The organism is candidate division WOR-3 bacterium (assembly GCA_039804025.1).
GTDB lineage: Bacteria > Hydrothermota > Hydrothermia > Hydrothermales > JAJRUZ01 > JBCNVI01.
This window is the reverse complement of sequence record JBDRZP010000010.1, coordinates 1-57,671: the sequence shown is the minus strand read 5'-3', so window position 1 is coordinate 57,671 and position 57,671 is coordinate 1. Positions and strand designations below refer to the sequence as shown.

The window sequence follows — 57,671 nt, the reverse complement described above, 5'->3', positions numbered from 1 at the left end:
ATCCTTTTATGGAGTTTTGTCAAAACATATAAATCCCTCCCTTATTCTTCACCTTGGTTTCGGAAGGGGTGAATTTATAGGTTACGGTCCGAGAAGTAAATTTTTGAATACTGATTATTTTTTAAAAACTCCCCATGAATATTTTACCTTTGGTCTCTTTGGAACCCTTGAATTTTACCTTACCCCTTCTTTACATTTAGCCCTTGAAGCTGATGGAAGGGATATCAATCTTGGTTTTTTAATTGATGTTGAAAAATTTAAGTTTGTTATTGAAGGTCAAAAAATAGAACACTTTATGTTTAAAGGTTACCCAAAATTTCAACCAAGATTTAATGCAGGATTGGCTATTACAAGCAGAGTGGTTATTCCTGAAGTTCGTCCGGTCCTTGTAAAGTTTGAAATAGTAAATAAGGAAACAAAAAATCTTGTTAAAGGTGCTGTTATAAAATTTTTACAGACAGAAATCCCCAGTCTCATAACTGATGAGAAAGGATTTGCTTATTTAAATATTCTTCCTGGGACTTATATGGTATCTATAACTCATCCTGAATTTAAAGATCTGAAAGCTAAATTAAATATAAAGAAGGATAAGCCTATCTTTGCTAAAATTGCTCTTGAACCAAAAGTAAGTAAAAAAGACATAGCTGCTCAAAAGATTAAGGAAGGTGATGCTCTCTTAAAAGAAGAGAAATTACTTGAAGCAATGAATGCTTATAAAGAGGCACTTAATATCTATCCAGAAAGCAAAACAGCTCAGGAAAGACTTTTGAATGTTGAAAGAGCAATAAAGAATAAAATACTGGAACTTAAATCAAGGGCTAAATACTTTGAAGGAAAAGGAGACTATAAGAGTGCTTTAAGTTATTATAATGATGTTTTAAAAATTTCACCCGAAGATATAGAGACAAAAGATAAGATTCAGGAGTTGGAAAAGAAAATTAAAGAGACAGTAACACCGGTATCTGAAAAAAAAGTTGAAACTAAAAAAGAGGAACCCAAAAGACCCTCAAAAGAACAGATTGAAAACACATTAAATAAGGCCATCCAAGAATTTGGGAAAGGTAATTACAAAGAAGCAAAGAAATTATTACAGGAAGTTCTTAAATGGGATCCAGGTAATCAAAAAGCTCAGGAATATTTAAAGAAAACTGAAGCAAGACTTAAGGCTTTAGGAGAATAAAATTTAAATGCCTTTTGATTTTGAAGAACTTGAAATAGATGGTCTTGTCCTTATAAAAACAAAGAGTTTTCCTGATATAAGAGGATACTTTTTTGAAAGTTATAAAGAGTCAGAATTTAAAAATTGGGGTATAAAAGAAAAATTTAAACAGGATAATATTTCCTATTCAGTAAAAAACACTTTACGGGGACTTCATTTTCAAAGAAAACCCAAAGAACAAGCAAAACTTGTAAGATGTATAAAGGGAGAAATCTTTGATGTTGCCTGTGATTTAAGAAAAGATTCTAAAACCTTTGGCAAATGGGCATCTGTTATTCTTTCAGAAGAAAACAAAAATATGCTTTATATTCCTAAGGGATTTGCACATGGATTTTGTGTTTTAAGTGATTATGCTATTTTACTTTATAAAGTATCTGAAGAATATTATAAAGAACTGGATGCAGGGATTAGATGGGATGACCCTGATTTAAATATTGCTTGGCCTATAAAAAATCCCATTCTTTCAGAGAAGGACAAAAACCTTCCCTTTTTAAAAGATATAAAATCTATTCTATAAAGATCAGATTCTCAAAAACTTTAACCTTACTTTTGCCCTTAATTTTTGCTTCTAAAAATTTTTTAGCAAGTAAAAAGATTTTTTCCATATTTTTATCAGGTTTCCCGAATCTATCTTTATATTCTTCTATTATTAAATTTATCTCCTCTTCTGATTCAGCAGTAAATAGACTTCTTGAAATATGAAGTTTATCCTCATCTTCCATATTTGAAGGAAAAAACAAGGAAGTATAGGGAATTATTTTAGGAATTATTTTTATAACCTTCTCTCCCTTTAATTTCTTTATTTCTTCTTCAAGTAATTTTATATAAAAATTTATACCCAATTTTTTTATAAATCCTTTTTGCTTTTTTCCAAAAAATTCACCAGGTCCCCTCATTTCAAGATCTTTTAGAGCCACCTTTTCTCCAGAGCCAGGATAATTGTATCTCTTTAATATTTTTATCCTTTCTCTTGCTCTTTCGGTTAATTTATGTGGTAATAAAAGATAAACATAAGATTTTCTATCCCTTCTTCCAACTCTTCCCTTTAAAGCATAAAGTTCTGAGAGTCCGAATAAATCGGGTCTTTCAATTATTAATGTATTAACATTTTCAAAATCCATTCCTGTTTCAAGAATACTTGTTGTTATTAAAATTTTTATTTCTCCCAAGATAAAGGAAATTAAAATATCCTCTATTTCCTCTTTACTCATTTTACCGTGTAATATTTCACACCTTACATCAGGAAAAATTAAGTTAATTTTTGATTTTATTTCCTTTAAAGGTGAAATTCTATTTCTTACATAAATAACTTGTCCGTTCCTTTCAAGTTCCTTTTCAATAGCTTCTCTTACTTTATTAAGTGAATAATTTGTTATTATTATTTCTGTTTCCTTTCTTCCCTTTGGTGGTGTTCTTATTCTTGAGATGTCAAGAATGTTATAAATTGATAAAGCAAGGGTTCTCGGAATCGGAGTTGCAGAAATAATTAAAGTATCAAGTTCCTCTCTTAAAAGTCTTAATTTTTCCTTGTGTTCAACTCCAAATCTTTGTTCTTCATCTATGACAAGAAGACCGAGTTTTTTAAATTTTACATCCTCAGAAAGTGCCCTGTGGGTGCTTATTAAAATATCAATTTTACCTTCCCTTAAACCATCAATAATTTCTCTTTCTTCATTTTTTGTAATAAGTCTTGATAACATTCTAATATTTAATGGAAAATCTTTTAATCTTTCACAAAAATTCCTGTAATGCTGTAAAACAAGGGGCGTTGTTGGTGCTAATAAAAGACCCTGGTATCCCTTTAAAGCACACATTGCAAGAGCCCTTAAAGCAATTTCAGTTTTACCAAAACCTGAATCTCCTATTATTAATCTATCCATCCTTTTTTCAGATTCTAAATCTCTTTTCGTTTCTTCCCATGCCCTTTTCTGGTCTTCTGTTTCTATATAAGGAAAACTTAATATAATCTCATTTAAAATTTTTTCTTCCTCCTCATCCAGTTTAAATGAAATTCCCTTTAATACTTTTCTTCTTGCTGTTAGGGTTAAAATTTTTTTTGCAAATTCATGAATTTCAATTTTTGTTTTTAAAAAATTTTTTGCCCATAAATTTTTTGAATAATCTGTAAATTTACTTTTTCCAAAATACCTTTCTATTTTATAAATTTCCCAGAAAGGAACATAAAGTTTTTGATTATCCTGGAAAATAAGTTCTATATTTTCTATTTCCCTTTCCTCACTTTTAATCCTTTTAAATCCCTTGATTGAGCATATACCTTCTTCTTCATAAATAACAGTATCACCAGGATTTATTTCAAAAAATTCCTCTTCTCTGAATGGTAATGTAAATTTTTGAGAAGTTTTTATAGAAGGATAAAGTTCCCTTTCAGATATTATTATTTTTCCTTCATCAGGGATTTCAAAACTCTCTGAAATGTTCCCCTTTAAAAACTCAATATTATTTATTAATTTTTTTAAATAGGAGTATCTGAGTGTATTGTCTGCCACATATATTATTTTTTTGTTTTTATTTTTTAAAAACTCAATAAAATCAATAAATTTTTTAAATTTTGGCAATTGGTCTATTTTTTTATCTAAAAAATCCCTTTCATTGATATAATAAAAATCTAATGGTTTTAAAAGATTTGAAAAGAAATTTTTAAATTTTTCTGGAATATAAATATAAAGCACTTCCTTTTTTTCAACACTCTTCTGAGTTACCGGGTCAAAAAATCTTAAATCTTCGATAAAATCACCGAATAATTCTATTCTTAAAGGAAGTTCTGATTCTTCAAAAAAAACATCAATAATATAACCCCTTCTTGCAAATTCCCTTTCTGAATAAACTTTATCATATTCCTTATAACCTGCATTAATAAGCAAATTTATAAATTGGAAAATTTTTAACTCTTTTCCCCTTTTAATTTCAAGAATTAAATTTTTTTCTTTTTTTTCTTCGCTAATTACAATTGGTTCATTAAATAAGTTAAAGAGAAGAATCTTGTTTTTAAGTTTTTTAAAATATTTATATTCTTCTTCAAATTTTGATAAAATAACAGGGTATTTATTTTCCTTTAAATTAGTTAATGAAAAAAATTCCACATATAGAGATATCATTACTTTCCCAGAAGTAAATTTTTTGATTTAATAAAAGCATAAGTAAATATTAAAATTGAGAGTGTCCCCATAATTAAAAAGTTAATTTTTAATTCAAAAAAACCTGAACCCTTTAAAAATATACTTCTTAATATTATCAAAAAATGTGTCAAAGGATTTAAATAGGCAATAATTCTAAAAATTAAAGGCATTGATTCTATTGGATAAAAAAATCCTGAAAGAACAAGCATGGGTAAAACAAAAAAAACTGCTTGCATCATTGCCTGTGCCTGAGTTTCAGAAAGTATTGAAGATAAAAGTCCTATCCCCAGAATAAGTAATAGAAAAAGAAATGTTCCTGAATATAAAAGAATTAAATTTCCACGAAAAGGTAATTTGAAAATTATAAGAGAGAAAATAAAAACAATAGTTACATTAATTAAGCCTAAAAATGTATAAGGTAAAATTTTACCGAGGACAAATTCAATATGGGAAATAGGACTTATGGATAAAAGTTCAATTGTTTCCATTTCCTTTTCCCTTGCAACAGAAATACTAGTTAAAATCATTGAAGTTATAAGAAGCACCATTGCTATTACTGCCTCAACCATATAGTTACTTGACTTGCCTTCAGGATTATAAAGAATAATAATTTTGGGTTCCACTTCATTTTTCCTTAATTTTTGATAAAGAAAATTTGTAAAATAACCCAGAATAATCTGTGTACTCCATGCCCTTGAACCATCAAAAAGAGCAAAAACTTCAAAATTTTTCTCTTTTCTTATTTGTTTATTAAATTTCTCTTTTATTATTATACCAAAATCAATTCTACCATTTTTAAAGTCCTTTTCCATATCATTAGGATTGTTATAAATTTTCAATATTTTAAAAAATGAAGAAGATGTTAGGGAATATATGAAATCTCTTGATATACTTTTATTACAGTAATCCAGTATACCTGTTTTTACATTCCTTACATCAGTGGATATTACATAACCAAAAACTATAAGCTGTATTATAGGTGCTGCAAATACAATAAACCTTGTTCTTTTATCCCTCATAACCTGGATAAATTCCTTTTCAATAAAAAATAAAAGTCTTTTCATGTTAATATTTCTTTTTTTATAGATTTTAAAGCTATAAAAATTAAGATGAAGGACAAAAGAATAAGAAAGAAAAGCTCATCAAGCATATAAAAGATTTCACTATTTCTTAAAAGATTAGCTCTTAAAAGCTCAAGAAAATATCTTGCAGGAACAAAATATGTCAGAATTCTTAATAAAAACGGGATATTTTCAATTGGAAAAATAAATCCAGACAATAAAAAGGAAGGTAATATTGTTGTTAACCATGTTACTTGGAGCGCAGTCTGCGTTTTTTTAAATTTAGTTGAAACTATTATTCCTATACTAAGACCTGAAAGAATATAAATTATAGTGGATAAATAAAGAAATAAAAAATTACCTCTTAATGGGATGTTAAATAGTATTTTACCAAAAATAAGAACAAGGGTAAATTGAGTAAGACCGATTAAAATATAGGGAATAACTTTACCAATTATTATTTCATAGGGTTTTAACGGTAAGGTGAAAAGTGTATAAAAGCTACCGGTTTCGTATTCTTTACTTATACTTATTGCTACAAGAACAGCTGAGATAACAACAAGAATAATTGCTATAATTCCGGGAACAATAAAAATTTCACTTTTTAATTCAGGATTGAAGAGAATTTTATATCTCAAATCAAAAATATTTTCTTTTTCTCCAAGCATTCTTATCATATAACCTGAAAGGGTTGAAAATAATGTTGGGTCAGAACCATCTATAATGATGACAATTTCTTTTAAATTGCTGGGTATAAAAATTTTTCCTTTTATTTCATTTTTCAAAAATTTATCTTCTTTTAAATCATATTCATTAAAGATCTTTGAAAATACAGAAGAATTTTTTAAGGTTTCCTTTAACTCCCTTGTAAAATAATCGTTTTTAAAATCAAAAAAGCTTAAACTTACATTTTGGATATCAAGTCTGATTGCATAGCCAAAAATTATAAGTAAAAAAACTGGAATTATTAAAGAAAGAATTAAAGTTCTTATATCTCTTATAATGTGCAGAATTTCCTTATATGCAATTGATTTAATTTTTCTTAAAGAATTTTTTATATTTTTCATTTTTAACTTAACACTTTTGCATAGAAAACTTCTTCAAGATCAGGTTCACTTTTTTCAAAATTTATAATTTTTATTCCGCTTTCTTCTAATTTTTTTACTATTTCTAAAATTTTCTCTTCTTTTCTTGAAAAAATTTTAAATCCATTTTTTGTCCTTGTGAAGATAACTTCTTCCTCCTTTTCTATTAAATTTTCAAATTCCAAAACCTTTTCCACTTTTATCTCGTAGATTTTATATTCTTCAAGAAATTTTTTCTTTAAATTGAAAGGTGAATCAAGTGCTTTATTTTCTCCTTTATCAATAAGTAAAATTCTATCACAATATTCAGCCTCATCCATATAATGAGTAGTTAATATCATTGTAGTCTCTTTCTCCTTTAAATTACTTAAAATTTCCCAGAATTCTTTTCTTGTCTCAACACCCATTCCAGAAGTGGGCTCATCAAGAAAAAGTAAAGGCGGATTGTTTATTATAGCACAGGCAAGAGAGAGTCTCTGTTTTACTCCTAAAGGCAATTCACTTGCTAAATTATTCCTCCAATTACCCATATTAAGAAGTTCAATTAGTTCTTCTATCCTTTCTTTTTCTTTTTGAACTTCATATAACCCCGAATAAAATTTTAAATTCTGATAAAGGGTTAAATCAGGATAAAGAGAAAACTTCTGAGAAAGGTAACCTATATTTTTTCTTATTTTTCTTATATTTTCCTTACTTAATTTTTCTCCTAAAATTTCAATTTCCCCTTCCGTTGGACTAATAATCCCGAGGAGCATTTTTAGTGTGGTTGTTTTTCCAGCTCCATTTGGACCTAAAAGGGCAAAAATTTCCCCTCTTTCTATTTCAAAACTTAAATTTTTAACAGCAATAAAATTTCCAAATTTTTTTGTTAAGTTTTTTACCCTTATAATTTTTTCTTTTTTATTTAGAATATAAAAGTTTTTCTTTTCAAATTCTTCCTCTTCCAAACCTCCCTGCAGATAACCTTCTTTGAGTAAAAAAAATCTATCTGCTCTTTTTGTTTCAAGAATATATGGGGTTGTTATTATTATTGATATTCCATTTTCTTTCAATTTATGAAAAAGGTTCCATAATTTTGATCTTGAAACCGGATCAATTCCTCTTGTTGGTTCATCAAGTAATAAAAGCTTTGGTCTATATATGAGTAAAGTAGCAAGGGAAAGTTTTTTCTGCATGCCTCCTGAAAGTTCTCTTACTTTGTTTTTCCTTTTTTCCTTTAATTCAGTTAATTCAAGAATTTTTTGAATTCTTTCTTCTATTCTTTTTTTATCTTCGTATATTTCTCCAAAAAAATACATTGTTTCTTCTACAGTGAGGTCTGGATAAAGGGAAAAACTTTCTGAAGAGTAACATATTTTATCTTTGAATTTTTCTCTTTCTTTTAATAAATCACTTCCTAAAAAAATTATTTCTCCCTCATCAGGTTTTAAAAGTCCTGCAATAATTTTTAATAAAACACTTTTCCCAGATCCATCAGGTCCTGTAATTGCAAGAATTTCTTTTTCTTTTAATGTAAGATTTATTCCCTTTAAAATTTCCTTATCTTTAAATTTTTTCTTAATATTTTTTAATTGAAGAAGATAAAAATTTTCCATTTTATTTATAATAGACAGAAACAGTCATTCCTGGTTTTAGAAGGTTATCTCTATTAATAACTTTAATCTTAAACTTGAAAACAAGTAAAGCTTTTTCATCTGGTGTTATAACATTTTTAGGAGTAAATTCTGCTTCCTCCGAAATCCACACGACTTCACCAGTAAATTCTATTTTTTTATCTGTATGAGGTATAATCTTTACAGTTTTTGACAAGTTTAAATCGTATAATTCTTTCTGAGGTAAATAAGCATAAACAAAAAGAGTATCAAGATTTGCAATTCTGAAAAGGGGAAAGCCAGGTTTTGTTAATTCACCAACTTCAATATTTTTTTCTATTATTATTCCCTTAACAGGTGACTTTATTACATACTCTTCTTCTTGAATAGAAAGCCTTTCCAGGTTTTTTTTGATTGATTCAATATTCTCTTCTACTGATTTAATTTTATACAAAAGTGAGTTATACTTTGTTTTCATTTTTTCATATTCTCTTTCTGAAAGTGCCCCTATTTCCATAAGTTTTTTGGTTTTTTCTAAGTCTTCTTTTAAGTTTTCAATTTCAATTTCAAAAGATTTTTTTTCAAATTGTAAAGAATTCAGTTTATCTTCTATTTCTTCTTTTAAAACTTTTATTTCTCTTGCATCAATCTCAAGAAGAATTTCACCTTTTTCTACTTTTTCTCCTTCTTTTTTGTATATTTTTAAAACTTTTCCTGCATATTTTGTTGAAAGTTCAATTTCAGTTGCCTCTACTCTTCCTGATGAATAATTTATTTTACCTTTTGGAAATAAAATATATATTATTGCTATTGCTATTATTAAGAAAACTAAAATAAAAAATCTTTTTTTCATTTTATCCCTCCTTTTGATGTTATATTTTTTGTATTTATAGTTTTTCTTTATTTCAATTTTATAGTTTCATAATAAATATACTCATCTTTTAGTAAATAATTCAAAGGAGATTTAAAGGTTATTTCTGAGAGATAAAAACTTTTTAAGAATTTTTTTTCTGGATAAATCAAAATTTTGACATCACCTTTTATTTTTGCGAGTTCTTTAGCTTTTTCAATTGCCTCAAAAATTCCACCTATCTCATCAACAATTTTAACATTTTTTGCATCATAGCCTGACCATATCCTTCCTCTTCCAATGGAATCTACATAGGATTCACTCAAATTTCTTGAACTTGCAACCCTATTTAAAAAATTATTATATCCCCATTTAAGTTCCTTTCTTAATTTTTGAAGTTCTTCCTCATCCCAGGGTCTTAAAATGGAAAAAGCATCAGAATGTTTTAAGGTTTTTACCCTGCTACTTGTTATTCCAATTTTTTCAAACATATCACCAAAGACAAGTTTACCACCGAGGATTCCTATTGAACCTGTGAGTGTTGTATAGTTGGCAAAAATATAGTGAGCTGGACAGGAGATATAATATCCACCTGAAGCTGCGACCTCACCCATTGACACAACTACAGGTTTTTTACTTTTTACCCTTTTAATTGCATTCCATATTATTTCAGAAGCAAGAGCAGAACCACCAGGTGAATTTACTCTTATAACAAGTGCTTTAATACTTTTATCTTTTTCTATTTTTGAAAGGATATCCTGAACCGTTTTTGAGCCAAGCATTTTACCACCAATAAAAGGAAGAGGATTTTTTCCACTTTCACCCTCAATAATTGAACCTTCAAGAGTTAAAAGGGCTATTTTGGGTCTTGTATCAACAAATTCTCTCTTTAAATATTTTTCTTCACTTAAAGTTTTTTCAGAAATTTTTTTAATTTTCTTTTTATTGAACCATTTTTTTATAATATCTTCAAGTTCATTTTCAAAGGCAAATGTATCTATAAGAGAATACTTCAAGGCATCCTCTGAGTTAAAATAAGATTCATTTTCCATAAGTTTTAATAAAGTATCTTCTTTAATATTTCTTGATTCACTTATTTCCTTAATTTCTTTTTCAAGTATTCTCTTAATAAAAAGGTAACTCTGGGAACTATCTTCTTTACTCATGCCTTCTCTAATTAAAGGTTCTGCTGCTGATTTATACTCAGCTATTCTTTCAATTTGTGCTTTAATCCCTATTTTTTCAAAAAATTTTTTTAAGTAAATTTTTTCAACATATGGACCTGTAAGTATTATTGAACCTTCATTGGGGATAATAATCTTATCACAGGCACTTGCAATGTAATAATTCCTTTCATCAAGATTTTCTCCATAGGCAACTGTGTTTTTTTTCTGAAATTTTTTTAATCAATTTTCTTAATTCTTCAGCCTGAGCAGGTGAAAAGTAAGGATTTTCAAAATGTATAATAACTCCTTCAATTTCCTTATCTTGGTATACCCTTTCAAAAGTTTTTAAAAGATCATAAAATGAGGGTTTTAATTTTAATCTTAAAAATCCTATCTCTTCCCTTTCTTCTGAATATTCATCTTTTAATTTTATATTAAGCCATCTATTTTTATAAGAAAAGAATTTGGGATAAAATTCCTTTGAAGTTAAAAATGTATAATTCCTTATTTCGTCTTCTTTGTCCATTGAATAGGAGAGTAATCCCTGACCAAAGGATAGTTCTAAACCAAAAAAGTATCTTGTATCCTCTTTATAAAATTTAGATGATGTTTCTATCTTTGAGTTAAAAATTAAACCAGAAACAGGTTCGATTGAAAAGGAAAAAAAGTAAGAATCAATGCTATCACCTTTTATTTTCATATCAGCTGAAAAAGTTAATCTATCTGTTAAGGGTTTTAAAGCAAATCCCATTAAATATTCATTTTCACTTTTAAAGAAATCACCTTTTGCGCCGAGAGATAAAAAAGAAAATGGTCTTGCCATAAGTCCCAAAGTATAGTATTTTTCAATGTCTCCAAAGGTATAAGAGATTCCAAAGGATAATTTTTCACTGAGAGGTATTCCTGTCCCCATTTTATATATCTTATTTTTATCCAGAAGTGCAAAAGAAAAACCCAAATTCTCCATACTCATTCCAAACAAGTGGTAAAATTTTTCTCTTTCAAAATAGGAGAATCTTTCTTCCCTTAAACTATAAAAAAATTCTGTTCCTTTTTCAAAGGAAAGTCCAGCAGGGTTATTTAAAATTGATTTACTTCTTGTAGAAAGGGAAGGAGAAAAGTGATAAAAAAAATATGAGATTATTAATAGCTTAATCATGATTATTTTTCATTTTATAAAGGAATTGAACCTTTTTAAAAAATTTCATTAAAATCATATTATGAATGATAAAATAAAAGGAGAAATATGTGCAATTGTTACACCCTTTAAAAGGGGTAAAATTGACCTTGATTCTTTTGGAAAACTGTTAGATTTACATATGGAAAGAGAAACTGATGGAATAGTTATCCTTGGAACAACAGGTGAATCTCCAACAGTAGATAAAGAAGAAAGAAAGGAACTTTTAAATTTTGCCAAGGAAAAAATAAAAAATAAAATGAAATTAATAACAGGTGTTGGGACAAATGATGGAAAGAAAACACTTTCATATGCTGAAATGGCTCTTGATATAGGTATTAATTATCATCTTGTTGTAATTCCCTATTATAACAAGCCCACCCAGAATAATCTTATTGATTACTTTGTTTTTCTTGCAAAAAATACAGGTGCGAAGATCATAATTTACAATGTTCCTGGAAGGACAGGGGTAAATATTTTACCTGAAACTATTTTAAAAATTTATGAAAAGGTTCCTGAAAATATTATTGGTATTAAAGAAGCTTCAAAGAATCTTGATCAGATGATGGATCTCGCTAAATTATTTAAGGGTAAAATTTCTCTTCTTTCAGGAGATGATTCCTGGACTTTTCCACTTTTATCCCTTGGTTATGAAGGGGTTATTTCTGTTTATTCAAATATTAATCCAGGTTATTTAAAAAAGATGATTAATCTTTTTGAAAAGGGTAATATAGAGGAGGCAAGGAAGATGCATTTTGATGCTTTACCTTTGATGAATGCTTTATTTATTGAAACAAATCCCTTACCTGTTAAAACTTTACTTTCATATCTTGGCTGGATTGAGGAAGAATTCAGATTTCCTCTTGGAAAAATGGGGGAAGAAAATAAAAAGAAGTTAATTGATATTGCAAGTAAATATAATTTGCCGAAAGCAAATTTGCATTTTAATTATTTTTAGGTTTAAAATAAATTTATGATAAAGATATTTTCAATTTTTTTATTCTTTCAATTTGCAGGAGGCACTCTTAAGTTTTTATATAAGTCAAAGGTCAATGATGATACAGGAAGTGCTTATCAATCAAGACCTTTCGTTTATTATTCCAGTATAGATACAACCATATATGTTGTTTTTGAAGATGATAGGGATAAGGATGGATTAAAGGAAATTTATTTTTCTAAATCACAGGATTTTGGAAGAACATGGTCAGTAAATAAACTGATAAGTCCTGATTTAAATAGAGATGATTATTTCCCTTGGATGAGTGTTTCCCCTTCAGGCAAAATATATGTGGTCTTTCAAAGTGTTAGGGCTAATGTTGGTAAAGTTTATTTTACAAGATCCTCTGATAAGGGAAATACTTTTACTACACCTGATACCCTTCCCGGTATTAAGGTATATTACAGCACTTTTTCAAATGTTAATTTTGGTCCACAACCCAAAATTTGTATAGACCCAAAAAATGAAAATAGAATCTATGTTGTTTGGGCAGATGACAGAACAGGTATAATAAGAATAAGAATTGCAAGGTCAGATGATGGTGGTTTAAGTTTTACTGATCTTGGAGAAGTTGATAAAAATCCCACAAGTGTGAATAGACACCCCAATATTGCAGTTGATGATTCTGGATTTGTTCATATAGTATGGGCAAGAGGTAATTCTGGAAATAACCAGGATCCTCATCCTGATATTGGTTATAATATTTCAAAAGATTTTGGGAATACTTTTCTTCCTCAGGATGTTTTTGTTGTTGATAATCCGGGGTTTGAGGCTTATAGAGGTCAACCCTCAATAACAGTGACAAGTTCTGGTGATGTTTTTGTTGTATGGGAAGACGCAAGGGGTTTTCCAGATGAAGAACCTCATATTTATTTTTCAAGGAGAATTAGATTGGATTCCTTTTCTCAAAATATAAGAGTTGATATTTCCTCAGGTCCGAGTAACTTTAGACCTATTTTCTTTATTGGACCTAATGGGAAAGGTGTTTGTGCCTGGCATTCCAATCTAATTGATCTTGATCACTATTCTATTTTAATGAGTGCTTTTTCTGATACAACCCAAAGTTTCAGCAAGGCACAACTTGTTTTTGAGTTTGATACTACATTTACAGGGACAACTAACGCCAATTTCGGTAATGCTTTTTACCCCCCTTCCCTTTTTGTTGATACTGTTAAAGGTTTTACTAATTTCTTTCTTGTATGGCAGGATTTAAAGGAAGATTCTCTCGGAGATATTTACTTTATAAGGGGAAAAGTTATTATATCTCTTTCTGATCTTGATATTCATGGTGATACTTTTGATGCAAAAAATGACACCCTATTTTTTGGTGAAGTTCCTTCAGACCTTTATTTGGAAAAGAAAATTTTAATTGCAAATACAGATTCTCTTTTTAATCCTGACCCCATTGATGGTCCTTCAAAGAGAAGTATATTTAATTTAAGAGCAGATACTCTTATTTTAAATGGTCCTAAAGGTGGATATGCTAAAGTTTTTGTATATAATAAATTTCCAGATACTCTGAGAGTTGGGGAAAAATTTGAGGTTATTTTAAGAGGTTTTATAAGAGATGAAAGTCCTTATGGAACCTATTATGGAACACTTTATATCAGTGGGATAGATAGAGATTCAGCGGTTGTTGAGGACAGTATAAAGGTAATAATTAAAGGTGGAAAAGCAAAGTCTGATCTCTCCGAAGCTTTTGTCTATCCCAATCCTTTTAAGCCTTCAGAGGGTCATTCTCATATAAGTTTTACAAATCTTTCCCCCAATTCAGAAATTGTTATTTTTGATGTTAATGGAAATAAAATAAAGGAACTTAAATCAGATGGAGATGGTTCTGCAAGATGGGATGGAAATGTAGCTTCTGGTATTTATATTTACTCAATAATAGATAAAAATAAAAGAAAAAAAATTGGTAAAATTGCTATAGTGAGGTGAAGCTATGAAAGGTATAGTTTTTTTCATATTAATTAATTTGTTTGAACCTGGGAGTAATTCCTTTGTTTTTTTAAAAAACATAAGAAATGCAAAAGATATAGCACTTGGTGAAACCTGTGCTACTTCTTCTGATGCTTTGAGTTTTCTTTCAAATCCTGCAATTCTTTCTGAGGTTTCCAAATTTAATTTTTCTTTTTACAGTTCTATTTTATGGGCTGGTATAAAGGATAACTCTCTTGTTTTGTCAGGGAGAACTCCTTATTTCAATTTTGGTATTTCTTTAATTTATCTAAGTTATGGAAGCTTTGAAGGAAGGGATAGTTTTGGTTATAAAACTTTCAATTTTTCTGCATATGATTTTGAGTTTGCTTTAGGAATTTCAAGGAGTTTTACTGAAAGATTAAGTTTTGGTTTTGTTCTTGGTTATCCTTATGAGAAAATTGATAAATATTCTTCAGGTTCTATAATTTTCAGCCTTGGAACTAAATATATATTTAAAAATAACCCCTATATAAAGATTGGTTTTTCTTTACAAAATCTTGGTCCATCTGTTAAGTTCATTAATGAGTCCTTTTCCTTACCTATTGTTTCAAGAGCCGGGTTTTCTTATGGCAAAAAGAGTTTTAATATTGTTTCAGATTTTGTTTTTTCTTCTGATAATACTCCATATTTAACTTTCGGATTCTCTTATTTAATTAAGAATATACTTGATTTAAGATTCGGCTTTAAAACAGATTTTGATTACGGTTTATTAGAGGCTTTTAGATATGGTTTTGGAATAAATTATCCAAATTTTGGTATTGATTATGCACTTTCTCCTTCTGCCTCTTTTTTTACCCATCATATTTCTTTAAAGATAAATTTTAAATAGAAAGTTTAAAAGATATAGTTAGGCTTAAAATAAATTATAAATATAAAAATAATAAGATAAGAAAAGTAAATGGTAAAAAAAGGTGTTTCATCAAATTTTTTTCTAAGTGAGAAGATAATGCATAAAGTTCCTGCAATCACAGAGAGGAGAAAAAAAATAATCTTAAAGAGAATCAGAGCAACTAAGATATAAGTTATAAAAAGTGATATACCAGCAAAAATCGGTGCTCTTTTTTCTCCAACTATCACAGCAAGAGTTTTTATACCCTGAATTTTATCTCCCTTAAGGTCAAGAACATCTCTGAAATTCATAGCAAAGGGAAAGGCAAGGATAAATATGAGGTAAAGTTTTAATGGAAATTTTTTTAAAAACTCAGAACTTTCTATAACTGAAAATCCTGAAAGTATTGAAAATAGTGCTGCAAGTGACAATAGAAAAATTGAAATGGGGTAAAACCTTTTAAGTCTGAAAGGTGGAAAAGTATAAATAATCTGAATTATATGAAGTATAAGGATATTTAAAAAAAAATAAATATTTAAAAAAAGGGATAAAAAAAGGGAGAGAAACAGAAACAAAATTCCATATTTGAAATAAGTTTTTTTATCAACTATTTCTGCAGTTAGAGGTGTTATTTTAAAGTTAATTCTGTCACCTTCGAAGTCTTCTATATCGTTAAATACAAGTGAGGAATAAAAAGCAATAAGTATTGTTATTACAGAAAGAATTAATTTTAAAAAATTAATTTCCAGGAGAGAAATATTTTCCCTTATAACACCAAGCAAAAATCCTCCTGTTGTTAAAAGAGAATAATGAATCTGTAAATTTATTCTCTGTTTATTAAAATAAAAAGGAATTATTTTCAAAAGAAAATTCATATTTCAAGAAAATATTTTGCACTTTCTATACTTCTCGGATCAATTCTTTTAAGTCCTATTTCTCTTGCATATTCAATAACTTCAAAAAATTCTCTTAGTGTAGGTCTTCTTGAAATTTCTTTATAATTTTTTGCCTTATATTCAGGTCTGTATTGAGCCATTATATTAATAAAGGTATTTTCTGAAATTTCCTCTTTAATCCATTTAAGTATCTTTTTACTTTCCTCAACTAAATTAGGCATAACAAGATGTCTTAAGAGAATACCTCTTTTTGCAAGACCATTTTCATCAACAATTAAATCTCCTACCTGTTTATGCATTTCTTTAATAGATTTTTTTGCAACCTCTGGATAATCAGGTGCAAGGGAGTATTTTCTTGAGCTTTCTTTTTCCCAGAATTTAAAATCTGGCATATATATATCGACAATTCCATCCATTATTTTAAGGGATTCCGCTGAATCATAAGAACTTGTATTGTAAACAATTGGAAGTTTGAGTCCCATTTCAATTGCATAGGGAATAGCCTCCATTATCTGTGGAACAACATGTTCAGGTGTTACAAAGTTTATATTGTGGCACCCCCTTTCCTGAAGGTAAATCATAATCTTTGCAAGTTCCTTTGGTTTTACTTCATAACCTGAAATGTTTTGTGAAATATCGTAGTTTTGACAAAAGACACATTTTAAATTACAACCGGAAAAAAATATTGTTCCTGAGCCGTTCCATCCCCTTAAAACATCCTCCTCACCAAAATGGGCAAAAAAAGAAGATACAACTGCATACCTCCCGATTTTACATACCCCTTTTTCATTTGAAATTCTTTTTACTTTGCAATTTCTCGGACATACCTTACAGGGTTTATCAAGTAAACTTAGAGCCCTTTCAACTTTTTCTTTAATTTTACCTTCCTCATAAGTTTTTAAATAAACTGGGGTAAAGGTTTTTGAATCTAACATATTATATTTTATATTTTTCTTCTGGTTTACTTAAAATAAATTATGAAATTTTCAATAATTGAAAGAATACTATTTTTAATTTTTTTAGTAGGTTCAATTTACTTTTTTATTAGAACCGTTCAATATAGATACAGGATAGTTCTTAAAGGTTCTAAAAAACCGGAAATAAATTTCAAAAGGGGAATTAAAAGGGTTTTGACTTTAGTTTTTACCCAGTATGTTCTTGTAAAACAGAGACCTCTACCAGGTATTTTTCATGCCTTTATTTTCTGGGGCTTCTTTGTATTTTTACTTTCAACTCTTGATATGATACTTTCTATTTTCGGTATACCTTCTATACTTGAACTTAAATTCTTTTCTTTTTACCGTTTCTTCCTTGATCTTTTTGCTCTTTTTGTTATACTTGGAGTGATTGGATTTTTTGTAAGAAGATTTCTTTTTAAACCAGAAGGAATAACAAATCCAAAACCTTCTAATGAGGTTCTTCTTTATGGTAAAGCAAAAAAGGGTCCACAGTTTGAGTCTTTTCTAATATTGCTTTTAATTTTTACCTTAATGGTAACCTATCTTTTTGAGAGTGCAACAGGAATAAAAATTCAGGAAAGGGTTTCTGAAGGAAAATGGTTTTCCTTAATTTTTATAAATTTTGTTCCTGAAAGTATCTTGTTCTGGAAATTCAATTATTTTTTACATCTTGTGCTTGTATTTTTATTTTTAAATTTAATTCCCCTTTCAAAACATTTTCATATTATAAATGGAATAATAAATGTTTTTCTTTATGACTTAAATTCCTATGCTTATATTGAAAAAATTGATTTTGAAAAGGAAGATGTTTCTTTTGGTTATTTAAAACCAGAGGATATTTCTTTTAAAGAGAGATTTGATGCCTTTTCCTGTATAGAGTGTGGTAGATGTCAGGATCTTTGTCCTGCTTATGCTTCCGGCTCTTCCCTTTCTCCAAAATATCTTGTTGTGAATACAAGGGAATTGCTCCTTGAAAAGGGAGAAAAGATTTTAAAGGGAGAAGATACAGGGATTAAATTAAAGGACACAGTTATTTCAGAAGAAGCTTTATGGGCATGTACAACTTGTGGAGCCTGTATGGAAGCCTGTCCCCTTGATATAAAACATATTCCATATATATTGAATCTGAGAAGAGGTGAAGTTCTTACAGAAAGCAAATTTCCTGAAGAACTTTCCTTTTTCTTCAAGAATATGGAACAGAAGCAGAATCCGTGGGGATTATGGAGTGATGAGAGGATTAAATGGATGGAAGGATTAAATGTCCCTCTTGCAAGAGAAAAAAATAATTTTGAGTATCTTTACTTTGTTGGGTGTGCTTCTTCCTTTGATAAAAGGCTTAATAATATTGCGAGAAGTATAGTTAAAATTCTAAATCATCTTGAAGTTAATTATGCCTGTTTAGGTGATGAAGAAATCTGTAATGGTGATCCTGCAAGAAGAACCGGAAATGAATATCTTTTTCAGATTATGGTTGAGGCAAACATTGAAATATTAAAAAAATATGATTTCAATAAAATACTTGTGCACTGCCCCCATTGTTTTAATATTTTTAAAAATGAGTATCCTGATTTTGGATTTAAAAAGGAAGTTATTCATATATCAGAATTTTTGAATTCTTTTATTAAAAAAGGAAAATTAAAATTAAAAGTTGATAAAAAAGATTATACCTTTCATGACCCTTGCTATCTTGGGAGACATAATGGTATTTTTGATGAACCAAGAGAAATAATAAAAACTTTTGGAAGGTTAAAAGAACTTAAAAATTCTCGGGAATTTTCTTTTTGTTGTGGAGCTGGGGGAGGAAGGATGTGGATGGAAACAAAAAAGGGTAAAAAGGTGAATCAGGTTAGGATGAAGGAGATAAAGGATTTTGGAGTGAAAAATGTTTTGGTTTCCTGCCCCTTTTGTTTGAGAATGCTTGAGGATGGAAAAAAAGAAATAGATGCAGAAGAGTTTGAAATTATGGATATAACGGAGGTTATTGCTATTAATCTTGAATAGATAATTTAAAAATTGAAAAAGGTTTTTAAAGAAACTTAAAATAGTGTTTATGGAAATTACCTTAAAAGAACTCTTAACTGAAAAGGCTTTAAGTGTACGGAGAAAGATAATCAAAATGCTTTATAAAGCAGGGAGTGGTCATCCTGGTGGTTCCTTATCTATAGTTGATATTCTTGTTACTCTTTATTTTGGGGATATATTGAGATACAGAGAAGAGGATCCTTTCTGGCCTTTAAGGGATAGACTTATTCTTTCAAAGGGACATGGAGTTCCAGCTCTTTACAGTGTATGGTCAGAGGTTGGATGGATACCCGAACATATGTTATGGACTTTAAGAAAAATTAATTCGCCACTTCAAGGTCACCCTGATAGAAGGAAATTCCCTATTCTTGAGATATCCTCGGGTTCCCTTGGTCAGGGTTTATCTGTAGGAATAGGTATGGCACTGGCAGGAAAGATAGATAAAAAAGATTACAGGGTCTATGTTATAATGGGTGATGGAGAAATGGAAGAGGGTCAGGTTTGGGAAGGAGCTATGTTTGCAAGTTTCCACAAATTATCCAATTTAACGGTAATTGTGGATTATAACAAATTTCAGCTTGATGGACCAATTAAGAAAATACTTGATATTGAACCTTTGAAAGAAAAGTGGAAAAGTTTTAGATGGGAAGTTTTTGAAGTTGATGGACATTCAATTGAAGAGTTAAGTTCTGTTTTTTTAGAAATAAAGAATAATAATTTTGAAAAGCCACAGTGTGTTATAGCCCATACTATTAAGGGTAAAGGAGTTTCTTTTATGGAAAATAATAATGAGTTTCATGGAAGGGCACCTACAAAAGAAGAGGCTATAAGGGCTTTAATGGAACTTGGTGAAGAGAATCCTGAAATTTAAATGAGAGAATTCAAACTGGGAAAACCTACAAGAGCAGCTTACGGGGAGGCTCTTTTAAAACTTGGTGAGGAAATTGAAGAAATAGTGGTTCTTGATGCTGATCTTTCAAAGTCAACCCATACTTACCTTTTTGCTGAAAGGTTTCCTGAAAGATTTTTTAATTTTGGAATAGCGGAGGCGAATATGGTAGGAGCAGCAGCAGGTCTTGCAAGGTGTGGGAAAATTCCCTTTTGTTCTTCTTTTGCATGTTTTATGGTTAATAAAGCTTATGAACAGATAAAAATTTCAGTTGCAGGAAGTAATTTAAGTGTTAAATTTGTTTCTTCTCACGGTGGAATTTCAGTTGGTGAGGATGGATTTACACAGCAGAGTATAGAGGATATAGCCCTTATGTGTACATTTCCAAATTTTACCGTAATTGCTCCCTGTGATGAAGTTTATACTCAGTGGGTTATAAGGGAGGTAGCAAAAAGAGAAGGTCCAGTATATGTGAGAACTCAGAGACCTAAAGCTCCTTTAATTTATGAAAATGGAAATAACTTTGATTGGGGAAAATATATAAAACTTGAAGATGGAGAGGATATTGCTATTTTTACCTATGGTTTGACAGTTGCTGAGTGTTTAAAGGCTCATGATTTATTAAAAGAAAAAGGAATAAAGGCTCTAATTTTTGATGCTCCCTTTATTAAGCCTCTTGATGAGGATACACTTTTAAAGGTAGCAAAAGAGGTTGGAAAAATAGTAGTTGTAGAAGAGCATTTAAAGGATGGTGGTCTTGGTTCAAGAATTGCAAGTTTCTTAAGTGAAAGAAATCCTGTTCCAATTAAAATTATAGCAATAGAAAATACTTATGGAGAATCGGGAAAACCTGAGGAGTTATTTGATAAGTTTGGAATTTCTTATAAAAGAATTTTTGAAAAGGTAATAGATTTTGTTAAAAAAACTTGATTTTTTATATTTTTTTACTTTATCTTTTAAATAAGGGGCCGTAGCTCAGCTGGGAGAGCGGCAGGCTGGCAGTCTGCAGGTCGTGGGTTCAAATCCCACCGGCTCCATATTAATAAAATGATTAAAAACATGAATATTGTGTTAATACTTTTAACAATTTTTTGTGCTACAAAGGAAAAAGTTAAAGTTCAGAATATAAGTGAAGAAGATAAAGTTAAAGCAAGGCATCTTTATATAAGAGCAAGTGCCTATCTCAATCAAGAAAGATATAATGAGGCAATTCCTTTACTTAATGATGCAAAAGCACTTGACCCTTATTTTGTTGAAGCTTATATTGCCCTTGGAAATGCCTATTTATCTTTAAAGGATACACTCAAAGCAAAAGAGAATTTTCTTGAAGCTACAAAAATTTCTCCTGATGATAAAAGAGGGTATCAGGGTCTTGGTTTTCTTTATGGTGTTTATTTAAGAAATTATGAAAAGGGTATATATTTTTATAAAAAGTCCTACGATATTGATAAAACTGATTTAAATACTCTTCTTGTAGTTGCTCGTTTGTTTGAAAAAATAAATAAGGATAGTGCTGAATTTTATTATAAAAAAATATTAAGTATTAATCCTGAAAATCCTGAAGCACTCAAAAAATATTTAAATTTTTTAGTTGAAGAAAAAAGATTTAATGAGGCTCTTATATACGCAAATAGAGCTATAGAAAAATTATCAAATGATGAGACAGTTATGGAAAGCGCATTTAAAGTTTACATACAGATGGGAGAAGCAAAAAAAGCAATTGAAATTGCAAATGAATTAATTAAGAAAAATCCTGATGATTATGTTTATTATCTGATGAGGGGAACTGCTTATGCTTCACTTAATAATTATAAAAGTGCCTTATCCGATTACAATAAAGCTGAGAGTCTGAATCCAAAAAGTGTGGGTGTTTATATTAGAAAGGCGTTACTTTATAATGAGTTAAAGGATTATAATAAATCTTTAATAGAAGGTAAAAAAGCTCTTGATTTACAACCAAAATCTGAGGAAGTTTTATCTGCAGTATATTATGTAATAGCCGAAAGTTACAAAGGTCTTGCTTTAAATTCAGAAGAGAAAAAGGATTGGGATCAGGCTCTTGACCTTTGGGAAAAAGCAAAAACCTGGTATTCAAGAATTTACTCCCTTGGTGATACTCCTTACAGAGATTATTCTTTAAAAATGGTTGATTATACGAGTAAAAAATGGGAAAAGGTGAAAAGGATTAAACTTGGAATCGATGAAGGATGAAAAGAGGAGGTATTTTAAGGTCAATTTTAATTATAGTTCTTATTTTAGCAATTATCATCTATGGAGGTTACCAGCCTTTTCTTTCCTATATGGGATACTTATCTTTAAAGGAAAAATTTAATGAAATTGCAAAATTTTCAAAAATGCAGAAAGATATAGAAGAAGTGAGAAACAGAGTTCTTGAAGAACTTTCTAAAAGCAGATTTTATTTTAATCAAGAAGATGTTGGTGTTTATTACGAGGGTGAAAATATTGTAATAAGTGCAAAGTTTTCTGATACTTTGAAGTGGTTTGGAAATTACATAGTAAAACCCATAAATTATAAAGTGGAGGTAAAACGCCTTCCCGTTAGTATCGACTAAATCAAAAAAAATATTAAGTGGAAAGGTTCTTGTTTTAAATCAAAACTATGAACCTCTTTCTCTTTGTTCTGTTAAAAGAGCAATTGTGCTTATTTTACTAAAGAAAGCAGAATGTGTTGTGAGTAAAAACAATAAAAAGATAAGATCCCAGTACATTCAAATAGATGTTCCTTCTGTAATCAGGATAAAAAGGTATATTAATTACAGACCTTACAATGTGCCTATTAATAAAAGAAACATTATGAGAAGGGATAAATATACCTGTCAGTATTGTGGAAAAAAGGGAAGTGATCTAACAATTGACCATGTTATACCAAAAGATAGGGGAGGAAAGGATACATGGCAGAACCTTGTTACCTGTTGTAAGGAATGTAATTTAAAAAAGGGAAACAGAACTCCAAGGGAGGCTGGAATGAAATTGATAAAAAAGCCTAAAAAACCTACTTACTTTCATATTCTTTTTTCAGAAGAAGAAATACCTGATGAAAATTGGAAACCTTATTTATTTCTTTAATTTTTGTTTTACCAATAAAACAAATAGAAATAAAGGGAATTAACCCTTTTCTTGAGAAAAAGTGTAGAGAAATTTTAAATAAATTTGAAAATTTAGAAGCAAACAAAGAAAACCTTGATAAACTTACAGAAGAACTTTCTTTGTTTTTTTTAAAAGAAGGTTATCCTAATGCAAGGATAAGATTTACTGGTTTTGAGGAATATGAAAGTGGTTTAAAAATTTTTATAAATGTTTCAGACTTAAATTATTTTATTATTAATGATATAATTTTTGATAAAAATATAAAGACCAAAAAGAAAATATTTTTACATTTTTTTAATTTAATAAATAAACCCTTTAAGATACAAGATTTTGAAAAAGGTAAAGAGAAATTAAAAAGGTTTGGTTATATAAATGTGAGAAATTTTGAATTAAGAAAATTTGGAGGATTAAATTATCTTTATCTTGATATACACGAAAGGCCTTCAAACAGTTTTGAAAGTTTTCTCCTTTACGATAATAAAAGGAAAACTTTTGCAGGTAAGATTGAAACGGAAATAAATAATATATTTGGTGATTTAAGGAGTTTCTTCTTAAGATGGGAAAAATTTAGTGAAGGAAAAGCTGATTTTGAGGTGAAGTATGAAGAGCCTTTTATTTTTAATTTTGATATTTCAATTTCACCCCATTATAATTTATTTCAGAGAGATTCTTTATATATCAAAGAAAATCTTGGCTTAAAAATAAGTTATTTTTTTGAGAGAGTAAAATTTTCACTCATATATGACTATTTTGAAGAAATTCCCTTTCTGAAAACTTCAAGATTTATTAGCTCCAGTGGTTCGGAAATTGTTATTGGAGAAAAGGGTTTTTTACCTTCAAACATATATTTTTTCTCCTTAAGAGGTGTTCTTTTAAAGGGAAAAGGTGTTTCTCATAAAGCAATAACTGATTTAATGTTAATGAAAAATTTTATGAGATATTTTTATTCTTCCTTTGAAATTTATTCTGGATTTTTAAATTTTTTAAAGGATACTATTATTTCTGAGTATTTCTTTTTAGGTGGTTCAAAATATCCAAGAGGGTATAGAGAGGAGGAGTTCATCGCAAAATTATTTTTTACATTAGTTTTAGAAAATTATATTAATTTTAAAAATTTTTCTTTGTTTATCTTTTATGACTACTCAAAAATGAAGTTAATTTCAGAAGAATACATAAATAAAATAGGTTATGGATTTGGATTTATAGGTTTAGAATTTAACACATATTTTAAAATTTCTTTTGCTATACCCTATAAAGAGAATTTACATTCAACTAAGGTTCATTTTTTTATAAAAAATTACTTTTAACCCAGTATTTCTTTTATTTTGGATAAAGTTTTTTTTGCTTCAATCCTTGCTAATCCAAGATTTTGAATTGTTCCTGAAAGAACAAGAAGAAAGTAAACTTCATTATTGACAGGTCTAACAAGAACTGTGTATTTTTTGGTTGTAAATAATATTTCATTTAATTCTCCGCCTTCAATACTATCTACAGCTCTTGAGACAACACCTATTATATTGGCGATTTCAGCATCAGCAACAGCTGGATCAAATTGAGCTTCCTTAATATGCTGTGAAAGAGCTATTCCATCACTTCCAACACAGGAGGCATAAATTGCTCCTTCAACTCTTAAAACAATTTCTTCAAGTATTTGTCCTAAATTCATTTTTAAAAATTATATTTTACAAGGATTAGAACCAATAAAATTATTTTATTTTATTGTATTTAAATTTTACAAATTACTTGACAAAAAATTTTTTTTATTTTATAATTATAAAGAATTAAGTAAGAGGCTAAACTATGGACAGAATATATAAAATTTTTTTATATATTCTATTATTTAGTTCTCTAAATAGTTTAACTTGGCAAACTCAGGTGGTAGATGCTGCAGGAAATGTAGGGAAATATACATCAATTCAAATTGATAATCAAAATAGATACTATATCTCTTATTATGATTCTACAAACGGGGATTTAAAATTTGCTTATTATGATGGTTTAATTTGGAAAATTGAAACAGTTGATGGATTATTCTCAGATGTAGGAAAATGGACTTCAATTTCCCTTGATTTAAATAATAGACCTCATATTTCTTATTATGATGTAAGTAATGGAGACTTAAAGTATGCTTATTATAACGGATTATTCTGGGTTATAGAAACAGTTGATAATATAGGAAATGTGGGGCAGTTTACTTCTATTTATGTAGATCAAAATGGGGTTCCCCATATAAGTTATTTTGATAATACAAATACTGCTCTTAAGTATGCCTATAAACCTACTTCCTCATGGATTATAGAGACAGTTGATAATTCAGCTAATGTAGGAAGATATACCTCGATTATTGTAGATGAAAATGGAAAAGTTCATATAAGTTATAATGACCAGACAAATAATGCTTTGAAATATGCAACAGGTAATTATGGAAACTGGCAGATTCAAACCATTGTAAATAATCAGTATGGTAGTTTTACCTCTATTTCTCTTGATAATAATCATTATCCTTTTATTTCTCATAGAAAATATGGAGGTCCAGGGTCAGAAGGTCTTTATTTACATTTTTTTAATGGAAATACTTGGCAGTCAAGGGGGATTGATCTACCAGGCGGGGGTTCTCTTAATGGAAGATGGACATCAATAAAATATGATAAAACAAGTAGAAATGTTTGGATAAGTTATTATAATGGGGATAATGGGGACCTTAAAGTTGCTTATTCCTCCGATTATCCTAATTATAATACCTTTAATGTATTAACAATAGATGCAACAGGTGATTTGGGTATATCTTCATCTCTTGCTCTCACTACTTATGGAACACCAGTTATAAGTTATTATGATGCTACAAATCAGGATCTTAAAATTGCAGAACTCAGAGATGTGGACCCTCCCTCAGCCCCCTTAAATTTAACAGCAAATGGTGATAACCCTTCACCCTGGAATAATACAGGAATATTTGAATTAAACTGGGTAAATCCTCAAGATGAAAGTGGAATAAAAAGAGCCCTATATAAACTTTATTTACCACCCACTTCTAATTTTGATACAACAGGGACATTGAAATCTAATTCTCCTGATACAGTTCAAATTAATACAGAAGGTATTGTTCCTCTCTATTTATGGCTTCAGGATAATGCAGGTAATTTAAATTATAACAATTACTCTGTTGTTTATTTGAGATATGATATTTCTAAACCTATAAATGCTAAAACAAAAATAAGCATAAAATTTTCAAATACATCCACCTATACCATCTCATGGACAAAAGGAAGTGATTTGGGAAATCCACCTTCAGGTATTATGGGTTATAATGTTTATTACAGAGATGGAAATGGACCTTGGATTTTATGGCTTTCTAATCACCCTGACACACAGGAAATTTTCACCGGATTGGACGGACACACATACTTTTTTGAGGTTACCTCTCTCGATAGTGCCTATAATGAAGAAGTTAGTTCATTTCTCCCTGAGGATACTTTATCTTTTGATTTAACTCCTCCTTCTGCTCCTCAAAATCTTTATGCAAATGGTTCTTCACCTTCACCCTGGACAAATAACCCTCAATTTATTATAACATGGGTTGAACCAAGTGATTTTTCAGGAATAAGAAAAAGGCTTTTTAAACTCGGTTCTCCGCCAAATTCTTCTTTTGATACAACAGGAACATTTCATAAAAGTCCTGATACTGTCACTATATCTTCAGAGGGTATAATAGATCTTTATCTTTGGTTTGAGGATTCTGCTTCAAATGTTAATCATAATAATAGTGGAAATGTTAAATTGAGATATGATATAACAAGACCATTGAATTCATCAGTTAAGATTCCTGAAAAATCTACGAATCAAATTAATTATATTATAAACTGGTCAAGGGGCTCTGATAATCTATCAGGTATAAAATTTTATGAACTCTATTACAAAGTTAAAGGTGGAACATGGAATCTCTATCAATCAAATATACCTGATACCTTTATAAGTTTCAATTTTTCAATTACTGATACTTTTTATTACTTTGAAGTTATTTCTGTTGATAGCGCAGGTAATAAGGAAATTTTAACAGGGTTTGCAGAGGATTCAATATTTGTTGATTTTAAAGCACCATCACCACCTATAAATTTACTTGCTAATGGCTCAAATCCTTCCCCCTGGACAAACATTAATAGATTTATTATAACATGGACTGAGCCTTATGATATATCAGGTATAAGAAATAGATTCTATAAGTTAAATTCACCTCCTTTTAATCCTTATGACACTACAGGAAGTTTTCATAGAAGTCCGGATACTTTGAGTGTAGATCAGGAAGGTATAATTCCTTTATACCTCTGGCTAAGTGATTCTCTTGGTAATATTTCTCACAACAATTCATCTTCCTGTAATCTAAGATATGATAAAACAAAACCTTTAAATGCAAACTGTAATATTATAGAGTCATCTACAAATCAGGCAATTTTCCCTGTTAAATGGACAAAGGGTTCTGATAATTTGTCGGGTATAATGCATTATGAACTTTACTATAGAGTAAAGAATTCAACATGGAGTTTATATGCTGACAGTATAGTTGATACTTTTATAAATTTTCAGGCATCACTTTATGATACTTTTTATTACTTTGAAGTTATTTCTGTTGACAGTGCAGGTAATAAGGAAATTTTATTTGGTATTGCCGAAGATTCTATTTATGTGGGGAATGTAGTTCCTCTTCCGCCTCAAAATATTCTTGCAAATGGTTCAAATCCTTCACCATGGACAAGGGATACAGTTTTTGTTTTAACCTGGCAAAATCCTTATGATCCAACAGGTATCGTAAAGGCTCTCTACAAATTAGGTTCAAGACCACAGAGTAATTATGATACCACAGGTTCTTTAAGGGGTAATCCTCCTGACACAGTATATACAAAAGTTCAGGGTGGTGTTAAACTTTATATGTGGCTTGTTAATGGTTTAGGGAATCTTGATTATCACAATAGTGATTCTGTTCTTTTAAGATATGATCCCATTCCACCGCAGGGAGCCACCGCAAGTACACCTTTATACTCTATAAATGATACTCTTACTGTTACTTGGACTTCTGGTGAGGATTTTGGAGGATCAGGAATAAAGGGATATGATGTTTATTACAAGGATGGAGAAGGTCAGTGGAATTTACTAATAGGTGATATAAATTCCCTTTCTTATATTTTTATCGGTCAGCATGGTCACAAATACTTTTTTGAAGTAGTTTCAAAGGATTCAGCAGGTAATGTGGAAGTTCAGACTTCAATTCCGGAGGATTCTGTAATTTTTGACCTTGTAGCTCCAACAATTACTTCAATAATTCCATCTCACGGTTCCTTTAATGTTCCATATAATACTAATATAAAATTAAGTTTTTCAGAAAAATTAAATAGAAGAACTGTTACAGATTCAAACTTTGAAATAAGAGGTAAAATAAGTGGTTTTCATACTTTTAATTTAACTTATGATTCTATCAATTTTGTTATAACTCTTGACCCTCATACTGGTTTTTCTTCTCAGGAAACAGTTTTTGTCAGTGTTTCTCAGAATATAACCGATGTTGCAGGAAATAGATTGACGGGACAGAGAAATTTCTTCTTTATAACAGAATTAAGGCCTGACACAGAAGGTCCTGTTTCAATTGCTTCCATAAATCCACTTTCCCCAGAGCCTTTCAATTATCTTGATATAAATGTTATAGTTTCGGATACAGGAAGAGGTAATTCAATTATAACTTATGCTGAGTTTTTCATTGATTCAATAGGTCAAAGTGGGTCTGGAATTCCCCTTGAACCTTCTGATGGGAATTATGATGAAAATTTTGAAGAAGTTTATAAGAAAATTGATTTAGTTCCTTTAAATTTCAAGGCAGGTGAAACCCATTACATTTTTGTTCATGCGAAAGACATAAATAACAATTTTGGTAAATACGATACAATAAAGTTTGTTATATCACCTGATGATGATACCTTGCCCCCTTCTTTTATTGGATTTACACAAGGATATATTAATCCCAATACTAACTTTTATATAAAGGGGATAATTCAGGATCCTTCAGGAGTTTATGATGATAACACAGGTTCTTTAGGTCAGGGAGTGTATCTCCTCTGGGACAGTGATGGTGAAATTAATAATACTTTTAATGAGTTACAATTAGACAGAATTTCTGGTGATACTTTTAAGACTCTTATTCAGATACCAGGTCAGGATTCAGGTGAAATTGTTTATAAAGTTTATGCCCATGATAATGATTTTGATACAGGGCATGCGGCTGATAGAAAAAAAGGTGAGAGCCCGCTTTTTAGGGTTATTTTTTATGTTCCCATGGTGGCAAATCTTAGCCATTCACCTGATATTGTTTACATTGGAGACAGTTTAAAGGTTGAAGTTTCTGCAAATATTTCTTTTGGAGAGTCACCTGTTTGTAGTCTCATAACTTCCAGAGGTAGTTTAAAAATGGAGTTTCCACTTTTTGAAATTAGTAATAATTTATATAGGGGTAAAATAATTACTGAAGGTGCGGATATTGGAATTGCAAGGATTGTTGCACATTATAAGGATTATGGAACTTTAAAGAAAATTGAGGATACAGTATTAATTCAGGCTAAGGGTGAGTTTTTACCTGAGAATATGGTTTATGTATGGCCGAACCCTGTCAATTCTGAAGGTAATTTTCACTTTTATATAAATCAGAATGCAAGGGTTCAAGTTGAAATTTTTGATATAAGAGGTAAGAAAATTATGGAGTCCTCTGGTATTTTCAAAGGAGGTGTTAAGCCTCATACGATAAATTCAAATGCTATAAAATTAAATCTTAGAAATCTTGCTCCAGGAGTTTATATTTTCAGATTAAAGGCAGATGCAATTGATACAAAAGAAAGTAAAACAGTTTTGAAGAAATTTGCAATAGTGAGGTAAATTATGGGAATTTTTGTTAATTTTTTATTTTTTTTAGTTGGTGCTAAATTTTTAACCCTTGGAATAGGTGCAAGAGAAATTTCAATGGGTTCAATCGGCTCTGTTTTTGTGAGAGACGCAAATGCAACATATTTCAATCCTGCTCTACTTTCTATGCAGGATATGGGTAATTTTATGGCTTCCCATTGCAATTATCTCCTTGATATGAGATTGGAATCTTTCAGTTTATCGCATCCTTTTGGCAAAATTCATACTGGTTTAAATTTTTATGGTTTTTTTGTTTCAGAACTGGAAGGGAGAACTGGACCTTCAGAAACTTTTTCTCTCTTCGGGGCATCTTTTTTGAATACAAATTTTTCAATTGCTTCCTTTTTATATAGAAATTTAAGTTTAGGTCTGACAATAAAAAATGTGTATGAAAAAATAGATACTTTCAGTTCTTCTTCTTTTGCTTTTGATTTTGGTTTTGTATATAAACCTGAAATATCTTTCTTTGAAATTGGAGGTGTTTTATCTAATTTTGGAAGTAAATTGAAATTGAAATCTGAAAATTATGAATTACCTTCATCTTTAAGACTTGGAGCTGGTTTTTATTTTAAAGATTTAAAATTTGCCCTTGAAGTTTTTAAAATATTAAAAGAAAACACCGAGTTTCATACAGGGTTTGAATATCTCATAAAAGATATACTTTTTTTGAGAATGGGTTATAAAACAGGCTATAAAGATGCCTATTCTTTAGCTGGTTTAACTTTTGGTTTTGGACTAAAATATTCTGGTTTTAATTTTGATTATGCTTTTGAACCCTATGGAGATTTTGGTAATATCCATAGATTAAGCTTTGGAATGAATTTTAAACCTTTAAAGATAAAATTTCCCGAGAAGAAGAAAGAACCTATCATTGAACCAAAGCCGGAACCAGAAAAAATTGTTGTTAAAGAAGTTAAACCCCTTTATCCCTTTAATCTTGATTCACTTTATTTAAAAGCTGTTAAAGAGTATGAAAATAAAAATTTTATAAGTTCCTATAAGTTTTTTATGGAGATAATTTATATAGATAAAACATTTAAAAATTCATATAACTATTTTGTTGAAATAAAAGGTAATCTTTTAAAGAACAAGATTGAGCTTGCTATATCAGAATATGATAAAAATCTTACTGCTTCTAATTATCTTGATGCTTATTCTGTTATTAAAAACTCTTACGAAACTCTTGAAAAACCTGAAATTCTTGGTCATAAATTAAAAGAAATAGAAGAGATAATTTTGAGAAAAACACAAATTAAAGAGGAAAGGGAATTTCTTTTTAATGCCTTGAAATTTTACACAGATAAAAGATACAGAGATGCAATAAATGAATTCAGAAAAATTAAAAAGAATGAAATTATTTCAGACTGGATTAAAAAGTGTGAGGAAAAAAGGGAAAGAAAAATTAAATCCCTTGAAAGAGATCTTGATTTTTACATAAAAAATGAAAATTACGAAAAAGCTTATGATGCTATACAGGAACTTGAAAATGAAGGTTATATTTCCTCCCAGTTGATGGTAACAAAGACAAGGATAGAAAATAAGCTTAAAGAAAAATCGAAAATTCTTTATGAACAGGCTATAAACATGGAAAAAAACAAAAAATTAGTTGAAGCTCTTCTTCTTGTGTCAAAATCTGTCAAAACATATCCCCTTGAAGAGTCAAAATTACTTGAAAGTAGAATTATTGAGAATTTTAAAGGAAATTTTAAACTTTATGAGGAACTTATGATATATTCAATTAAACTTTTTCATCAAGGAAATAATGAGGATGCTTTAATTTTATGGGAAAAGGCTGAAAATATTAACCCTTCTGATGAAAGAATATCCTATGTGAAAATCTTTAGAAACCTTTAATTTGTAAGAAATAGTTCTGGATAGCCACCTATAGGTAAGGAAGTTCAGGGTTATCAAAAATTAATTTAAAATTTTATATCTAAATTCGTATTTTATGTTATTAAAATTTTTTCCATTTATTTCTACATAAGGGTAAATGAAATAATTGAGTGGTTCATCTTTTTGAGGAGGTTCAAGAACTATATCCCTTCCCCTTGTAAAACTTATTCTATAAGGGTCAAGTCTACCAAAATAATAATCCTTTAGTTCATTATTTTTATCCGCTTCTGAAATATCAACCGGAAACCATTTCCCCTTGTTATAAAAATAAGCCCAGCAATGATACCCATTTATTTTGCCCTCCTTTTTTTCCCTTGGAATAGAAAATCCAATTTCAAAAAAACTGGGAATTTTTAAACTTCTTGCGAGTCCAATAAAAAAGGAATGAAAATCTGTGCAGTTTCCTTTCTTATACTTACAGGCATACCAGAAGTCTCCCCTTCCCCAACCTTCACCACTTTTATCATAGGTCATATAGAAAAGTGTATAATTATAAAGTATTTTTGCTATTTCAAAATTATCTACCTTTTTTCCATTAATTATATTTTTTGCGATTTTAATTGTGCTGTCATTAATAGGTATCAGTCTATCAGGTTTTAAAAAAATAGATAAATCAGAAAATTCATTCTTAATTTCCCTTGATTCATATCTCAAAATCAAAAATTTTAATTCAATATTCAGTTCCCTTTTTTTATTACTTCTTAAAAAGAGTACTCTATTTTTATACCTTTTTTCCAGATTTATACTGTAAGGTAATTCCGATTTTATTTCTTCTTTTAAAATCTTCTGTTCTGAACTTTCTAAAGGTAAAGGTATCCATAAATTCAATTCTGAATTCTCAGGGATATCAAATAATGAGACACTGTAACTTATCTCTACTTTTAATGAATCTAAATTTAACAAAACCAAAAGAAAAAAATTTTGCATAATTTATTTAATAATTTTTTTTAAATTTTTAAATCTTTTTCAGATTTTCTTCAATATCAGAGTAATCAGGTTCGCTTGAAATTTCTGGGACAAGTTGAATGTATCTTATTATATCATCTTTATCAATTATGAAAACACACCTTGCAAGAAGACCATTTTCCTTGATAAGAACACCATAATTTTTCCCAAAGGATTTATCTTTAAAATCAGAAAGAGTAATTACATTATTTACTCCATTAGCTCCACACCATCTCTTCTGGGCAAAAGGAAGGTCCATACTTATGGTTATGAAAATGTATTCAGGAGATTCAAATTTTTTCATCATTTCAGAAATTTTTTTAGTTTCAGTTGAGCAAACAGGAGTATCAAGAGAAGGAACAGAAGAAATTATTTTTATTTTACCCTCAAAACTTTTAAGAGATTTTAAAGAAAAATTTTCATCAAGGGCAATAAATGAAGGAGCGCTTTTTCCCTTTTCAGGAAGCTCCCCTTCAAGAATTAAAGGATTTCCTCTTAAAGTAACTCTATTCATTTTAATTCTTTTATTTTTTCTCCCTCATATTTAAATCTTTCTTTGCCAGATATCTTATGAATTTTGATATCAACAACCTTAAGACCCATCATATCTTCTTTTAACCAGAAATCTATATCAAGTATTGTTTCCCCGTCTGCTACTTTAAAATCAGAACACATAAAATACGTTCCATCACTTAGAACCCTAACTTCTTTATGAAGTTCTTTAAAATTCAATTTCCATACTTGCTTAAGTTCTGGATCCCATATTAAAAAGTATCCTCCTTTGAGTTTTGAATCTGTGTTTACATAATCGGTTATCGCCCTTTTTACATCATCAGGTCTTATTTTTTCGAGCCTACCAGGATGCTCACCTGGATGTTCCTGGGCTATTAAATTTAAGGAAATTAAATTTGAGGAGATAAAGAAAATAAAAAATGTTAAAAATTTCATAATTACTTCCTTTATTAAATCTGGATTTGAACCTGATCTATATTATAACATGCATTTATAATAATTTCAAATTTAGATTTTTTAAAAAATTTATTACTAACCTTTGAAAAGAATTTTGAGTATAATTTATAATTCTAAAAATGAATGTTAAAAAAAGTTTGTTAGAACTTATTGGCAAAACTCCTCTTGTGGAACTAAGTGAAAGATTTAAAGGTGATATAAGGACGAGAATATTTTTAAAGCTTGAGTTTATGAATCCCGGTGGAAGTGTTAAGGATAGAATTGGAATAAAGATGATTGAGGAAGCGGAGAGAAAAGGACTTATAAAAGAAGGTGCAACTATTATAGAGCCCACATCAGGAAATACAGGTGTTGGTCTTGCGATTGTTTGTGCAATAAAGGGTTATAAGATGATATTTACAATGCCTGATAAGGTAAGTAAAGAAAAGGAAATGCTTTTAAGAGCCTATGGCGCTGAAGTTATAAGGTGCCCAACAGAAGTTCCTCCTGAGGATGAGAGAAGTTATTATAAAGTTGCAGAAAGATTAGCAAAGGAGATAGAAAATTCTTTTTTGCCCAATCAGTATGCAAATCCCTTCAATCCCTTGGCCCATTATTTAACAACTGGACCTGAAATATGGGAGGATACAGATGGTAAAATTACTCATTTTGTTTGTGGAATTGGAACAGGTGGAACTATTACAGGTGTTGCAAAATTTTTAAAAGAAAAGAATCCCCGAATAAAAGTTATAGGAGTTGACCCGGAAGGCTCTATTTATCATGAATTATTTTATAATACTAAAGGTGAGATTCATCAGTATAAAGTGGAGGGTATAGGGGAGGATTTTTTGCCTTCTACCTGTGATTTAAGTTTGATAGATGAGATTATAGTAGTTGATGATAAAACTTCCTTTGAAACAGCAAGGAGACTTGCAAGAATAGAGGGAATATTAGCAGGAGGTTCATCAGGTTCAGCAGTATTTGCGAGCTTAAAGGTAGCAAAAGAGCTTGATGAAAATTCAATTATTGTTGTAATTTTACCCGATACAGGTAGAAATTATCTTTCAAAATTTTATGACGATGAATGGATGAAAAAGGAGAAATTTTTATGAGATACAATACAAAACTTATTCATATTGGTGAGGAACCAAATTTAAAAGAGGGTGGAACGGGTGACGTGGTTATTCCGATTCACCTTTCAACAACCTTTGCAAGAAAGGAAGCAGAAAAACCAACAGCAGGTTATGAATACTCAAGAACAGGTAACCCTACAAGAGATTCTCTTGAAAAAAAACTTGCAGTTCTTGAAAATGCAAGGTTCGCCTTAGCTTTTTCTTCAGGAATGGCTGCGGAAAGCACCTTACTTTTAACTCTTTTAAAATCAGGTGATCATATAATTGCCTTTGATGATTTATACGGTGGAACAAAGAGGCTTTTTAAAATTTTAAGTGAAAATTATAATATTGAAGTAAGTTATGTGGATGCAAGGTTTTTGGATAATGTTAAAAGGGCAATAAAGAAAAATACAAGATTGATATGGCTTGAAAGCCCCACAAATCCCCTTATGAAATTGTGTGATATAAAAGAAATATCAAAAATTGCAAAAGAAAATAATATTATAACAGTCCTTGATAACACCTTTTTAAGTCCTGTTTTTCAGAAACCACTTGAACTTGGAGCTGATATTGTTATTCACAGTACTACAAAGTATATAAACGGCCACTCTGATTCTGTTGGTGGAGCAATTATGCTTAATGATGAAAAAATTTATGAAAAATTAAAATTCAATCAGAATGCAATTGGTGCAATACTATCACCCTTTGATTCCTATATGGTAATAAGGGGTATAAAAACTTTAACTTTAAGGATGTTAAAACATGAAGAAAATGCAAAAAAAATTGCTGAGTTTCTTGAAAATCATTCTAAAGTAGAAGAGGTTTATTATCCTGGTTTAAAATCCCACCCACAACACGAACTTGCTTTAAAACAGATGAAAGGTTTTGGCGGTATGCTTTCCTTTGAGATAAAGGGAAAATTAAAAGATGCAAAAAAATTTGTTGAAAGTTTAAAAATATTTTCCCTTGCTGAATCTCTTGGAGGTGTTGAATCCCTTATAGAAATTCCTTATATTATGACACACGCCTCTCTATCAGAGGAGGAAAAAAAGAAAGTAGGTATAGGAGAAAATCTGATAAGAGTTTCAGTTGGTATAGAGGATGTTGAGGATCTTATAGAGGATTTAGAAATTGCTTTTTCTAAGATTTCATAATTCTCATTGAGTTTAAAATTGCAATAATAGAGACACCCATATCAGCAAAAACTGCTTCCCACATTCTGGCAATTCCAATTGAACCCAAGTATATAAAAAGTAATTTTATTAAAATTGCGAAGATGATGTTCATAAAAACTATATTTTTAGTTTTCTTTGAGATTGAAAAGAGTTTTTTTATTTTTGATAAATTGTCATCCATTATAACAATATCTGAACTTTCAATTGCAGCATCCTGTCCAATAGCTCCCATTGCTATTCCCACATCTGAAATTGCTATGGCAGCAGCATCATTTATTCCATCTCCAAGAAAAGCAACTTTGTGACTATTTTTTAAATTTTCTATTTCTTTAACTTTTTCTTCTGGTAAAAGTTCCGCTTTAAAAAAGTCAAGGTTTAGTTTTTTACTTATTTCCTCTGCAACAAATTTTTCATCTCCTGTTAGCATACCTATTTTAATTTTTAGTTTTTTTAAATTTTCAATCACTGATTTTGCTTCCTTTCTGATTTCATCTGAAATAGTTATATATCCAGCATAAACATTATCAACAACTACATGGACAGTAGTTCCGTCTCCCTTACATATTTCATGACCTATATTATTTTCATGAAGAAATCTATCACTTCCAACTAAAACATTTCTTCCTTTAAATTTAGCCTTTATTCCAAGTCCAGGTTTTTCACTGAATTCTTCCATTTCAATATTTTTTATCTCTTTTCCATAATATTCTTTTATTGCTTTTGCAATTGGATGATTTGAGTTTGCCTCCGCATAGGCTGAGATCTCAAGAATTTCTTCCTTTCTAAAACCATTAAAATTTTTTATATCCCTGACCTTAAAAACACCTTCTGTGAGTGTTCCTGTTTTATCAAAAAGAAAAAATTTGATTTCGTTTAAAATATCAAGGTAATTTGAACCCTTAACAAGGATTCCATTTTTTGAACAGGTCCCTATTCCGACAAAGTAGGAAAGGGGAACACTTATCACAAGAGCACAGGGACAGGATATAACAAGGAGGACAAGGGCTCTGTAAATTGAATCTCTTATTGTTATATCAGTTGTTAAGGGTAAAAGAAAAGCTATAAGAAAACTTATAATTAAAACGAAGGGAGTGTAATATTTTGAGAATTTTGTTATGAATTTTTCAGGATTTGCCTTTTTTTCCTTTGCTTTTTCAACAAGATCAAGTATCTTATTTATGCTGGATTCTTTAAATTCTTTTAAAACTTTAATTTCAAGGACACTTTCTTTATTTATAACACCTGCACTTATTTCATCCCCCTTTTTAAAAAATTTAGGGACTGATTCACCTGTTAAAGGAGATGTATCAACATAGGATTCACCTTTAATTATAATTCCATCAAGTGGAACTTTTTCCCCTGGTTTAACAATTATAATTTCTCCAATTTTTACTTCTTCTGGTTTTATTCTGACTACACTATCACCCCTTTTAATATTTGCGAAGTTTGGTTTAAGTTCAAGGATCTTTTTTATTCTTCTTTTTGATCTTTGAATTGAAATACTTTGTAAAAATTCTCCTACTCTATAAAAAAGGGCAACAAGAACAGCTTCTTCTACTTCATTTATTAAAATTGCTCCAATTGTAGCCACCGACATTAAGGTATTTTCATCAAAAAACTTCCCTTTTAAAATATTTTTTATTGCTCTTCTTATTATTGGTTCACCTGAAATTATGTAAGCAATTAAAAGAATTATTTTTTTAAAAATTAGTAATCCAGTTACGAATAAAATTAAAGAAATTAAAATTATAATTATCTCCTTTATATTTTTCTTTTTTTCTTCTAAATCTTCCTTTTTTATTTCAATATCACATTTTTCGCAACAGTTTTTTCTTTTCATTTTATTTTAAAAATTTAAAAATTGTTTCCGTAAGTTCCTCAATAATTTCCTCTTTATTTATATTCCTTTTAAAAGATTGAGATACATGAAGCTTTATGTGGGATTCCATTATAATAAGTGCCACCTTTTCAAGTGCCCTTTTTGCTGCGTTTATCTGATTTATAATTTCAGGACACTCCCTTCTTTCTTCTATCATTTTAATTATTCCTTGAATTTGACCTTCTATTTTTTTTATTCTTGGAAGCACTTCTTCCTTTGTTTTTTCATCCAGTTTCATTTTTTCCTCCTTATACTTTATAGGGGTATAGGGTAATTATAATATAAAATTTTTAGATTTTCAAGGAAGGTTTATATTTTTTTAGAAGCAGGGAATTTGTTACAACTGATATAGAGCTTAAGGCCATTGCTGCTGCTGACCATTCTGGTCTGAAAGGCACTCTAAATAATAAATAAAATAGTCCTGCTGCAAAGGGAATTAGTATTATATTATAAATCAAAGCCCAGAATATATTCTGTTTTATTTTGTTTAAGGTTTTAATAGAAAGTTCCATTGCAATTATAACATCTCTTAAATCATCCCTTAAAAGCACTATATCACCACTTTCAATTGCTATATCAGTCCCAGAACCTAAAGCGATACCTACATCCGCCTGTGTTAATGCAGGTGAATCGTTAATACCATCTCCAATAAAAGCAACAATTTCTCCTTTTTTCTGAAGTTCCTTTACTTTTTCCCTTTTTTCATGGGGTAAAACTTCTGCTATTACATTATCAATGGAAAGTTTTCTCGCAACCGCTTCACCAGATTTTTTTGTGTCACCTGTAATCATATAAACCTTTTTCTTCTTTTTTTTGAGATAGGAAATTATTTCTTTTGCGTTTTCTTTTATTCTGTCACTAACTGATATTATTCCTTTTAGTTTACCATCAATTGCTACTAAAAGTAGAGTTTTTGCCTCTTCTTCCAGTTTTTCTATTTCCTTTTCTATTTGTTTATTTATTTCAATTTTTATCTCCCTTAAAAAATTTTTATTTCCAATATAAACTTCCTTTCCCTTGATTATTGCTCTTATACCTTTTCCAGGAAAGCTTTCAAATTTTTCAGGTTCTATTAAGTTTATTTTAATTTTTTCAGCATAATTTAAAATAGCCTTTGCAAGTGGATGCTCTGAATTTTTTTCAGCAGATGCAGCATAAAGTATAAGTTCTTCCTCCTTTATATTATTAAATGTTATAACACTTTCAACTTCTGGTTTTCCTTTTGTTAATGTTCCGGTTTTGTCAAAAATTATTGTATTAATTTTCTTTAAGGTTTCAAGAGCTTCACCATTTCTTATAAGTATTCCAAGTTCAGCACCTTTTCCTATTCCTGCAGTTATTGCAGTAGGAGTTGCAAGACCAAAGGCACAGGGACAGGCTATGACAAGAACTGATATAAGAGATATAAAGGCAAATAGGGAAGGTGGCATTATATTAGCATTTCCAAAAAATCTCCAGAAAATGTAAGAGGAAATTGCTATAATAAGGACAACAGGAATAAAATATGTCACAATTCTGTCAGCAAGCTTTTGTACCTGTGGTTTTGTATACTGTGCTTCTTCAACAAGTTTTATAACCTGTGAGAGGAATGTTTCTTTAAAATCTTTTGTAACTTTAATTTTTAAATAACCATTCTGATTTATTGTTCCACCTATAACTTCATCACCTTTTTTCTTAAATTCAGGAATTGGTTCACCCCTTACCATTGATTCATCAAGGAAACTCTCTCCTTCTATTACAATCCCATCTGTTGGTATTTTTTCACCAGGTTTAACTAACACAATATCTCCTGGTTTAACTTCTTTTATTGGAATTTTTAACTCTTTACCATCTTTCAAAACTGTTGCCTCTTTTGGTCTTAAATCTATAAGTTTTTTTATGGCTTCCCCTGTTCTATTTTTTGCTAAATTTTCAAGGAGTCTTCCGAGGGTTAAAAAGGCTGCAAGGAGTACGCTTGCCTCATAAAAATTATAGTTTTCTGGAATGATTTTAAAAGTAGCAAGAAGGCTTGAGATAAAACTTGAGCCTATTCCGATAGCATACATAACATCCATATTTAAATCTTTATTTTTAATTCCATTTAAAGCTTTTTTGAAAATTGGACCACCTACATATAACATAAGGGGGGCTGCTATTAATAACTGAAGGAAAAGTAAACCTTTAAAATTTTTGAAGTTTAGTCCCAGATATTCTCCATACATTAAGAATAAAAGTAAAATTCCGCCACCAAATCCTGTATAAACTCTTTTTTTAAGTTTATCTATGTATTTCTTTTTTTCTTTTTCATCTATTTCATAACCTTCATCAGAGGAAATTCCCAGAAATTTATAACCTATATCATCAATTCTTTTTTTTATGTTATCTATTTTTAAAAAATTCTCATCATAAGTAATTATTGCGCTTTCAGTTGCTAAATTTACATTAACATTTAAAATTCCCTTTAAATTTTTTAAAGAATTCTCCACTCTCCTTACACAACTTGCACAGGTCATTCCACCGATTTTAATTTTTATTTGTTTTTTCTTATTTTCCATTTTATATTTTACCTTGATTATACTTAAAATACAAGATATAAATATTTTATAAAGGGGAGGTAAAAATATGCTTTTAAGTTTAATTATTATATCTTTTGCTTCAAAACTCGAGAAAGGTAAAATAGTTTTCAGAACGGAAAATGCATATACAGGTTATTTAATACCTGCGGAAATAAAGGTTTTTAAAGATGGGAATTTAAAGGTTAAGGTAAAAACTGATGGATTATATACTTTCTCCTTACCTTCAGGAGAATATGAGTTTTATTTTTCCTCAGAAGGTTATTCACCTATTGAAACTTATTTTTTCATTACTCCTCAAGAAAGTTTAAATGTAACGGTTTATCTTTCCCCGTTAAAAAGAGAAAATTTATTTCCACCTGAAAGGGAAGGGTTAACAGGAATTCGCGGATATGTATCTGATGAGAAGGGTTTTCCTTTAAAAGATGTTGAAGTTCTTTTTAAAGGAAAAGATTTAAAAACAATTACTGATGAAAAAGGAATATTTGAATTCTGGATAGAATTACCTGAAGGAGATTATTCTTCTCTTGGCGAAATTCCGAGAGACACGGTAGTTTTGGAACTTAAAGGTTATAAAAAAGTTAAAAGGGAAATCCTTTTGATTCCGGAAAATTTAATATTAAAGATAAAGATGAAAAAAGGGAAAGGTGAAGAGATAATACCTGAAATAAGAGGAAAAGGAACAGGTGAAGAATTACCCCCTTCTCCTTATAGAGGATTTGAAGGTAAAAAAGAAGTAGGACTTTTCAGAACCCTTTTGGATCCGCCTCCTTCAATAAGAGTTGGAAAATCCTGTAGTTGCTGGACCTGTTCCGATGTTGTTGTTATGGATTTAGAATTTTATGTTTCAAGTGGACTTGATGATGAATGGATAGCTTCTTGGGGACAGCATACATTAAGGGCTGGCTCAATTCCATATAGAAGTTATGGAACATATTATGTTGTATACCCATACAGTCAAAATTATGATATATGTGATAATACATGCTGTCAGGTATGGGATGGAAGTGATATTTATTCAAGTTGCACCCTTGCTACTTATGTTACAAATGGAATTTTATTAGAAAAAAATTCTGATTATGCTCGTTCAGAATATTCTGCTGAAAACAACAACTGTGGATGTGGTGATGGGTATACTGGAACAGGAACAACCTGGCCATGTATATACGATCCTGTCTGTGCGGGATACACTTGTAATGGTCACGGAAGGGGAATGTGTCAATGGGGTTCAAGAAGATGGGCTTATTATCAGGGAAAGTTATGGAAATGGATTACAAATCACTATTATGAGCCAGGAAATATGTATTTAGCCTCACCGATGAAGATAAATTCAGTGAGTGTTTCACGGAATCAACTCACACCTGGTGATACTTTTGTAATTTATTATGACATTTATTCCTATTGTGAGAAAAAGCATGAAAATATTTTGCTTGGTGCTTCCCTTTATAATCCTGATGTGGGATTTATAGATGACCCTCAAAATGATTCTCTTGTTATAATTCCACCTCAAGTAAGTTCAAGGACAAGGATATTTGTAATTCCACAGAATACTCCTTATGGCTTATATGACCTCTGGACTGCCTTGTGGATTGATGTGGATGAAGATGGAAATATAACAGGTAATGATCTTGACCTTTACTTATTTATTCTTCAAGGTGCAATAAGTATACAGCCTGTTGGAATGGAAGAAAAGTTGCCACCCAATTTTTCTTTAATTTCTAACCTGCCCCGAAAATTTGGATTTATTAATATTTCATCAAGTGTAGAAGAGCAGAAAATAAATATTATCTTCAGTGTTCCCTCAAAAAGAAAAGCTAAGCTTGAACTTTTTGACATAAAGGGTTCAAAGATTTTAAGTATTTTTGAGAGAAGTTTTGAAAAAGGGATATATAGTTATTCATTCAATACAAAATTTTTAAAATCAGGAGTTTACTTTTTAATATTTCAAAGTGATAAAGGAGAAAAGGAGAGTATAAAAATTGAGGTTTTTAGATAATGTGTGGAATAACTGGTATAATATCTTTTAATAAAAAAATAGAGGAGGATGTAATCTATAAGATTACAGAAGCCCTTTACCACAGGGGTCCTGATGATAAAGGGATATACATTTCAAAGGATAAAAATGTATTTCTTGGTAATAGGAGACTTTCTATAATTGATCTTTCAGTTAATGCCCGTCAACCAATGCATAATGAAGATAAGTCCTTGTGGATAACCTTTAATGGTGAAATATACAATTATAAAGAGTTAAGAAATGAACTTTTAAAAAAGGGACATAAATTCATATCAAATTCTGATACAGAAGTAATATTACATCTTTATGAGGAGGAAAAAGAGGGCTTATTATATAAATTAAGAGGAATGTTTGCTTTTGCAATATGGGATGAAAGAGAAAAAAAATTATTTTTAGCAAGAGATAGAATGGGAATAAAGCCCCTTTATTATTATAAAGATGATAACTTTTTTATTTTTTCTTCTGAAATAAAAGGGATAATAAATTCAAATATTATTGAAAAAAACATTGATTTTCAAGGTATTGAAAGTTACTTAATTTTTGGCTTTATACCTTATCCCTATACAATTTTGAAAAATATAAAATTTCTTGAGCCAGGTTCTTATATTGTGTTAAAGGATAAGGAAATAAAAAAAGAGAAATACCTTATAATTAAACCTGAAAAATCTATAAAGGATTACAAGAAATTAAAAGAAAATCTATATGATATTTTAGATGAGAGTGTAAAGCTTCACTTAATTGCTGATATACCTATAGGTCTTTTTCTTTCAGGGGGTTTAGATTCATCAACAGTCCTTTATTTTATAAGGAAAAATAATTACGGCAATTTTAAAACTTTTTCCCTATCTTTTAAAGAAAAAGAATTTGATGAAAGCAAAGATGCAAAATTTCTCTCAAAAATATTTGAAACAGAGCATTACGAATATGAAATAAGTTCTTATGAAGTAAGAAAAGAAATAGAAAAATTTTTAACCTTTATGGACTCTCCTACAATTGATGGTTTAAATACATATTTTATTTCAAAATTAGCAAGGGAAAATGGAATGAAGGTATGTTTATCCGGGCTCGGCGGAGACGAAATTTTTGGAGGATATTCATCTTTTTTTTATATTCCAGTAGCTTTAAAACTGAAAAAATTCAATTTACCTTTTAATTTTTTATCAAAATTTTTAAAGCCCGATAAAAAGGAAAAATTTTCCTATTTTATAGCAAACCCGGACTTAAAAGGTGCTTTTTTAACAACAAGAACAATTTTCCCAATTTATAAATTGAAAAAAATTATTAAATATAAAGAATTGAATTTTGACCCTGTGAAATATGTATCCTTTATTTTAAATGAAGAAACAAAAAACAAATGGAGTTTGAAAAATAAAATCTCAGTTCTTGAATTGAGAATTTACATGCATAATCAACCTTTAAGAGATACTGATATTTTCAGTATGTGTCACAGTTTAGAAGTAAGAGTTCCCTTATTAGATAATGTTCTTGTTGATTTTTCTTTTAAAATTTCTGATATGTATAAATTTAAAAAAAGGATTCTTAAAGAGCTTATGAAAAATTATTTACCGGAAAAAATTGTAAAAAAACCTAAAAGACCTTTTTCCTTTCCTATGGATAAATGGATAAGGGAAAACCTTTTGGATTTTGTAAAGGGTGGAATTTTTGACATAGAAAGTTTTTTTGATAAAAAAGAAATTGTAAAATTATGGGAAGAATTTGAGAATTTGAAAGTTAACTGGTCACAGGTCTGGTCAATTTGTATTCTAAATCATTATCTAAAAATCAATAATTTGTTATAAAAATTTTTTTATTTAGAATATAGATGAGATTCAAAGGGAACTTTATTCTGAACAACATAAGCTGCAGGACATTTTTTGTCAGCTTCATTTTTTATTTCCTGTAAAATTTTAGCATCTGCTTCACTTTCTACTTCCAATTCAATCCACACTTTTTCAACAACAGGTCCTTCTTCTATTTCAAAGACAGATTTCATATTAACAATTGAAGCACCTCTTGCCTTTAATTTTTTTATTTCAACACCTTTAGAAGCAGCAATTGTCATAAAGGTTGTAGCATAACAGGATATCATGGCAAATACACAGTATTGAACAGGATTTGGAGCGTTACCCCTACCTCCTGATGGTGGTGGCTGGTCAGTTATTAAATTTAGCTTACCATTAGGAAATTCAATTTCTGATTTAAATTGACCTTCAAAGCTGAAAATCCATTCACCCTGAACTTCAAAGGATTTTTTGTCTGGGAATTCTCCCCTTAAAATCTGTTCCCTTGTTTTATTTAAAGAATCAAGGTTTATGTTATTCATTTTTACATCCTCTTTATTTTAATGGAAATTTTTCCTTAAGCATTTTATAAAACTCTTCCCCACAGAACCAGGGAAAATCAGGAGCTCCTTCAACTTTTATTTCACCATCTATCACAATTGTAGGAACTGCTTTTATTCTGTATTTTAAAATTTTTTCTTTTATTTCCTTATCTAATTTATTAAGGTTATATATTTCCATTTTACATGAAGAGCATTTTCCTAATTCCACAATGTTTATAACATCCCTGCATAAGGGACAATCTGCTGAAAAAATTTCAATAATATGACTTTTATTCATATTATAATTTTAACATTGAAATTTAAATTTTTTCACTTTATTATAAAGTAGAGGGGAGGTGAATTATGAAAAAGGCATTTTTAAGTGTAATAATTTTTATTTTAATAATTTTTTTCATAATGTCCTGTGAAGGGGGAGTAGAGGTAATAAAAAATGAACTTGAACTTTTAGATTACAATTATTCAGGGTGTATTAATTCTTTTTCCACTTTTTCACCAGAAACAGCAATTGTAGACATAAGAATTTCCGGCTTGAGGTTAAAGGTGATTCATAAAAATGCAATGTTAAACTGCTGTCCTGATACACTTCGATTAACTCTGATTTCTCATAATGATACAATTATATTATATGAAGATGATTGTATTAATAACAGAGGTGATATGGGATGCGATTGTATGTGTGAATATATAATGGAAGCTGAGATAAAAGTTCCAAAATATGGAAAATATATATTAGAGATAAGAAGCTCATATTTCCCTTTTCTTATATTTAGAAAAGAAATAAATGTTGTCCCCCCCGATAATAGATACTCTTTGAGAAAATTTTAATACCAAAATAGTGAAATTGGGAAAAATAACCTTGCAGATTTTAAGTTATTATTTTCTTGTTCTGAATTTTGACATAAAATCACTTTCCATATTTTTATATTTTTCGTATTGATTCATATGTGGTATATCTTCATCACACATTGCTTTTTTTGAGAGAAAAATTGTATACTTTATATCAGAAAAGGACAAATAAAGTTTATAAATTATTTGTGTAAATCTTTTTTTCTCCAAATAAAATATATTGCAGGGTATACTATAAGTTCCATTAAAAAAGAGGTAAAAATTCCACCTACCATAGGAGCAGCAATTCTCTTCATAACATCTGCACCAATTTCATGAGTCTGGGACCACATAATGGGTAAAAGACCGATAAAAGTTGTAAAAACTGTCATTATCTTCGGTCTTATCCTTTTAACAGCCCCATAATGAATAGCTTCCTTTAAATCTGAAATATTTTTAAGTCTTCCGCTTTTTTTCGCTTCTTCATAGGCTAAATCAAGGTATAAGAGCATAAAAACACCCGTTTCAGCATCAACACCTAAAAGTGCTATTATCCCAGCCCATACTCCTATACTCAAGTTGTATCCTAAAATATATAAAGCCCAAACAGCACCAATAAGGGAAAAGGGAACAGCAAGAAGAACTATAAAGGTTTTTGTATAAGAACCTGTGTTTATATATAAAAGAAGAAAAATTATAAAAAGTGTCAGTGGAACTATAAGAGTCATTCTCTTTTTTATTCTTTCCATATACTCATACTGACCGCTAAAAACGAGAGTATAACCAGCTGGAAGTTCTAATTTTTCTCTTAATATTTTTTTTGCCTCATTAACATAGGAACCAAGATCTCTTCCAGCAACATCTATATATACATAACCAGCTAACCTTCCATTTTCATCCCTTATCATACTTGGACCAAGAATAATATTTATTTCTGCAAGTTGTGTAAGGGGAACCTGAAATCCCTGTGGAGTAGTAATATAAACCTTCTTTATTTTTTCAATATCCTGTCTTAGATCAAAGGGATACCTAACATTAACTGGAAACCTTTCCCTATTTTTTATTATCTGTGTAATATTTTCTCCTCCAATTGCAGACATAAGGGTCATCTGAACATCTTTAATCTTTAAACCATACCTTGCTATTTCTTCTCTTTTTAAAATTATATCCAGAAAGTATCCACCTGAAACCCTTTCAGCAAAAATGCTTCTTGTTCCTTTTAAATTTATTAAGATTTTTTCGATCTCTTTACCAATTTCCTCTATCTTTTTTAAATCATCACCGTAAATCTTTATGCCCACAGGTGTTCTTACACCGGTTGTAAGCATATCTATTCTTCCTTTTATTGGCATAGTCCAGGCATTAACCTGTCCTGGAATTCTTAAAGCTTTATCCATCTCATCAATAAGTTCTTCCCAGGAAATTCTATCAGGCCATATAATTCTGAAAGGTGGTTTTAAAAATTCAGGTAAAATATTTGAATACCATCTTTTTTTCTCTCTCCATTTATCTTGCGGTTTCAATAAAACAGTTGTTTCCATCATAGAAAGGGGAGCAGGATCAGTGGAAGTTAATGCTCTTCCTGCTTTACCAAAAACCCTTTCAACTTCAGGAAATGTTTTTAATATTTTATCCTGAATCTGTAAAAGTTTTGCAGCCTCTGTTATAGAAATACCCGGGGGAGTTGTGGGCATATATAATATAGAACCCTCATTTAAAGGAGGCATAAATTCACTACCGAGGGATAAAAAAAAGGGAATTGTTATTAAAAATATTAAAATAGAAGATAAGATAATAATTTTTGGTCTTTTTAAAATAAAATTTAAAACTGGTTCATATATTTTGAATAAAAATCTTGAAATTGGGTGTTTTTCTTCAGTTCTTATTTCACCCACAAAAAGAGTGTTTAATAATTTATTTATCCATATGGGCTTTAAATTAAATTTTTTGAGTCTTATTAAAAGAGTGATAAGAGCAGGTGAAAGAGTAATAGCAAGAATTGCTGAAAAGAACATGGCAAAGTTTTTAGTAAAGGCAAGTGGTTTAAAGAGTCTGCCTTCAAAAGCTTCAAGGGCAAAAATAGGAGTAAAAGAAACTGCTATAACAAGAAGTGTAAAAAAAGAAGGTCTTCCCACCTCTTTTATGGCATTTATCATAACCTCTCTGTAATTTGCCACTTCTCCACTTTCTTTTAAAATAGAAAGTTTTTTATGAACATTTTCCACAACTGCTATTGCTGCATCTACCATTGCCCCTATTGCAATTGCAATCCCCCCAAGACTCATAATGTTACTGGTCATTTTCATGTAATACATGGGAATAAATGAGATAATAACGGCAATTGGTAATGTTAATACAGGAATTAAGGAAGATGAAAAATGAAATAAAAATATAATTATCACAAGACTTACAACGAGCATTTCTTCAAAAAGTTTTCTTTTTAATGTTTCTATACTTTTAATAATTAAATCTGACCTGTCATAGGTTATTACAAGTTCAACACCATCAGGCAATTTTATCTCTTTTAATTTTTCCTTCACTCTTTTTATTACATTTAAAGCGTTTTCTTTATATCTCATCACAACTATTCCCCCAACAACTTCTCCCATTCCATCAAGCTCTACAACACCCCTTCTTATGTCAGGACCAAGCTTTACCTCTGCAACATCCTTTACTCTAACAGGAACACCATCCTCTCTAACCTTTAATACAATATTTTCTATATCTTTAATGTCTTTTATATAACCCCTTACGGTAATCATATACTCGATGCCGGAAAATTCTATAAGTCTTGCCCCTATCTCCTCGTTTGAAGCTTTTACAGCTCTTGATATTTCATCAATTGAAATACCAAGTGAAGCAATTTTTACAGGGTCAACTATAATCTGATATTGCCTCACAAAACCACCTACAGATGCAACTTCTGCAACACCTTTAACTGATTGTAAAGCATATTTTAAATGGAAATCCTGAAATGTTCTTAATTCATCAAGGGAGTGTTTACCACTTTTATCAACAAGTGCATATTCGAATACCCATCCAAGACCTGTTGCATCAGGACCTATCTCCACTTTAACATCAGAAGGCAAACTTGGAATTATTTTGGAAAGGTATTCAAGAACTCTTGAGCGAGCCCAGTAAATATCCGTTCCGTCTTCAAAAATAACATAAATGAAGGAAAAACCATAATCAGAAAAAGCTCTTATATCCTTGACCTTTGGAGCACCGAGAAGGGCTGTCACAACTGGATAAGTTACCTGATCCTCGACTATCTGGGGTGGTCTATCCCATCTTACAAAAACTATGACCTGGGTATCTGAGAGGTCAGGTAAAGCGTCAAGTGGAATATTTCTTATTGCCCATATTCCCCATAAAATTGAAAAAACTACACCAAGGAATACAAAGAATCTTTTTTTTGCCGAGTATTCAATAATTTTTTCTATCATTTCAGTGCCTTTTATGGATTTATTTACCGCTTAAGCCCATCTGTAAAAGGGCAGCTTTTAAACTGGATTCAGAATCGATCAAAAAATTAGCAGATGTAACAACAACTTCACCTTCTTTAACACCATCTATAACCTCATAAAAATCCTCATCAGATATTCCTAATTTAACTTCTCTTGGTTCAAACGTGCCTCCACCTTTATCCACAAAGACAATATTTCTTTCTCCTGTATATAAAACAGCACTTTTTGGAATGACAAGTTTTTTCCCGTAATTTACTTTTATTTCAATATTAACATACATATTGGGTTTTAAACTAAAATCTTGATTTGGAATTTCTACCCTAACTTTCGTTGTTCTTGTTTCAGGATTGAGATAAGGATAAATATAATTTACCTTTCCTTTAAAAATCTTTTCTGGAAAATAGGAAAGAGTTATAAAGGCTTCATTCCCTTTTTTTATGAGATTTACTTCATATTCATAAATTTCACCGTAAACCCATACTTCTCTTAAATCTGCGATTCTGTATATAGTCATTCCGGGTCTTACTTCCATTCCCTCAAAGATTTCTTTTTTTATAATGAAACCTTCATAGGGAGAATAAAATGTAATGGTTCTTCTATCTTCTTTATCTTTTAATATTTCTTCAATCTGAAAATCTCTTATTCCCCAGATGTTAAATTTCTGTTTAACATTTTTTAAAAGTAAGGTATCCTTTTTCTCATAGGCAAGTTTTAATTCCTTTATGCTCTGATAAATATCAGGCGAGTAAATCTCAAAAAGTTTATCATTTCTTTTAACATACATACCTTCATAACCTGCATAAAGTTTTTCAATCCATCCACCAAATTTAAGGTTGATTTCATATATGTTACTTTCCTTGTAGTCGACCTTACCGTAAGTTTTAATGAGTTTTTCTAAATTTTTAATTTTTACGGTATCCTTTTTAACACCAATTAAAAGTTGTTTTTCAGGTGGAATTTTTACCTCTGCAAGTCCTAAGGATGTTTCTGTTTCAACTCCTTTCTCCTCAATTTTGCTTCCTTCGGGTTCTTCATGTCCTTTATGTTCCATCCCTTCCTCATAGGGTTCCCATCTACTATTCTTATAAATCATTTTTCTTTCGACAAGTGTCATTCCGCATATTGGGCAATCTCCTTTCTTTTCCTGAATAATTTGAGGGTGCATAGGACACTGGTAAAGGGTTCTTATTTCACCTTCCTTTGGAGTTTTTTGCTGAGACCTGCAGGATGATATGTAAAGGAATATTGAAAATAAACTTAAAAATAGAAAAATTTTTTTCATTTTTTATCCTCTATTTTTGGTGTTTTTTTCTCCTTCGTAAATTTCCCATTTGCCATTTTTATAAATCATTTTCTTGGGTTCAAGTTTCATTCCGCAGATCGGACATTTTCCTTCTTTTTCCATAATAACTTCTTTGTGCATGGGGCAAATATATAAAGTCTTTATTTCTCCTTCCTTAGCTTTTATTTCAGAAGTTTTTGGAGAGCATTTACTCTCTTTGGAAGGGCAGCAGGTTTTTTGCATTTCCTTTTTACCTTCTGAATGGGTTTCATGTTGAAACCCGTATAGATTTATATATATTGAAAGGGTTAAAACCCCTGTGAGTAAAATAAATTTTTTCATAATTTACCTCCTGTTATTTCTTCAATTTTTGATTTTATTTTTAAAAGTTCAGTTAAAATCATAAAGTAATCTATTTTTGATTCATAAAGCATTTTTTCACTTTCTAAATAAAATAAAAAGTCTAATTTTCCTGAAATGTAACCTGCTTCTGCACTTATAAAGGATTCTTCAGCTTTTGGTAAAATTTTATCTTTAAAAATTTTTAATCTTTCAAGTTTTGATCTATAAAGGGATATAAGAGAGGCTAACTCCTGCTTTAATTCAAGTTTTGTATTTAGAAGTTCCCATTTTGAATTTTTTAGTTTTGCATTTTTTTCTTTTATCTCGTAAAATTCCCTGAAAAATAGAGGAATTTCAAAAGAGAGAGCAATTTTTTTCTCACCTGTTTTTGTATTATAAAGAAGTTCTGGCATCGGGTCAGGAATTAAATTTTGATAAGATAAAATTCTTTCCTTATTTTTTGCTTTTACATCAAATTCCATTGCCTTTAAAAGCGGATTTTTTTCATAAAGAACCTCTATTAAAGAGTCTTCATTTATTTTTATTTCTTCAAAATTGACTTCTTCGGTTATTTCAGGAATTTTGTCTATATTTAAAAGTTTCTTTAAATTTTCCCTTATTTTTATTTTTTCTGATTCAAGGAGACTAAGTTCATTTTTAATTTTTTCAAGTTCAATCTGGCTTTTAAGAACTTCATATAAACTTGCTGAACCTGATTCATATTTCCTTTCAGCTATCTCTTTCATTTTATTCAAGATTTCTATTTGATTTTTAGTGATTTCAATTTTTTTGTTTATAAAGTAGTATTCATAAAAGTTCTCCTTGAGCTCTCTTATTATTTCAAGAATTTTTGCCTGATAGAGATAAAATTCCATTTTATACTCATCATTCGCCATAAGTCCTTCGGTTATTAATTTTGTTGGAAGAGGAATTTCTTGCATTATAGAGATATTTTCTTCCATGAACATTGCTCTAAAAGTAATCCTTGGATTTGGTGGAGTAAAAGATGGAAGAATTCTTGAACCTTTTTCCTTCAGTTTTTCATATGAAGATTTAATTTCAGGATTCTTCTCAAGGATAATATTAAGCGCCTCTTTTAACTTCAAAGTATCAGAAAAAAGTGTTAAGTTAAAAATAGTTAAAAAAATTAAGCCTTTCATACAATTCTACTATTCATTATAGTATTTAAATTTAAAAAATTTTTAAGGTTCATGGAATTTATAAGTGGCATAAGGTTTTTAGGTTTTGGCAGTCAATTCCGCAATTTTCTTTAAGGGGGAAGAAGGATATTAGAGTAATAAAAAGAGCGGAAAGGAAAAGAGTAAATAAAAAGAATTTTGTTTTACTTTTTCTGTTAGTACTCAGGGAGTCAATTCTTTTTAAGATAGGAGAAGATGTAAAACTAAAATTAAGATTTGAATTTAATATAAGGGATAATTTTGCAATTGTTTTAACAATATTTTCTTTTTCTGAAGTTTTTATCAGTGTATATTCATCAGAAGCAAGTTCAGCTATTTCTTCAAAGGTTTTTCTCAGTAAAAAGAAATGGGGTAAGTAGAAGAAGGTTTTTGAAAGAAGGCTAATTATAAGCTTTATGAAAGTATCTTTCTGTCTTATGTGGTTTATTTCATGGAGAAGGATTATTTTTCTTTCCTTTTTTGAGAGAGATTTCCATAAAGTCTTATCAATAAAGATAAAGGGTTTAAAGATACCATTTACAGAGATTCCCTCTTTATTTTTTCCATACAAAATTAAAGGTAATTTTTTGTATTTGAGTTCTTTTATAAGATATTTTGTTAATAAAATAAAAAACAAGGTAAAGGAAATTAAGGGGATAAAGAAAATTTTGTTATTCAAGGGAAGAGGACCTAAAATAAGACATTTTAAGTTACAGTCAAGAAAGGCTTTGTAGTAAATATAAAATGGTAAAAATGAAAGGATAAAAACTATTATCAGAAGGTAAGGGAATTTTTTTCTTAGATTGATTTTTGAAAAAGGTAGCTCTTTATAAACTAATATAATGATGGAAAGTATAATATAAAGTGTGAATGTTTTTATTAAAAAGTTCATTCTTTTAAATTTAATATTTCAATTAATTTTCTTTTTTCCTTTTCATTTAATTTAGTTTTTTTGATAAAATTCATAGCCACAAGATGAGGGACTTCTTCAAGGAGTGGGGAAAGTATTTCTTCTGTTTTTTTCTTTAGAAATTCTTCTTTGCTTATTACTGGAAAGTATAAATTTTTTTTACCAATTTTTTCTGATTTAACAATTCCTTTTTTTTCAAGGTTTTGCATTTCAGTAAGTATAGTTGTATATGCATAATTTTTCCCTCTTTTTTTAAATACCTCAAGTATATCCAAACAGGTTGCTTTATTTAAATCCCATAAAATATCAAGACATTCAGCCTGGAGCTCTCCAAGAAATAGTTTTAAAGATTTACTAAGTTTCATAGTAATAATATAGGGTTAAAAAAATAAAATTTCAAGTCCCGGTTTTTAGAAAATATGTTTAAAAGAATTTTGAATTTTAGAAATTTATAAGTTATAATATTAATTAATATATTAATAAAGAAATTTACATTATGAATTTTAGGGTCCAATTCCCTAAAAAATAAGGAGGGAGCGATGAGGTTTAAAATACCTGTAATACTTGGTATAATTGTTTTTATTATATTCAGTGGTTGTAAAAAAAAGGAATGTCCTCTTCAGCCTTCACCTCCCTCTCCCTCAGATTTAATTAAAAATTCTCTTCATGGAACAACAGCTGGTATGGCATACTGGTATTCCTCCCAGAATGGTGGTTTTGAAAATATATCCAATATACCTTATGATAACCTGACCTGTAAAAACTGTCATGTTGAATCTAATGCCTGTAATACATGCCATGTGAGGGAAGGGGATGTTCCTACTAATGCTTCTTGTTTAAATTGTCACGGAAGGCAGAAAGCTGAAATTTTGATGGGTTATACTGATGTCCATAGTTCAATGGGATTTGTATGTGCTAAATGTCATGGAGAGGAAGATGTTCATGGTGATGGTAAAACTTATAATTCAATGCTTGAAGGTGCTATTCATATAAAATGTTATGATTGTCATACTCAAATTGTATCTAATTCTGCTCATAATTCTCACCTTGGAGCCCTTGACAATTTTGAAGATGATAAACTTGATTGTTCAGCCTGTCATGTAAAAAGTGTTGTTACATGCTATAACTGTCATTTTGAATCTGAAGTGAATCAGGGTCAGAAAGTTGCATATGGCAGATTCCACGGCTGGAAATTTCTTGTAAAAAGAAATGGAAAGGTTCATGCCGGTAATATTATGTCAATAACTTATCAGGGTAAAGCTTTTGTTGTAATTGCTCCTTTTTATGGACACACCATATATAAACCTGATCCATCAACAATATGTGATGAATGCCATAATAACCCAATTGTTCAGGAATATAACTTAAACGGAACTATGACAGCAGTCTGGTGGAATTCTGATTCATTAAAACTAAAATATTTTAAAGGTGTTATACCTGTTCCTCAAGATTGGCGAACGAGTTTAAAATTCTCCTTTGTAACAAAAGATAATCAGGGTAATTGGATACATCTTAAAGATGATGCAGATCTGAAACAGATTCTTTTTGCTGAACCGCTTGATAGACTTCCACCACAGTTTTGATAGTATCTATTTAAAAGGGGCAAATATTTTGGGTTCAATTCCCTTTTTGCTCCTTTTTGTTTTTTTATCATAATTAATAATATAATTAATTTATTAATTTATGAAAAATGAAAATTTTCCTGAAATTTATTATATGCAGGCAGAGTTCTGTAAAACAATAGCACAGCCAAAAAGATTGCTTATACTTGAAACCCTTTCTAAAGGACCGAAAACTATTAAGGAGCTTTCAAAGGAGTTGGGATTATCCCCGCCAAATATCTCTCAACATGTTAAAGCACTTTATGAGAAGGGGATTTTAGAAAAAATAAGAAAAGGTAATATAGTTTACTATAATTTAAAATATAAAGAGGTTCTCGAAGCATCTCAGATTGTTAGAGAAGTAATGATGAAAATATATTCAGAAAAAGGTAAAGTTCTTTACCAGATAAAATAATTCTTAATTTTTTATTAAAATCTTAGAAAATTTAAAAAATTTAAGATTAATTGCATAAACTTGACAACCATTTTGTTTTTGTCTTAATATTAAAAAATAATAAATTTTAAAAACAAGGAAATGGGTTATAACCCCCTATATAAAACGAAGGAGGGACTTAATGCACAAAACAATAACTGGGGCATTAATAAGCCTTGCCCTTGCCCTACTAATAGGATGTAAAGGCGAACAGGGTCCTCAAGGACCTGCTGGAACTGAAAAGTGTTCAACCTGTCATTCAGATAATACCACAATTCTTGCAAAGGAAATTCAGTATGAAAATTCAGTCCATTATCTCGGAGGAAATTTTGAAAGGGATAATTACCCATGTGCAGGATGCCATACCCATGAAGGATTTATTACAAAATTACAGGGTGGTGATACGACAGTAGCAATTATAGATCCCACACCCCCAAATTGTAGAACCTGCCACAATGTTCATACAACTTACACATGGGATGATTTTAAACTTAAAACAGAATCACCCGTTACCTTAAGAGCAGGTGGAGGAATATATAATCAGGGAGAAGGAAATCTCTGTGCTAACTGCCATCAGACAAGAAATGCTGATATGATTAAGCCCGGTCAGGACCCTGTGAATATAACTTCACCTTACTGGGGACCCCATTATGGCAATATGTCAAACCTCCTTTCCGGTAATAGTGGGTTTGAAGAATTCCCTGGAACTTATAATAAACAGCATCCCCATTATACAAGTATTACAGACGGATGTCCTCAGTGCCATATGGCTGAACCTTTTGGTGCTCAAGCAGGAGGACATACTATGAATGTTTTCTATGTATTTCATGGTCAAACCGAACTTTTAACATCAGGATGTACTGGTTGTCACTCTGATCCTGAGACAAAATTTGAGAATTTGGAAGCAGAAATAGAAACGAAACTTGATTCACTTAAAAAACTGCTTGTAAATGCTGGTATTTTAAATCCATCAACTGACCGAGCAATTCCAGGAACTTATTCTCGTGCCCTTGCAGGTGCTTTCTGGAATTATAAGTTTGTAGAATACGGTAAGGCTATACATAACCCAGCTTATGCCCGCTCTTTGCTTGATAATACAATTGCCAATTTTCCAACACTTACTAAAAAAAGATTCGCAGAAAAATAACTTAAGAAATAATTAGGGGGAGGTTCAAATCCTCCCCTTTTTATTTTTTATAAATATATGAATTTTATTTTTTTGATTTTTTTCACTTTTAGAATAAATTTAAACTCTTTCCTTTATCCTTATGAAGTGGATGAAAAAAAATACTATCCTATATATACATATCTTAACTTTGGTCTTGAAGATGTTTATTTAAAAGGTTTCTCTTTAAATTTTTCTGGAAATAACTATTATGAAAATGATATTTCAAAATTTAAAATTTTTGGATTCAATTTAAATTATCAAAAAGAAAAATATTCTTTTAAATTTGGAAGAAACTTTATTTATGAAGGAGCCTCATCATTTATTGATGGTGCTCTCTTAACCCTTTTTCTTAAAAAAATAAGTTTTTCTTTTTATGGTGGGAAAAAGGCTTTATTGCCCTTTGAAGCAAAGGATGTCCTTTTAAAAGATAATCCCTATTTATATGGAACCTTAATTAAATTTTCATTGAATAATTTTTCTTTTTCAACTTTTTGTAATAAAGATGAAGCAGGAATTTCTTTTAAGTTGAATAGATATTTAGTTCCTTTTGTCTCTATAGTTTACAATTTTAAAGAAAAAACTATTGAGAGATTTGAGTTAAGTTCAAATCTAATACTGAAAAGAAAAATTTTCCTTAACCTTAAATACTATTTAGAAAGTCCATTTTTAAGACCTCTTGAATATCTGAAGGAAATACTTCCTCTTAAAAATAATCAGCGATTTTTCCTTTCTTTAAGTTTTACTGGTTTAAAATTTTTCACCCCATCCCTTTTTTATAGAATTAATTATTATTCAGAAAAAAGAGATTTTGTTTATTTAATTTTAAGAAATAAGTTTTTATCTCTTGGCGGAGGATACGGTAAACTTGGAGAAAGAAGAGAAGTTTTATATTATCTTGAATTCTTTTACCCTTACAAAAATCTTCTCTTTAAATTATCCTTTAAAACCTTTGATGATTCAGAACTCATATATAAACTTTCTTCTTTGATTTTAGGTTTTGAATATAAATTTTCAAGCTTTTTGAAATTTACTTCTGAATTGAGAGCCTATAAAAATGTTCTTTATGAAAAGGATATAAGAGGTTTTTTTGGTATAAAATTTAATTACGAAAAATGAAAATTTTAATTTTATTTTTGTTGATCAATCAAAAAAATTTTAACTTTTCCCACAAAAAACATATAGAGATGGATATAGTATGCACAACCTGCCATGAAAAAGCCATTGAATCTGAGTTTCAAAAAGATGACCTTTTACCAGGACATAAGGAATGCTCGCAGTGTCACGGAATTGAAGAAAATTGCTCTCAGTGTCACACTGAAAAAAAAGAAAAAATTGAAAGAATCCCTCTTTATATTTCAAATTTTTCTCATAAGAAACATTCAAAATTTGATTGTTCAATCTGTCACGAAAAAATTAAGGAGGAAGAAGTTTTTCTCTCTATGAGAAATTATGCTTATCCTGTTATGAGCCAATGTATAAACTGTCATAGAGAAAATAAGGTAGCTTTTCTGTGTTCAACCTGTCATACTGATAAAGAAGAAAAGTTAACGATTTTTCACCCCAAGAATTATAGATTTTTACATTCTGAGGAAGCAAAGTTTAGTGATAAAAATTGTAAAATGTGTCATAATTTGGATAATGTAAGTTTGATAGGAAGTATTGAAATCCCTGCCTGTAATACATGCCATGCAAAG

The 57,671-nt window shown here is 29.8% G+C and carries 49 protein-coding genes and 1 tRNA gene (1 of these 50 running past the window's edge); 25 read left to right on the top strand and 25 right to left on the bottom strand.

The features are described from left to right. Window positions 1-1,180, top strand: partial view of a hypothetical protein gene (locus tag ABIN73_05045; protein MEO0269090.1) — the 3' portion only. It extends 404 nt beyond the left edge of the window; only the last 1,180 of its 1,584 coding nucleotides appear in the window; its start codon lies beyond the left edge, outside the window; the stop codon is at window positions 1,178-1,180. A 7-nt stretch (window positions 1,181-1,187) separates the two neighbouring features. Beyond that, complete coding sequence (gene rfbC, locus ABIN73_05040) at window positions 1,188-1,736, top strand: dTDP-4-dehydrorhamnose 3,5-epimerase (GenBank protein MEO0269089.1); 549 nt, start codon at window positions 1,188-1,190, stop codon at window positions 1,734-1,736. On the opposite strand, the gene ABIN73_05035 is transcribed toward rfbC, so the two are convergent. Genes ABIN73_05035 through ABIN73_05005 form a run of 7 tightly spaced genes read right to left on the bottom strand, consistent with a single transcriptional unit; the run spans window position 1,726 to window position 11,269 of the window. Next, complete coding sequence (locus ABIN73_05035; GenBank protein MEO0269088.1) at window positions 1,726-4,335, bottom strand: DEAD/DEAH box helicase; 2,610 nt, start codon at window positions 4,333-4,335, stop codon at window positions 1,726-1,728. The genes rfbC and ABIN73_05035 overlap by 11 nt on opposite strands. Then, complete coding sequence (locus tag ABIN73_05030; protein ID MEO0269087.1) at window positions 4,335-5,420, bottom strand: ABC transporter permease; 1,086 nt, start codon at window positions 5,418-5,420, stop codon at window positions 4,335-4,337. Before ABIN73_05030 ends, ABIN73_05035 begins: the two co-directional genes overlap by 1 nt. Further along, window positions 5,417-6,484, bottom strand: a complete 1,068-nt coding sequence (locus tag ABIN73_05025) for an ABC transporter permease (protein MEO0269086.1) — start codon at window positions 6,482-6,484, stop codon at window positions 5,417-5,419. Before ABIN73_05025 ends, ABIN73_05030 begins: the two co-directional genes overlap by 4 nt. 2 nt (window positions 6,485-6,486) lie before the next feature. Then, entirely contained in the window at window positions 6,487-8,097 is a 1,611-nt protein-coding gene (locus tag ABIN73_05020; protein ID MEO0269085.1) for an ATP-binding cassette domain-containing protein, read from the bottom strand. A gap of 1 nt (window position 8,098) precedes the next feature. Beyond that, the gene (locus tag ABIN73_05015; protein MEO0269084.1) at window positions 8,099-8,947 is read right to left on the bottom strand and encodes an efflux RND transporter periplasmic adaptor subunit; all 849 of its coding nucleotides are present in this window, start codon (window positions 8,945-8,947) and stop codon (window positions 8,099-8,101) included. Between the two features lie 47 nt (window positions 8,948-8,994). Beyond that, window positions 8,995-10,284 carry a signal peptide peptidase SppA gene (gene sppA / locus ABIN73_05010; GenBank protein MEO0269083.1) on the bottom strand — a complete coding sequence of 430 codons (1,290 nt, stop codon included), beginning with the start codon at window positions 10,282-10,284 and terminating at the stop codon, window positions 8,995-8,997. 16 nt (window positions 10,285-10,300) lie between these two features. Further along, a complete protein-coding gene (locus ABIN73_05005; GenBank protein ID MEO0269082.1) occupies window positions 10,301-11,269 on the bottom strand; it encodes a hypothetical protein in 969 nt (322 codons plus the stop codon). A 61-nt stretch (window positions 11,270-11,330) separates the two neighbouring features. On the opposite strand from ABIN73_05005, the gene dapA reads away from it, so the two are divergent. From dapA to ABIN73_04990, 3 genes are read left to right on the top strand one after another with little or no spacing between them, the layout of a single operon-like run. Then, on the top strand, window positions 11,331-12,245 hold the full coding sequence (gene dapA / locus ABIN73_05000; protein ID MEO0269081.1) for a 4-hydroxy-tetrahydrodipicolinate synthase: 915 nt from the start codon (window positions 11,331-11,333) through the stop codon (window positions 12,243-12,245). Between the two features lie 15 nt (window positions 12,246-12,260). Next, window positions 12,261-14,222: a T9SS type A sorting domain-containing protein gene (locus ABIN73_04995; protein ID MEO0269080.1), complete on the top strand. Its 1,962-nt coding sequence runs from the start codon at window positions 12,261-12,263 to the stop codon at window positions 14,220-14,222. Between the two features lie 4 nt (window positions 14,223-14,226). After that, complete coding sequence (locus ABIN73_04990; GenBank protein ID MEO0269079.1) at window positions 14,227-15,093, top strand: PorV/PorQ family protein; 867 nt, start codon at window positions 14,227-14,229, stop codon at window positions 15,091-15,093. 5 nt (window positions 15,094-15,098) lie between these two features. On the opposite strand, the gene ABIN73_04985 is transcribed toward ABIN73_04990, so the two are convergent. Continuing rightward, window positions 15,099-15,968: a UbiA family prenyltransferase gene (locus ABIN73_04985; protein MEO0269078.1), complete on the bottom strand. Its 870-nt coding sequence runs from the start codon at window positions 15,966-15,968 to the stop codon at window positions 15,099-15,101. Further along, window positions 15,965-16,924: a radical SAM protein gene (locus ABIN73_04980; protein MEO0269077.1), complete on the bottom strand. Its 960-nt coding sequence runs from the start codon at window positions 16,922-16,924 to the stop codon at window positions 15,965-15,967. Before ABIN73_04980 ends, ABIN73_04985 begins: the two co-directional genes overlap by 4 nt. Before the next feature lie 42 nt (window positions 16,925-16,966). Here ABIN73_04980 and ABIN73_04975 point away from each other — a divergent pair, with 42 nt between their 5' ends. The 8 genes from ABIN73_04975 (at window position 16,967) to ABIN73_04940 (ending at window position 24,274) form a co-directional block, all read left to right on the top strand. After that, window positions 16,967-18,949: a (Fe-S)-binding protein gene (locus ABIN73_04975; protein ID MEO0269076.1), complete on the top strand. Its 1,983-nt coding sequence runs from the start codon at window positions 16,967-16,969 to the stop codon at window positions 18,947-18,949. Window positions 18,950-18,998: 49 nt separating this feature from the next. Continuing rightward, entirely contained in the window at window positions 18,999-19,841 is an 843-nt protein-coding gene (locus tag ABIN73_04970; GenBank protein MEO0269075.1) for a transketolase, read from the top strand. Beyond that, window positions 19,842-20,789 (top strand): transketolase C-terminal domain-containing protein, encoded by a 948-nt coding sequence (locus ABIN73_04965; protein ID MEO0269074.1) that lies wholly within the window; start codon window positions 19,842-19,844, stop codon window positions 20,787-20,789. It begins immediately after the preceding gene. 34 nt (window positions 20,790-20,823) lie between these two features. Further along, window positions 20,824-20,896, top strand: a tRNA-Ala gene (locus tag ABIN73_04960). 22 nt (window positions 20,897-20,918) lie between these two features. Next, window positions 20,919-22,070 (top strand): tetratricopeptide repeat protein, encoded by a 1,152-nt coding sequence (locus ABIN73_04955; GenBank protein ID MEO0269073.1) that lies wholly within the window; start codon window positions 20,919-20,921, stop codon window positions 22,068-22,070. After that, window positions 22,067-22,432, top strand: coding sequence for a hypothetical protein (locus ABIN73_04950; protein ID MEO0269072.1), 366 nt, complete (start codon window positions 22,067-22,069; stop codon window positions 22,430-22,432). Before ABIN73_04955 ends, ABIN73_04950 begins: the two co-directional genes overlap by 4 nt. Before the next feature lie 85 nt (window positions 22,433-22,517). Continuing rightward, window positions 22,518-22,946, top strand: a complete 429-nt coding sequence (locus tag ABIN73_04945; GenBank protein MEO0269071.1) for an HNH endonuclease — start codon at window positions 22,518-22,520, stop codon at window positions 22,944-22,946. Continuing rightward, entirely contained in the window at window positions 22,922-24,274 is a 1,353-nt protein-coding gene (locus ABIN73_04940; GenBank protein MEO0269070.1) for a hypothetical protein, read from the top strand. Before ABIN73_04945 ends, ABIN73_04940 begins: the two co-directional genes overlap by 25 nt. Here the strand turns inward: ABIN73_04940 and ABIN73_04935 are convergent. After that, window positions 24,271-24,633 carry a hypothetical protein gene (locus ABIN73_04935; protein MEO0269069.1) on the bottom strand — a complete coding sequence of 121 codons (363 nt, stop codon included), beginning with the start codon at window positions 24,631-24,633 and terminating at the stop codon, window positions 24,271-24,273. The two genes, ABIN73_04940 and ABIN73_04935, sit on opposite strands and share 4 nt — an antisense overlap. Window positions 24,634-24,767: 134 nt before the next feature. On the opposite strand from ABIN73_04935, the gene ABIN73_04930 reads away from it, so the two are divergent. Further along, entirely contained in the window at window positions 24,768-29,879 is a 5,112-nt protein-coding gene (locus tag ABIN73_04930) for an Ig-like domain-containing protein (protein MEO0269068.1), read from the top strand. 3 nt (window positions 29,880-29,882) lie between these two features. After that, window positions 29,883-31,760 (top strand): PorV/PorQ family protein, encoded by a 1,878-nt coding sequence (locus tag ABIN73_04925; GenBank protein ID MEO0269067.1) that lies wholly within the window; start codon window positions 29,883-29,885, stop codon window positions 31,758-31,760. Window positions 31,761-31,820: 60 nt separating this feature from the next. Here the strand turns inward: ABIN73_04925 and ABIN73_04920 are convergent, their stop codons facing one another. Genes ABIN73_04920 through ABIN73_04910 form a run of 3 tightly spaced genes read right to left on the bottom strand, consistent with a single transcriptional unit; the run spans window position 31,821 to window position 33,692 of the window. Continuing rightward, window positions 31,821-32,726, bottom strand: coding sequence for a transglutaminase domain-containing protein (locus ABIN73_04920; GenBank protein ID MEO0269066.1), 906 nt, complete (start codon window positions 32,724-32,726; stop codon window positions 31,821-31,823). A 28-nt stretch (window positions 32,727-32,754) separates the two neighbouring features. Then, window positions 32,755-33,258, bottom strand: a complete 504-nt coding sequence (gene tpx / locus ABIN73_04915) for a thiol peroxidase (protein ID MEO0269065.1) — start codon at window positions 33,256-33,258, stop codon at window positions 32,755-32,757. Continuing rightward, the gene (locus tag ABIN73_04910; GenBank protein ID MEO0269064.1) at window positions 33,255-33,692 is read right to left on the bottom strand and encodes a hypothetical protein; all 438 of its coding nucleotides are present in this window, start codon (window positions 33,690-33,692) and stop codon (window positions 33,255-33,257) included. Before ABIN73_04910 ends, tpx begins: the two co-directional genes overlap by 4 nt. 140 nt (window positions 33,693-33,832) lie before the next feature. Here ABIN73_04910 and ABIN73_04905 point away from each other — a divergent pair, with 140 nt between their 5' ends. Together ABIN73_04905 and ABIN73_04900 are read left to right on the top strand one after the other, a co-directional pair. Then, complete coding sequence (locus ABIN73_04905; protein ID MEO0269063.1) at window positions 33,833-34,804, top strand: cysteine synthase; 972 nt, start codon at window positions 33,833-33,835, stop codon at window positions 34,802-34,804. Continuing rightward, window positions 34,801-35,961, top strand: a complete 1,161-nt coding sequence (locus ABIN73_04900; protein ID MEO0269062.1) for a PLP-dependent aspartate aminotransferase family protein — start codon at window positions 34,801-34,803, stop codon at window positions 35,959-35,961. Before ABIN73_04905 ends, ABIN73_04900 begins: the two co-directional genes overlap by 4 nt. Here ABIN73_04900 and ABIN73_04895 read toward each other — a convergent pair. The 3 genes from ABIN73_04895 to ABIN73_04885 are packed head-to-tail and all read right to left on the bottom strand — an operon-like array spanning window position 35,948 to window position 40,395. After that, window positions 35,948-37,822: a heavy metal translocating P-type ATPase gene (locus ABIN73_04895; GenBank protein ID MEO0269061.1), complete on the bottom strand. Its 1,875-nt coding sequence runs from the start codon at window positions 37,820-37,822 to the stop codon at window positions 35,948-35,950. The two genes, ABIN73_04900 and ABIN73_04895, sit on opposite strands and share 14 nt — an antisense overlap. A gap of 1 nt (window position 37,823) precedes the next feature. Beyond that, complete coding sequence (locus tag ABIN73_04890) at window positions 37,824-38,099, bottom strand: metal-sensitive transcriptional regulator (GenBank protein ID MEO0269060.1); 276 nt, start codon at window positions 38,097-38,099, stop codon at window positions 37,824-37,826. 52 nt (window positions 38,100-38,151) lie between these two features. Continuing rightward, on the bottom strand, window positions 38,152-40,395 hold the full coding sequence (locus ABIN73_04885; protein MEO0269059.1) for a heavy metal translocating P-type ATPase: 2,244 nt from the start codon (window positions 40,393-40,395) through the stop codon (window positions 38,152-38,154). Between the two features lie 67 nt (window positions 40,396-40,462). On the opposite strand from ABIN73_04885, the gene ABIN73_04880 reads away from it, so the two are divergent. Together ABIN73_04880 and asnB are read left to right on the top strand one after the other, a co-directional pair. Continuing rightward, on the top strand, window positions 40,463-42,409 hold the full coding sequence (locus tag ABIN73_04880; GenBank protein ID MEO0269058.1) for a SpoIID/LytB domain-containing protein: 1,947 nt from the start codon (window positions 40,463-40,465) through the stop codon (window positions 42,407-42,409). Further along, entirely contained in the window at window positions 42,409-44,226 is a 1,818-nt protein-coding gene (gene asnB, locus ABIN73_04875; protein ID MEO0269057.1) for an asparagine synthase (glutamine-hydrolyzing), read from the top strand. The genes ABIN73_04880 and asnB overlap by 1 nt, the downstream gene beginning before the upstream one ends. Window positions 44,227-44,234: 8 nt before the next feature. On the opposite strand, the gene ABIN73_04870 is transcribed toward asnB, so the two are convergent. Both ABIN73_04870 and ABIN73_04865 read right to left on the bottom strand, forming a co-directional pair. After that, window positions 44,235-44,750: an OsmC family protein gene (locus ABIN73_04870; GenBank protein MEO0269056.1), complete on the bottom strand. Its 516-nt coding sequence runs from the start codon at window positions 44,748-44,750 to the stop codon at window positions 44,235-44,237. A 13-nt stretch (window positions 44,751-44,763) separates the two neighbouring features. Then, on the bottom strand, window positions 44,764-45,048 hold the full coding sequence (locus ABIN73_04865) for a thioredoxin family protein (protein MEO0269055.1): 285 nt from the start codon (window positions 45,046-45,048) through the stop codon (window positions 44,764-44,766). A 65-nt stretch (window positions 45,049-45,113) separates the two neighbouring features. On the opposite strand from ABIN73_04865, the gene ABIN73_04860 reads away from it, so the two are divergent. Beyond that, window positions 45,114-45,596, top strand: a complete 483-nt coding sequence (locus tag ABIN73_04860) for a hypothetical protein (protein ID MEO0269054.1) — start codon at window positions 45,114-45,116, stop codon at window positions 45,594-45,596. Between the two features lie 48 nt (window positions 45,597-45,644). On the opposite strand, the gene ABIN73_04855 is transcribed toward ABIN73_04860, so the two are convergent. From ABIN73_04855 to ABIN73_04825, 7 genes are read right to left on the bottom strand one after another with little or no spacing between them, the layout of a single operon-like run. After that, window positions 45,645-45,785 (bottom strand): hypothetical protein, encoded by a 141-nt coding sequence (locus ABIN73_04855; GenBank protein ID MEO0269053.1) that lies wholly within the window; start codon window positions 45,783-45,785, stop codon window positions 45,645-45,647. A gap of 14 nt (window positions 45,786-45,799) precedes the next feature. Further along, window positions 45,800-49,042 carry a CusA/CzcA family heavy metal efflux RND transporter gene (locus tag ABIN73_04850; GenBank protein MEO0269052.1) on the bottom strand — a complete coding sequence of 1,081 codons (3,243 nt, stop codon included), beginning with the start codon at window positions 49,040-49,042 and terminating at the stop codon, window positions 45,800-45,802. Window positions 49,043-49,061: 19 nt separating this feature from the next. Next, window positions 49,062-50,345, bottom strand: coding sequence for an efflux RND transporter periplasmic adaptor subunit (locus tag ABIN73_04845; protein ID MEO0269051.1), 1,284 nt, complete (start codon window positions 50,343-50,345; stop codon window positions 49,062-49,064). A gap of 3 nt (window positions 50,346-50,348) precedes the next feature. Further along, entirely contained in the window at window positions 50,349-50,687 is a 339-nt protein-coding gene (locus ABIN73_04840; protein MEO0269050.1) for a heavy metal-binding domain-containing protein, read from the bottom strand. Beyond that, a complete protein-coding gene (locus ABIN73_04835) occupies window positions 50,684-51,847 on the bottom strand; it encodes a TolC family protein (protein MEO0269049.1) in 1,164 nt (387 codons plus the stop codon). Before ABIN73_04835 ends, ABIN73_04840 begins: the two co-directional genes overlap by 4 nt. A gap of 58 nt (window positions 51,848-51,905) precedes the next feature. After that, complete coding sequence (locus ABIN73_04830) at window positions 51,906-52,757, bottom strand: M56 family metallopeptidase (protein ID MEO0269048.1); 852 nt, start codon at window positions 52,755-52,757, stop codon at window positions 51,906-51,908. Then, window positions 52,754-53,140: a BlaI/MecI/CopY family transcriptional regulator gene (locus ABIN73_04825; protein MEO0269047.1), complete on the bottom strand. Its 387-nt coding sequence runs from the start codon at window positions 53,138-53,140 to the stop codon at window positions 52,754-52,756. Before ABIN73_04825 ends, ABIN73_04830 begins: the two co-directional genes overlap by 4 nt. Before the next feature lie 174 nt (window positions 53,141-53,314). On the opposite strand from ABIN73_04825, the gene ABIN73_04820 reads away from it, so the two are divergent. The 5 genes from ABIN73_04820 to ABIN73_04800 form a co-directional block, all read left to right on the top strand. Beyond that, window positions 53,315-54,358 (top strand): hypothetical protein, encoded by a 1,044-nt coding sequence (locus tag ABIN73_04820; GenBank protein ID MEO0269046.1) that lies wholly within the window; start codon window positions 53,315-53,317, stop codon window positions 54,356-54,358. 100 nt (window positions 54,359-54,458) lie between these two features. Beyond that, window positions 54,459-54,791: a metalloregulator ArsR/SmtB family transcription factor gene (locus ABIN73_04815; protein ID MEO0269045.1), complete on the top strand. Its 333-nt coding sequence runs from the start codon at window positions 54,459-54,461 to the stop codon at window positions 54,789-54,791. A gap of 160 nt (window positions 54,792-54,951) precedes the next feature. Further along, window positions 54,952-55,956: a hypothetical protein gene (locus tag ABIN73_04810; protein ID MEO0269044.1), complete on the top strand. Its 1,005-nt coding sequence runs from the start codon at window positions 54,952-54,954 to the stop codon at window positions 55,954-55,956. A gap of 57 nt (window positions 55,957-56,013) precedes the next feature. Further along, a complete protein-coding gene (locus ABIN73_04805) occupies window positions 56,014-57,093 on the top strand; it encodes a hypothetical protein (GenBank protein ID MEO0269043.1) in 1,080 nt (359 codons plus the stop codon). Next, on the top strand, window positions 57,090-57,671 hold a 582-nt coding region (locus tag ABIN73_04800), incomplete at its 3' end, for a cytochrome c3 family protein (protein MEO0269042.1). The genes ABIN73_04805 and ABIN73_04800, both read left to right, overlap by 4 nt.

Bases quoted from the DNA above. Each gene is read 5' to 3' on its own strand.
- ABIN73_04925 (MEO0269067.1), top strand. From the start codon at position 29,883: ATGGGAATTTTTGTTAATTTTTTATTTTTTTTAGTTGGTGCTAAATTT.
- ABIN73_05030 (MEO0269087.1), bottom strand. From the start codon at position 5,420: ATGAAAAGACTTTTATTTTTTATTGAAAAGGAATTTATCCAGGTTATG.
- dapA (MEO0269081.1), top strand. From the start codon at position 11,331: ATGAATGATAAAATAAAAGGAGAAATATGTGCAATTGTTACACCCTTT.
- ABIN73_04890 (MEO0269060.1), bottom strand. From the start codon at position 38,099: ATGAAACTGGATGAAAAAACAAAGGAAGAAGTGCTTCCAAGAATAAAA.
- ABIN73_04995 (MEO0269080.1), top strand. From the start codon at position 12,261: ATGATAAAGATATTTTCAATTTTTTTATTCTTTCAATTTGCAGGAGGC.
- ABIN73_04840 (MEO0269050.1), bottom strand. From the start codon at position 50,687: ATGAAAAAATTTATTTTACTCACAGGGGTTTTAACCCTTTCAATATAT.
- ABIN73_04975 (MEO0269076.1), top strand. From the start codon at position 16,967: ATGAAATTTTCAATAATTGAAAGAATACTATTTTTAATTTTTTTAGTA.
- ABIN73_04870 (MEO0269056.1), bottom strand. From the start codon at position 44,750: ATGAATAACATAAACCTTGATTCTTTAAATAAAACAAGGGAACAGATT.
- ABIN73_04985 (MEO0269078.1), bottom strand. From the start codon at position 15,968: ATGAATTTTCTTTTGAAAATAATTCCTTTTTATTTTAATAAACAGAGA.
- ABIN73_04810 (MEO0269044.1), top strand. From the start codon at position 54,952: ATGCACAAAACAATAACTGGGGCATTAATAAGCCTTGCCCTTGCCCTA.
- ABIN73_05035 (MEO0269088.1), bottom strand. From the start codon at position 4,335: ATGATATCTCTATATGTGGAATTTTTTTCATTAACTAATTTAAAGGAA.
- ABIN73_04830 (MEO0269048.1), bottom strand. From the start codon at position 52,757: ATGAACTTTTTAATAAAAACATTCACACTTTATATTATACTTTCCATC.
- ABIN73_05015 (MEO0269084.1), bottom strand. From the start codon at position 8,947: ATGAAAAAAAGATTTTTTATTTTAGTTTTCTTAATAATAGCAATAGCA.
- ABIN73_04860 (MEO0269054.1), top strand. From the start codon at position 45,114: ATGAAAAAGGCATTTTTAAGTGTAATAATTTTTATTTTAATAATTTTT.
- ABIN73_04920 (MEO0269066.1), bottom strand. From the start codon at position 32,726: ATGCAAAATTTTTTTCTTTTGGTTTTGTTAAATTTAGATTCATTAAAA.
- ABIN73_04825 (MEO0269047.1), bottom strand. From the start codon at position 53,140: ATGAAACTTAGTAAATCTTTAAAACTATTTCTTGGAGAGCTCCAGGCT.
- ABIN73_04805 (MEO0269043.1), top strand. From the start codon at position 56,014: ATGAATTTTATTTTTTTGATTTTTTTCACTTTTAGAATAAATTTAAAC.
- ABIN73_04845 (MEO0269051.1), bottom strand. From the start codon at position 50,345: ATGAAAAAAATTTTTCTATTTTTAAGTTTATTTTCAATATTCCTTTAC.
- ABIN73_04965 (MEO0269074.1), top strand. From the start codon at position 19,842: ATGAGAGAATTCAAACTGGGAAAACCTACAAGAGCAGCTTACGGGGAG.
- ABIN73_04930 (MEO0269068.1), top strand. From the start codon at position 24,768: ATGGACAGAATATATAAAATTTTTTTATATATTCTATTATTTAGTTCT.
- rfbC (MEO0269089.1), top strand. From the start codon at position 1,188: ATGCCTTTTGATTTTGAAGAACTTGAAATAGATGGTCTTGTCCTTATA.
- ABIN73_05005 (MEO0269082.1), bottom strand. From the start codon at position 11,269: ATGATTAAGCTATTAATAATCTCATATTTTTTTTATCACTTTTCTCCT.
- ABIN73_04980 (MEO0269077.1), bottom strand. From the start codon at position 16,924: ATGTTAGATTCAAAAACCTTTACCCCAGTTTATTTAAAAACTTATGAG.
- ABIN73_04970 (MEO0269075.1), top strand. From the start codon at position 18,999: ATGGAAATTACCTTAAAAGAACTCTTAACTGAAAAGGCTTTAAGTGTA.
- ABIN73_04905 (MEO0269063.1), top strand. From the start codon at position 33,833: ATGAATGTTAAAAAAAGTTTGTTAGAACTTATTGGCAAAACTCCTCTT.
- ABIN73_04865 (MEO0269055.1), bottom strand. From the start codon at position 45,048: ATGAATAAAAGTCATATTATTGAAATTTTTTCAGCAGATTGTCCCTTA.
- tpx (MEO0269065.1), bottom strand. From the start codon at position 33,258: ATGAATAGAGTTACTTTAAGAGGAAATCCTTTAATTCTTGAAGGGGAG.
- ABIN73_04880 (MEO0269058.1), top strand. From the start codon at position 40,463: ATGCTTTTAAGTTTAATTATTATATCTTTTGCTTCAAAACTCGAGAAA.
- ABIN73_04900 (MEO0269062.1), top strand. From the start codon at position 34,801: ATGAGATACAATACAAAACTTATTCATATTGGTGAGGAACCAAATTTA.
- ABIN73_04820 (MEO0269046.1), top strand. From the start codon at position 53,315: ATGAGGTTTAAAATACCTGTAATACTTGGTATAATTGTTTTTATTATA.
- ABIN73_04950 (MEO0269072.1), top strand. From the start codon at position 22,067: ATGAAAAGAGGAGGTATTTTAAGGTCAATTTTAATTATAGTTCTTATT.
- ABIN73_04850 (MEO0269052.1), bottom strand. From the start codon at position 49,042: ATGATAGAAAAAATTATTGAATACTCGGCAAAAAAAAGATTCTTTGTA.
- ABIN73_04815 (MEO0269045.1), top strand. From the start codon at position 54,459: ATGAAAAATGAAAATTTTCCTGAAATTTATTATATGCAGGCAGAGTTC.
- ABIN73_05020 (MEO0269085.1), bottom strand. From the start codon at position 8,097: ATGGAAAATTTTTATCTTCTTCAATTAAAAAATATTAAGAAAAAATTT.
- asnB (MEO0269057.1), top strand. From the start codon at position 42,409: ATGTGTGGAATAACTGGTATAATATCTTTTAATAAAAAAATAGAGGAG.
- ABIN73_04955 (MEO0269073.1), top strand. From the start codon at position 20,919: ATGAATATTGTGTTAATACTTTTAACAATTTTTTGTGCTACAAAGGAA.
- ABIN73_04885 (MEO0269059.1), bottom strand. From the start codon at position 40,395: ATGGAAAATAAGAAAAAACAAATAAAAATTAAAATCGGTGGAATGACC.
- ABIN73_04990 (MEO0269079.1), top strand. From the start codon at position 14,227: ATGAAAGGTATAGTTTTTTTCATATTAATTAATTTGTTTGAACCTGGG.
- ABIN73_04895 (MEO0269061.1), bottom strand. From the start codon at position 37,822: ATGAAAAGAAAAAACTGTTGCGAAAAATGTGATATTGAAATAAAAAAG.
- ABIN73_04910 (MEO0269064.1), bottom strand. From the start codon at position 33,692: ATGAAATTTTTAACATTTTTTATTTTCTTTATCTCCTCAAATTTAATT.
- ABIN73_04935 (MEO0269069.1), bottom strand. From the start codon at position 24,633: ATGAATTTAGGACAAATACTTGAAGAAATTGTTTTAAGAGTTGAAGGA.
- ABIN73_05025 (MEO0269086.1), bottom strand. From the start codon at position 6,484: ATGAAAAATATAAAAAATTCTTTAAGAAAAATTAAATCAATTGCATAT.
- ABIN73_04835 (MEO0269049.1), bottom strand. From the start codon at position 51,847: ATGAAAGGCTTAATTTTTTTAACTATTTTTAACTTAACACTTTTTTCT.